Here is a 57,671-nt window from a genome sequence, read left to right as displayed (position 1 = left end):
ACCCCTCGGGCTCGTCCGACCCCTCATCCTCGGGGTGCTCGAGACCGTGTCGGAACGGTCCGAACGTGTCGGTCATCGCCTGCAACACTAGCGAGGGGGTCCGACTCGCGGCGCTGTCTTCGATCATCGGGACCCGCATCACGACCTGGTCCCGAAGGAAGTTCACCGGTTCACGAGACCCGCCACTACCTCTCGCCGCATCCTTGATGAGGGTCGCCCGAGCCTGAGTGACTCCGGGTATCGACAGGTTCTTCTCGAGCTCGCGCGCGTACGCCTCCGCGACCCCATCATCGGGCGTTGCCCGACCAAAGCTGATCTCCACGTCCACCGAGACACCACCGCCCAGTTGGTCTTCCACCGACCGCAGAGCCCGCTCGATCACGCTGCGCTCGTTCCCCGCCTCCCCGCGGAGAGCGCCGGGGTCGTACTTGAGACGCAGTTTGCTCACACCGAGCGCGCCACGGAGTCTCTCAAGCGCGTCTCCGCGTACGTATGGGCGCAGCTCGAAACTGTCCCCTGTCTCATGGCAGCGCAGGACATGCGCCACCCACCGCTCGAACGCTTCGAACGTTGGCCCCCCTGACGTGCGGTAGATCGCGACGTAGCTCGTCCCCGCCACAGGGACGGCGTAGAGAGGCTCCACCAGGTCACCCGGCACATCGAGCGGCGTCTCGTCGTCAATGTCTGAGGCTGCGTGGTCCGGAAAATCCGACCGCCATCGACGCTTTCCTACGTACAGGTAGTCAACCGCGGGCGACTTCTCGGTCCTCGCCGAACCGCCATATCGGATGCCGCGGAACGAGTAGCGGCGTTCATTCAGCGGGAGATTCGCGACGTGCCGATGCAGAACCTGCCAGAAGTCGCTTCCCCACTCGTGCACCGAACCGTCCGGGTGAAGGAGGATCGCCTCCATGAAGTAGACCGGCTTCTTGTCGCTCACCACTACCCCCGTCACCATGCCGTCACTTGCTGGCAAGGTAGCGGTTCCGCGGCGTCTCCGTGGCGAGTTGGGGAGACACATGGCAACGAACAGCGCTCGGTGCCCGCCCCGCAGCCTTGGCCTGCTACGGGCTTTGGGTTCACATGCCCCTGACCTGCGTCGACGCTCGAACCTGCCGCGAAGCCAGTCGAGAACTTCACCCTTCGAAGAAGTGTTCGATCCTTCGCTCAACGGCACCGGTCAGCACGCGAGCCTAGGGCCGAACGTCGCACCGTTCCGCAACACCCCATCCACGACGCCGCGGGTTGGCTTCGAGCCCAACCACCTCTTCGGCCGCCGCCAGGCCGACCCTCCCCCGCCTCAGCGCGCCCCACACCCCGCTCGGCAGGTCGAGGAGGCGCAGTCGCCGGTCGACGAACGCCTTCGGGACGCGCACCCGCTGACTGATCCGTGTCGACGTCAGCCCGGCGGCCGTCAGCGCGCCGAACAGCCTTGCGACCTCGAGAGGCGTCAGGTCGAGCCGGTGCAGGTTCTCCCTCGCTATCAGGCTCAACCGGTCGGCGTCGGACCTCAGGTCGGCCCGCACGATGGCGGGCACAGTCTCGAGGCAGGCCATGGTTGCGGCCATCGCACGGCGTCGACCCGCGAGCAGGACCCAGTCGTCCGCGGCCGGCTCGCCGCTCCCCGGGCACGGACGCCCTGAGCTCTCGTGCTGCTCGACGACCCCGCTGCCGTGGCGTCGCCGTCGGAGCCCGCAGTCAGCGCACTTGCCAGTCGAGAGCCAACGTGTCCCGGGCGCGACGATCACCGGCTCGATGACTCCGTGCGCGGCGACGTCTGCGACGAGGGCGTCGAGGTTGCCGAGGTCGGACCGCGGGTGCCCCGGGTGGACGCTCATCGAGCTGAGCGGGATCTCGCGCATCGTCTCCACGGGGCGGAGGTTGCCCCGTGGTGTGCCAGCCTGCCCGAGTCGCCGCGACAGGCGGATCGGTAACCGCGCTACACAGAGCCGAACCGTCGCGCGATATCGCTCACCTCTCGCGGGCATCCCCTCAAGGCACTCGGTGACGAAGCCGACGAACAGGGAGAGACCCGCCCGACGCGAGGAGCGCTCCATGAGCACTGAAGGACCACCCACAGGCTGGTACCCAGACCCCGCAGGCGCCACAGACACCGAGCGCCGGTGGGACGGCACCGAGTGGACCAACGACACCCGCCCGGCGAGGCGACCCGACGCCGCATCCGCCACGACGGCGGCCACGACGACCCCGGCGATCGGCGTCTCCAGCGTGGATGCCGTCCAGACGATTGACGAGCCCCGGCGACAGGTTCCGCGGCGGGCTCTCCTCATCGGTACCGCAGTCTTGGCGGTCGCCGCCGTCGCGACCGTCGCGGTGGTTCTGCTGAACCGGCCATCACGCCTCGAGGCTGCCTTCGACGAGTGCGGCATGGACGAGCGCGTCGGCGCACGCCTCACCGACGGCGGCAAGACCGTCATCCTCGACCACGAAGGAGAAGACGACTCCCCCGGCCTGGACATCATCGAGGTCGCCTGCTTCACGGTGGCGCTCGGTGTCCCCGACAGCATCAACGCCCGCATGGACTCGACACGGGCACTCGACGGCCGGCAGGACGCTGAGTTCGACGACATCACCGTCTCGTGGTCCTACCACCCCGACACCGGCATCGACATGATCTTCGAGGAGCCCTGAGGGAGCACGTCGACGACCGCCCTCGTGACTCAAGGGGAAGCACTGAATGTATGAGCTCGCCGGACCCTGACGGCGCTACACAACCTGAGGACGCTCCTGCCGAGCCAAAGCTGCACCGCCCTGGCTCGGCAGGGCCCGCGGATCAGCCCTTGTCAGCGCACCACTTGCACTTGCGGTTGCCGCCCGTGCCCGACAGCCGGTTCCTCGCCGGGATCTGCTGCCCCGTCGGGCACTCGTCCCTGTCGTGGTAGACGTCCGGGTCGCTCGGGTTGCTGGAGTGGTACGCGCCAACCTTCACCATCATCGGCTCCTCACCTCGCGTGGGGACCCCATTGCCCCCGACAAGGCGAAGGTAGCGCTGACGCGGCAGCGTCCGGGCCAGATCCGGCACATGAGCACGAGGCGCCCCGTCCGGCCGTTTGCCTTGACCTGCTGGTCCTTGGTGGACACACCGAGCCCCGCACGTGCCCCGTGGCTCTCAGACCGGGACTCGTTGACGTCACGCACCTTCCTCAGCGACGACGTCGATGTTGACCGACTCAAGCGGGATGTCGAGGCCGGCGGCGACGAGTTCGCGGGCCGCATCCTCGGCGTCACTGAGCCGGCACGCCTGCGTCACGCCGACACCGGGAACGACGATGGTCCACCAGCGCCCGTCCTGGGTCACCGTGGCGGTGTAGGAGCTGCTCAACGGGCCTCCCTGGTCACAGCATCGTGGTCGAGCGACTTCAGGACGCTCGCGACCGTCGAGGCGTACCAACGCGCACCGCCCCTCGCAGTGTGGATCTGGTCGGCGTTGAGGCCGTCAGCGATCGCCTGCAACGTGGCGCCACCAACTCGCTCCGACGCTACCCGCGCACGAACCTCAGCCGGAAGAGTGACCGGCCGGCCCAGACGGACACCCGCAGCGCGCTTGGCCGCGAGCGCGTCACGGGTCCGGGCCCGTATGAGGTCTCGCTCGAGCTCCGCCGCCCCGGCCATGACGGTGGTCATGAACCGGCCGTGCGCCGTCGTCTGGTCGACGGTCCCATCCACGGCGACGATGGACCAACCCTGACGCTCGGCGAGCGCGCAGAGCCCCAGGAGGTCGAGGGTGCGCCGGGCGATGCGGTCCGACTTCGCGACGAGCAGCACACCGGACCGCGCCGCACCCAGGGCCACGAGGGCCTCAGCGAGCGCGGGCCGGTCAGCCGGGGCGACGGACCCCGACACCCCGGCGTCGACATGCCACCCGTCGATCGACAGTCCCGCACGGGCTGCGTGCGCCTCGATCGCGGCACGCTGGGCATCGAGCCCGGCTCCACTGTCAGCCTGCTCCGTCGTACTCACGCGGACGTACGCGATGCACGGGCTGTGGAGTTGGGAGCGTGGTCGCCGGGCCATGCGTTTACAGTAAACGGTCGTTTCCTGTACAGGGAGACGCCGAACGGGTGCACTGCGCACCTCCCTCAGAGGCCGTCAGCGCGGCGACGCTTGAGGAAGCGACGAAGCCCCTCCGCCCTCTCCGCCTCCGTCGGCGCGTGCTCGAAGGTCACAACCGCGTGCTCCACCCACGGCTCTGAAGCCCGGTGCGCCGCGGCCAACGCCTCGACGACGATCTCCCGCAGCGTCACACCCACGACGCCCCCACCCCCTCGAGGTAGACCAACGCCGCCTGAGGCGACCGAGCCTCCCCGACCGTCACGGCCGCGTACGCCTCCGCGAGCATCCCCGCGACCTGCGCGAGCTCGTCCACCGTCAGCCCGTACAGCGCATCCGACGTCGCACCGCCCACGGGACCACCAGCGATCCGCGCCGCGATCACCCGATGAAACGCCCTGATCGTCCGCTGTTCCGAGCTCACGACTCGTCTGCCTTCGTCAGTTCGAGCACCTGCGCCAGCGGGAGCGGCGACGAGTCCCCCGCCTGCACCCGCTCCACCGCCGCGGCCACCGTCTGTCGCACAACGGCGGCATCCGCTTCCAGCCCGAACGCCGCCAGCGTGAGCACCACCACGGCACCGAGGTCCGCCTGCTCCCGCTCTGCCAGCTGCAGCCGACGCTCATCAAGGCCGGCGTCCTGGACCAACTTCGCCATCCGCCCCGACGACTCGGCGGCCGCACGGATCTCCTTCAGCAGCACGGGGTCCGCGCCGTCCTGCTCCGCGGCCAACGCCTCAAGGCGCTGCAGGGTGTCGTCCAGCGAACGTGAGCCAGCGAGCAGCCGCTCAGCCGGCGTCCGCTCCTCGACCTCCCCGTAGGCCTGCGCCCGGATCCGCATGACGCGAGCCTCCTGGTTAGCCCGCACCGCGGCAGTGGCCCCGTGCCACTTGCACACCCCACCGCCGAGAACCATCTGCCCGCAGCGCTGCCCCGTCCGCTTCGACGTGGCCGTGCACTGCGACGACAGCCTGAGGCTGCTCATGAGGTCGCCCCCCTCATGAGGTGACGCCGTCCCCGACGTCGTCGACGTGAGGGCGCGGAGGGTTCTCGTCGGTGTCGCTGGGGGTGGTTGTGGTGGGTCATGGGGCTCCTCCGGGTGTGTGGTGTGGTCGGCATCGTGTGGTTGCTCCTGGGGTGTTAAGGGGTTCGGCGCAGGTGGGGCAGCAGGCTCCTGGTTCCTGGTTCCTGACTGGTTCCCCACCGGTTCCGGGAACCGGTGGGGTGACTGGTTCCCGTTTCCCGTCCCTAAGACGGGAACCAGTCACCGGTCGTTCGGAGCCGGTGGCGGGGGTCGAGTGGTTCCCGTCGTCGTATGGGTGGTGGAGGTGATGGAGGGTCGCTCCGCGGGGTCCGGGGGCGGTGGTGACGTTGCCCTCGCGGATGAGGGCGTCGGTGGCGGCGGCGATGGCGGTGCTCTTGCCGTTGACGCGCTCTCGGATGGCTCGGGTGGTCAAGGGCTCGGGTGCAGCCGCGAGTGCGTCGCTGACGCGCTTCATGAGCGTGGTGGGACGGAAGCCGGCAGCGTCGGCCGTGGGGTTGTCGGCCGTGACGAGCTGGACGGTGACCTGGTCGCCATCGGGGTCGACGGTCAGTCGGGCGACACGCTGGTTGATCCGGTAGGTGCCGTGACGGTCCTTCGCGCAGATGAGGACGGCTTCGCCGGGGTGACCCTTGGCGAAGGGGCGTCCGGCGCGCTGCATGTACTGGGCGCCGGAGATCGCGGCGCGCTTGCGCTGGGAGCCGATGGGCCAGAGCCCGGAGTCGTCGGCCTTAGTGACGTGGTCGAGGACGATGACGGCGGGTCCGCGTGCGGCCATCCCGGCGGGGAGGTTGCGGAACCAGCGAGCGACGTCGTCGTCCTCGTTGGGTCGCAGGCCGTCGAGGGAGAGCGCTTCGCCGGTGGAGTCGATGACGGCGACCGTGGGGTGGTGGGTGTCGAGGAGCGCGGCGACGGCTTCGGTGGCGACGACGTCGAAGCGCTCGTGGGGGTGCACGTAGTGGAAGCGCGCCACGATGGCCTCGGGGGCGGCGCCCATGTCGAGGAGTCGCGCGACGATCGAGGCGGCGTCGTCCTCGAAGTCGATGTAGAGGGAGTGCTCGCCGTCGGTGATCTGCTGGGCGCAGACGAGGAGCGCAGTCCAGGACTTGCCCGATCCGGACTCGCCAGCGATGCCGTTGACCTTCCCGGGGTAGAACAACGCCAGCCCGTTCGTGACGTACCCGATGGTCGGCGCCGGGCGGGCGATCGTTCCGCCGAGGAGCCCGGCAACCGTGTCGGCGAGGTCGGCGGGCTGCCAGGAGGTCGGCAGCGCGGCGGGGTCTCGGGTGGGTGTGTCGTGGCCTGTGGTGGTCACGCGTCGGCCTGCCCGTGGCGGTCGCAGGCGCCGATGACGACGAAGACGTTGAGGCGACGGAACAGGGTGTAGGGCAAGCGGGTGGCCCGCTCGTTGCACGCGCCGCAGGACTGTCCGGCCAAGGCTCGGGGTGCGCTGGGATTGGCGGCACCCTTCAGGACCAGGTGGTGGGCGACGTGCTGGACCATGCACGCGCCGCAGAGGAGGGCAGCTCGTCCCGTGTCGATGAAGGGGGTGTCGGCGTCGTGTCCGCACGGTGTGAGCTCGTCGCGCAGCCACGACGCCAGCGCGGAATCAGCTGCTGTGGTGAACCAGGCTGGCGGCTGCGGCCAGTGCGGGTTGAAGTCGTCGAAGTCGTCAATCGTCACCGTCATGCTGCTGCCTCTCGGTCTCCCGTGGACCACGACGCGAGGCATCGCGCGATCTCCTTGTCGTCGACGTACGGCGGGGACTCTGGAGGGTCAGCCCTGGGCGGGGTGATGCCCCGGACCTCGAGGAGGTGCCGTTGGGCCTGTGCGCGTGCGGGTTGCCCGCGGGTGTCGGCGAGGTCGCTGAAGGGCGGGCGCGCGCTGAGGTAGCGTGCGACGGCGGCGGCTTCCTCCCAGCGGCCGTGGTGCTCGGCGTCTGCCTGCTGGTGCCCGGCGAGGAGGCCGTGCTCGTAGCCGGTCGCGTACCAGTCCAAGGCGATGGCTCGGGCTCGCGGGGTCATCTCGCCCAGCGCGGGGCCGCAGTAGGCGCTGGGGGCGGTGTACGTCCTCATCGCTCGGTCTCTCGTCGCGTGGGTGCCCAGACGCGGAGCAGGGAGTGGTGTCGCGAGGGGCGCCGAGAGGCCGTGTAGTCGGTGACGCGGAGGTCGTGACGTGCTCGGGCGCGGCGAAAGGCTGCGCCGACGTCTCCGGGGCGGATGCCGGGGATGCCGAAGCGCTCTGCGTGGAGGTCGTCCGCGGTGAACGGTCGTCCCTCTGCGACGAGGGTGTCGAGAGCGGCGTCAAGGTTGGCCGACACCCAGCCGTCTTCCGTCGGGAGGTAGGTCTCGCTCACGCGGGGCCTCCCCACCATGCGGGAGGCTGGGCTCGGAGCCTTCGTAGCTCGCTGACGTACCGCTCGCGCAGGAGACCGTTCGGGCTGCTCTCGCCTTCCTCCCAGCGCCTGACCGAGGCGGCGGAGCACGGGATCCGTTGTGCCAGGTTCTCGCGGGACAGTCCGGCCTCGATGCGGATCTGGCGAGCGACCGCCGGGGGCGGCAGTTGATGAGACACCGGTGAGTCCTTTCGGTGTGCAGATGCAATGACACGTGCAGCCTGCTGCGGGGGTGTCAGACGCCAGCGTCAGCTGGCCGACTGGCGCGCCGGAATCCGCGTCCCGACGACCCGCTCAGGGAGTGCGATCGCGGCCTGTTCGCAGGTCAGGAGGCTGGAGATCATCACTGCCCGCTGTTGAGGAGCACAGGGCTCTGCAGCCCGTTCATCGCGCGTGGTCGATGAACACCGCGTCGACGTCCTCGCGACGAACGCGGACTCGATTGCTTCCTGCGAGGCGGAAACCCCGGAGCCGCCCGTCTGCCAGCATGCTGCGGACGGTTCGCTCCGACACACGGAGCACGCCCTGCACCTCGCGGATGGTCATCCACTGCGTCTGCTGCTCGGTCGCGTCAGGCATGAACTCTCCTCAGTTCCGGAGCCGGCGGGAGGCTAGTTTCCGCAATGTGCCGCATCCCGCACAGGCGAAGCCACCCCCTTGCGAACGTATGCGAAGGGGCGCGTATCACTCGTCGCAGGTCAGCGGCGGTCCAGATCGAAGAAAGAGTTCGCGCATTCTGTAGCGCGCTGCAACGCGCCTTGCGCTGATCGCGCTCCCCTGGGGGCGACGCGCTGACGCGCTCGCCCTGCGTGGAGGCCAGGGCGAGCGCGTCAGCGGTACTGGTCAGCCGGCCTGGTCGAACTCCTCGTGAGGGTCGAGGAGTCGGGCTGCGGCAAGGATGGCGTCAGCAACGCGCCGGGCGTTCGCCGGCGACATGGTCAACCGCGAGCTGGGGCCGCTGCCGGGGTGCTGGATCCGCACCTCGACGAGGTCAGCCCCCGCGATAGCCGGGCGCATGGCAAGGACCCCGTAGGTGGCGTGCTGAACCATCCCAGGGGCAACGGGGCGATCGCGGTCGGAGGCGAACGGGATCGCGACGGGCGTCGACCTCCACCACCGGTCGTGGTGCGAGCCCGTGGTCTCGCCGTTCCAGATCTCCGGGTCCGCCCAGACTGGGCGCGGGACACGGATGAACGGGTCGGCGTCGCCCGCCCTCGTGAACTCGCCACCGGCATGGGCGTCGACGAGCCGCTCCCACGCGGCCACCTCCGGGGCGGCGATGTCCGGGAGGACGGGCGATCCGCTGGACTTGGCCGCGGACGTGCTGGATGACACAATGTCGTTCATGGGGTTACCTGCTTCCTCAGGTGATTCCTAGGCTCCGTCCGGTGTTGGCGCACTGGACGGAGCCGATTTCTTGTGTGGTACTACACGGCACCTCGCCGGATTCGCGCTTCCTGCATGGCGATGAACTCGTCCACCGCAGACTGACGGAAGCGGTACGGGGATGTCCGACCGCCGAACTTCGCGGCCCGGATGCGGCCCTGACGTGCCAGTTTGCGGGCCGTCTCGGGGTGCACGCCGAGTTGCCGAGCGACGTCAGCCACTGTGAGGAGCGGCTGCCGAGGGCTCGAATTCATGGTCTTGCTGCTCCCGCGTCGTCGAGGTGCTGAGCGGCCGATCGCCGCCTTGGGATTATTCTTGGACTGCAAGTGGCCGCAAGTCAATGTGCGACACGTCGCAGCTTGCGGATTCACCCGAAAGGCTGTGGCTACGTGTAGCAGCAATTCTTGCTACATCAACGAGGTGACTGCGCATCACCTCAGTCCACTCTGACTACCCTTCGTTGATCATGCGCGACAGCGCGTCCGCGATGACACGATCGCGGTCTGCCGCGGCGTGCTGGTACCGCATCGCCATGGCGGGCGTCGCGTGTCCGAGGCGAGCCATGAGCTCGGCGACCGTGGCTCCCGTCGCGGCGGCGAGCACAGCCCCCGTGTGTCGCAGCGCATGGAACGTGAGGTCCTCGCGCCCAGCCGCGGAACGAGCGGCGGCGAACAGTGGCCGGAACCGATGAGGCGAGACCTGCACGAGTCCCCCGGGCTCGAGGGGGAACAGCAGCGCACGTCGACCCGCGGCGACATGATCGGCCAGGTGCGTGCTCAGCATCGGAGTGAGGTGCGGAGGGATCGCAACGTCGCGGAGCCCGGCTGCGCTCTTGGGGGTGTCGACGTGCGGCTCACCTGTCATCCATGTGACGCCCCGGCGAACGCGCACGAGCCCGGCGGCAAGGTCGATGTCACCGCGGCGCAGCTCGGTCGCCTCGCCGAAGCGCAGGGCGCACCAGGCGCCGAGCATGACGAGCGGCCGCCACCTCTCGTCGAGCGCGGCCACGAGGGCCTCGAGCTCCGCGAGCGACGCCGGCCGGATCGCCTTGGAGCGCCCCTTCACGGCACCTCCGCCCTGCACGCGGCACGGGTTCGCGGCGATGAGGTCGTCACGCCACGCCGTGTTGAGGATCGTCCGGAACAGCGCGTATACGTGCGCACGCTCTGTCGGCCGCTCGACCAGGAGGGTGGAGTACCAGGCCGACACAGCAGCAGGGGTGATGTCGCCGAGCCGGATCGCGCCCCAGTGCGGCTCGATGGCCTTCGCGTACTGCCGCCGGTAGAGCGTCCTGGTCGTGGCCTTGAGGTCCCGGGCCTGGAGCCAGGAGTCGGCGTACTCGCCGAGCGTCGTGGTGACGGCGGCGGGGTTGATCCGACCCTCGCCGATCGCAGCCCGCTGCTTCGCGAGCCACGCCGTGGCCTCGATCTTCGTGCGGAACGTGTCCGGCGCCGTGACCGAGGTCGATCCGCCAGGCAGCTGGTAGCGAGCTTGGTACCGCCCCGAGGGGAGCTTGCGCACCGATCCGAAGTCTCGCCGGCCCATCATCACCTCGTTCGCGGTCGTGCCAGTTGCGTGCCAGAAGAACGTTCCGCGCGCTGCCGCAGCCTGCCACCTCTTGCCGAGCGATGTCTACATCTTCGCAGGTCAACGCTGTAAACCTGCCGCATCCCGCGTGCTCCTGCATGCACTCATCGAAGGTTCGAATCCTTTCGGGCGCACCACCACCGCGAGCCGTCCCGCCGTCACCGGCGGGGCGGCTCGCGGCGTTCCGGGGCACGAGAACCGCGGACGCGTGATGGATCATCGGCTCGTCCCCGCGCCGACGTCCACGCGGGTCACATCACGGGTCGACCCTTCGATCGTCGGGCAACGGACCCGAGGGACCGCTGACGCGTCAGCGCCGCAAGGCCGCCGACGACTAGCACGAGACCGGCCGCAGCCCTCAGGCCGCCATCGTCACGGGCGCCACCGGAGCCACCGTCAGCCGGGAAGGCCTGAAGGTCCGGTTCGTGAGCCTCAAGCACGGCGGACCGCAGCTCCTGGATGTCCCCGACCTCTTCCAGGGCTGCACCTGCACCGCGCGACAGATCCTCGACCGCTCCGTCCTGCTCGACCGCGAGGAGACCGCCGAGCCGCGGGTCCTGCACGACGGGCGCCGAGGGGTGAGCTGCCAGAGCGCGCCCCGCGTCCGCGTCGTCGTCGACGTAGGAGAACCGGACTGAGCCCGTCTCCAGCGTCGCGGCGATGGTGCCCACGACCGACCCGTCACGGTACAGAGGGGCTGCCCATTCACCGCTGACCACCAGCGGCTCGAGCGACTCACCGTCGACGAACTCCTGGCTCCATCGATGCAGCGCCACGGGTTCACCGACGGCAAAGTCACTCGTCCGGACGGCCGACGGATCGATGTCGACGGCACGCTCCTCCAGCACGTCCCCCGCCACCCGCGGAGCCTCGTGGGCGAACCACGTGGCGACCTCGTCAGGCGCCTCTGCCGCTGCAGCGGCGGGTGGCACCATCAGTCCGAGGACCAGCACCGTGACTACGACTGGCAACACACGAACACGGGACGCCATGGTCTCCCTCACTTCTTCGTCAGGTGGATCAGGCCGGTGCCCGTCTTCCACGACGAGTTGGACACGTAGCTGCCCCATTCCCTCGACGTGGTGGTCCCCGACTGAGGATCCACGTACGAGACGCCATAGGAGTACCCGGTGTCGTAGTAGCCCCGGATGACGTGGGCGTGCCCGCCACCGCTGGACCAGATGATCGAGCTGTACACGGGGCGACTCGAGTTCATCTCGCCGACGACGGTCCCCCAGTCGAGCTGGCGCTCGACACCGGGGTTCACCCCGTTCTTCGACAGAGCGTTCGTGACGTTCGATTTCGTCCCCGTCACGTTGGCGCACGCGGACGTGCCCTTGCCGTTCTTCACCAGCGTGCACTGGGGGACGACCTTGCCTGTCTGAAACTTCACGATCATCTTCGATGCCGCCGCCCAGCACCAGTTGGACTTCTCCTGCGCGTACGGCGTGACGCTCAGCACCTTCTCGGCACCGTGCGCAACACCTGGACCGATCAACACCAGACCCACGGCCACAGCAACCACCGAGAGCAGCGTGCGGATCGAAGAGCTTCGCTTTCTCACTCTGGCTCTACTCCGACGAAGAGACCCGCGTCAGTCGACGAGGGGTTTGATCGCGGTCGCGTCGAAGAACGCCACGGGTACCGCCTCTGGCGCGCAGAAGTCGATAACACCGCCGACCTTGCTCACCGGCGCGTCCTCGTCGTCGAACGACAGCGCGCTGTCGTCGACGACACCCAGCGCCTCGACGCGCTCGCCCGTGCGCAGCGTCGACCCACCAGGTAGTTCGACGACGTAGGCCCCGGGCTCAGCCCGGTCCTCCGTCACACGAGTGCCCTCTGGCCACAACGGCACATGCTCGACGCCGTCCATTCGGATCGTCACGCACCCAGAAGGCGTGACCCCGAGTCGCGCCTTGATCCTCTCCGGCGCGGCCGTAAAGTGCGTGGCCATCTGCGCGTCTGAAAGGTCCGACACCTGGGCGTAGCCGACACCGTCTGCGGGCTGCGAGCACCCTGCGACGATCCACATCACGCCGATGCCGATAACCGCCACCGATGCAGGAATCCTTGACGTCGGCGTCATGCTGGCCACGGTAGCGAAGACCGCGGCTCGCGCGCGGGCGTTTTGGTCGTCGATTTCCGTGCGGCATAGTGCACAGAGCGAAGAGCCGTTTCAGCGCACGCGGCGGTGCCCCCAGCCGCTCGCCGTCGACCCCTGACTGGACGCACCGGCCGACCACGTGTGTCGTGCCCCGCCGCGTCGGGCACGACACGGCCCGGGTGGCAAGGTGGTCGGGTGTCCAGACGTCCTGCGCTTCCCTCGCACCCTCGCGCAGCGCGCCGCGGCGTCCGCCGCTCCCCCGCGGCGGTGCGCCGCGAGCTCGGGCAGCTCGCGTCGGGCGAGGCAGTGAGCGGGCTGCTGCTGCCGCCGCTGCTCGTGTGGTTCGCGCGCCCGAAGGCGGGCGACCTGGTGGTGCTGCTGCCCGCGGCGGGCGCGCTGGGCGTCGCGCTGCTGGTCGCCGCGGCGTTCTGGTGGCGCCGGGCGCGCGGTCACGTGCCGCTGCGGTGGCTGCGGGTCACCGAGGCCGTGCTGCTCGCGTGCGGCGTCGTCGCCCTCGCCGTGCTCGCGGCGCTCGCGCTCGGTGCGGTGACGGGTGCAGGACCGGACGTCGGCGTGCGCGCCGCGGCGGTCGCCGCGGGCACGGCCGCGTTCACGGTCGTCGAGGTCGTCAACTACCGGTGGGTGCAGGTCTCGGCGCGCGGGTGGACGGCGTGGGCCCGCGGACGCGTCGTGCGGCCGCAGCTCGCGCGCGAACTCGACCGCCACGCGCGGCGACGGGCAAGCTGACGCCGACCCGTCAGCCGAGGCCGACCCGCCAGCCGAGCCGACCCGTCAGCTGAACCCGATCGCCCGCTGCGCGACCCGGTACGCCAGCACCGACACGCGCCGCCCCGTCGCACCGGGCAGGTTGCACATCTGCCCCAGGCCCGACCAGCGGACCTTGCGGTACAGCTCGCGGTCCTGCGCGCGCATCTGCGACCACAGGGCCTCCTTCTCCGCCAGGGCCTGCGCGGTGCCGGCCCGCAGCAGCAGGATCGACGTGACGGCGCAGATGATCTCGACGTAGTGCAGCTGGTAGCGCCGCAGCCGGCGGTCGTGCGCGAGCGTGCCGGTGACGTGGTCGAGCATGAGCCAGTTGACGCGCAGCTGCTGGTCCAGGCGGCGCAGCATGACCGACTCCTGCACCGACTGGTCGGGGCGGCCGATGAAGTACCGGTACAGGTCGACGTCCAGGTAGTACAGCGTGTGCACGTGCGACAGCGGCACCAGGGCGTACAGGTTGTCGACGTAGAACGTGTGCTCCGGCAGGCGCAGCCCCGAGCGACGCAGCACGTCGGTGCGGTACGTCAGCGCGTGCATCATGAGGTACTGCCGCTTGCCGAAGTGCCGGGTCTGCGCCCACGTCGAGACGCGGCCGCGGCGCAGCGCACCGCGGTAGCGCACCGCGGTCTTGCGACGCTTGCCGACCTTCTCGTAGACGAAGTTCGACACCAGCAGGTCGACCCCGCCGCCGTCGGCCACCTGCGCCCGCAGCGTCGCCAGGACCTGCGCGAGCGCGTCGCGGTCCAGCCAGTCGTCGGCGTCGACGACCTTGAGGTACGTGCCCGTCGCGCGCTCGAGCCCGGCGTTGATCGCCGAGCCGTGCCCACCGTTCGGCTTGCTCAGCAGGTGCACCTGCCCCGCGAACCGCTCGACGTAGCGGCGCGCGAGGTCGGCCGTGCCGTCGGTCGACCCGTCGTCGACCACGATCACCTCGACCTCGTCGCCGAAGCCCACCACCGAGTCCAGCGCCCGCGCCAGGCAGTCCTGCGCCTGGTACGCCGGGATGACGACGGACAGCAACGGGTTCACGACGTACGTACCTCCGAGTCGGACGCAGCCCCCTGCGCGCCCGCCTCGGCGGGAACCTGCTTGAAGATGACCTTGAAGATCGGGAAGAACACCCAGAACGAGATCGCCGCGTTGATGATCATGGTGACGAAGTCGGCGAGCGTCTCGCCGGTGCCACCCAGACCCCAGGTGTCGATGAACAGATCGTAGATGGGCGCCTTGTACCAGCCCTGCGCCGCCGCGGCGAGGATCGTGATGACCACGTACGCCACCGCGTACCAGAACGCGGCCTTGGCGATCGACGAGTTCGACTTGAACGTGATGCTGCGCTGCGCGAAGAAGTTGATGACCTGCGCCACGAGCAGCGTGATCTGCACCGCCAGGAAGTACGCGAGGCCGCCGCCGCCCAGCGGCAGCGCACCGGCCGCGTAGTCGAACACGAAGTACTGCGACCCGTCGGGGTTCGACCCGACCGGCCACACCTGGAACGCGGTGTCGACGAGCGCCGTCATGCCGAACAGCCACTTGATGAGCGGCATGAGCGCGAGCTGCAGCGCGGTGATGCCGTTGCTGAGCACGAGGAACACGACGAACTGGGCGACTCCCGGGCGCCGCTCCTCGAAGGAGTGCCAGGCGGACTTCAGGCGCGTGAGCATGGGGGGTGCCTCCGGGATCAGGAGTCGCCGCGCAGCGCGCGGGCGGTGCGGCGGTTGGCGCGCACGTTGCGGACGTAGGCGCGCAGCGTGAAGCCCGCGCCGGAGAGGAAGTGGCCGTTGACGATGCGGAGGATCCCGTCGACCATCTCGGCGCTGACCATGCCGTTCGTCATCTTCCCGATGGCGCGGAACGGCATGTTGAGCAGGAAGAGCACGTTGAGGTCCGGCGTGCCCTTGCGGGCCGCGGCGTCGCGCCGCGACGCGAGCAGGCGGTACGCGCCCCGCGCGAGCGGCGAGCGCGCGTCGGCCAGGCGCGACAGCGGGTCGTTGACGCCGAGCGGCCCCGACCAGTCGCCCGCCGGGACCTGCCGCCCCAGCAGCGCCGCGAAGTCGGCGTCCGTGACGTCCTTGACGTGGCCCGTGCGGTACGGGCCGGTCACGTCCTGCGTGCGCGGCGGCACGGTGCCCGTGAGCTCGACCGCGGCGCGCAGCGGCAGGTCGTCGACGTGGTGGCCCGCGAGCACGTCCCACGTGCCCTGCTCGACCTGCCACGCACCCGTGGCCGTGTCCCAGTGCCGGAACGCGGCGTCGCCGAGCGGAACCTCGACCGTCGCGGACTCGCCCGGAGCGAGCTCGACGCGCGCGAACCCGGCGAGGGTCCGCACGGGGCGGTGCACGCCCGACGACGTGCGCGCGACGTACACCTGCACGACGTCGGCGCCGGACCGGTCGCCCGTGTTCGTCACCGTGACGGTCGCCTTCTCGGGCGTCGCGACGAGGTCGCGGTGCTCGAACGTCGTGTACGACAGGCCGTACCCGAACGGGAACGCGACGGGCACGCCGGCCGACGTGTAGTAGCGGTAGCCGACGAACAGGCCCTCGCGGTACTCGGCCGTGCGGCCCGTCGCGGGGAAGATCCCCGCGGTCGGGGTGTCGGCGAGCGCGAGCGGCATGGTCTCGGCGAGGTGCCCCGACGGGTTGACCGCACCCGTGAGCACGTCGAGCAGCCCGCTGGCCCCGGCCTGCCCGGCGAGGTAGCCGTGCACGAGCGCGCGCGCCTGCCCGAGCCACGGCGTCTCGACGACCCCGCCGCCCGACAGCACGACGACGGTGCGCGGGTTGACGGCCGCGACCGCGTCGAGCACCTCGACCTGCGCCTGGTGCAGCGCGAGCGTCGAGCGGTCGAGGCCCTCGGACTCGGCGATCTCGTCGAGGCCCAGGAACAGCAGGACCACGTCGGCGTCGCGCGCGGCCTCGACGGCCTGCGCGCGCAGCGCCGGGTCGGGCGAGCCGTTGCGCGTGAACCCGGGTGCGAAGGCCGTCATCTCCAGGCCCGAGGCGCCGATGACGTCGAGCACCGACTCGAGCCGCGTCGGGTTGACGACCGACGATCCCGACCCCTGGTAGCGCGGGGTGCGCGCGAAGTCGCCGACCACCGCGACGCGCGTGCCCGCCGCGAGCGGCAGGATCGCGTCGTCGTTCTTCAGCAGCACGGCGCTGCGCGCCGCGACGTCCCGGGCCAGCGCGTGGTGCGCGTCGGCGTCCACGGTGGGAGCGGTCCCGGGGTCGCGCGCCTCGGCGACCAGCCGCAGGATCTCGGCCGCGCGCGCGTCGACGTCGGAGCCGAGCAGGCGCCCGTCGCGCACCGCGGCGACGACCTGGCGCGCCGAGTCCAGACCGGCGGCCGGCATCTCGAGCGACGAGCCCGCCGCCGTGCCGGCCACGACGTCGTTCGAGCCGCCCCAGTCGGTGACGACCGCGCCGTCGAAGCCCCACTCGTCGCGCAGGACCGTCGTCAGCAGGAACGGGTGCTCGTTGGCGTAGACCCCGTTGACCAGGTTGTACGCCGACATGATCGAGCGTGGGCGCGCTTCGGTGACGACGATCCCGAACGCCGTCAGGTAGATCTCGCGCAGCGTGCGCTCGTCGACCACGGAGTCGGACACCATGCGCCGCAGCTCCTGCGAGTTCGCCGCGTAGTGCTTGGGGCACGCCGCGACGCCCTGCGCCTGGATGCCGCGCACGTAGCCGGCGGCCAGCCGCCCGGACAGCAGCGGGTCCTCCGAGAAGTACTCGAACGACCGGCCGCCCAGCGGCGAGCGCTTGACGTTGAGGCCGGGGCCGAGCAGCACGTCGACGCCCTGCGCCGCGGCCTCGGTCCCCAGCGCCTCGCCGATCCGCTCCGCGAGGTCGACGTCCCACGTGTTGGCGACCGTCGCGGCCGTCGGGAAGCACGTCGCGGGCTCGGACGCGTTGAGGCCGAGGTGGTCGGCCGAGCCGACCTGCTTGCGCACGCCGTGCGGGCCGTCGGCCAGCCACAGCGCGCGCACGCCGTGCCGCGGCAGCGCGTGCGTCTGCCACACCGACGCACCCGTCAGCAGCGCCGCCTTCTCCAGCAGCGTCAGGTCGTCGGTCGTCACGGTCGCGCGCGGCGACGCGGTGGCGGCGTCCTCGGTTCGCACGGTGTCTCCTCGGTGGTTCAGGGGTGTGGCGGGGCGGTGCGGGCGCGCGGCCTCGCCGTCGGGTCGACGGTGGTGGGCGCCGCCGACCCGACGGGGGCCCGGGCGCCGGGCCCCGCCGCGTGGGCGGGGCCCGGCCCGGCGATCAGGCCGCCGTGGTGCCGCGGTGCCGCAGCACGCGGCGTGTGACCAGCACGCCGCCGGCCACGACGAGCAGGCCGAGCAGGACCGACACGCCGATCTGCACGTACACCCAGGTGGGCGGCGTGTAGGTGACCGTCGCGCCGGGTGCGAGCCCGTTCATCGCGTTCGAGTTCGCGACCGTGAACAGGATGTTGTGGGTCGCGTCGCGGATGTCCGTCAGGGCCTTCGCGGACGACGTGTCGTTGAAGGACTTCGACGGCTGGAACGTGAGCTGCAGGTCGGTGCCCGCGGCGATGCCCTCGTTCGGGTTCATGTACGGGTAGAGGTTGAAGTCCGAGATCGCGAAGCCCTCGAAGCCCCACTCCCCGCGCAGCACGCCGTCCATGAGGGCGGGCGAGCCGCCGGCCCACGTCGCGCCGATGCGGTTGAACGAGCTCATGACGCCCGTCGACCCGACGGTGGTCTGCTCGACCGTGCCCTTGTCGTCCGCGACGTACCGCACGTCCATCGTGATGTCCTTGACGGCCATCTCGAACGGCTTGAGGTAGAGCTCGCGGATCGTCTGCTCGGTCGCCCACGTCGCGATGCCGTTGTTGACGCGGTTGGTCTCCTGCTCGTTCATCGCGAAGTGCTTGATGAGCGTGTAGACGCCCTTCTCGGCCACGCCGTTCGCGACGGACGTGAGCATCGCGCCCGACAGCAGCGGGTCCTCCGAGTAGTACTCGAAGTTGCGGCCCCCGAACGGCGAGCGGTGCAGGTTCACGGCGGGCGCGTACCAGCCGTTGATGCCCTTGTGCAGAGCCTCCTCGCCGAGCATGCGGCCCATGCGCTCGCCGATCTGCGTGTCCCACGTCTGCGCGATGAGGAACTGCGACGGGTAGGCCACGCCGTTGATCGACTGGTTGATGAAGGACGAGAAGCCCGCGGGGCCGTCCGGCTCGAGCGTCTGCGGCTTGGCGATCGAGGCGATCGCGGCCGTCTGGTACGCGCCGTTGAGCAGCATGTCCGTCATGTCGCCGACCGACAGCGAGTCGAGCAGCTCGTCCCACTTCGGGTCGTCCTTGGGCAGGCCGCGCAGATCGGCGAGCGTCAGGTCGGTGCTCTTGCCGGTCGCCGGCTTCGGGCCGTCGAACGCGTCGGCCTGCGCCTGCGCGTCCCACGCGGCGAAGCCCTCGCGGATCGCGTCGTCCGCCGCGAGCAGGTCGGCCGTCGGGGCCTTCGGGAACGTGCCCGCGAAGTCGGCGCGCGACATCGACAGGATCTTGCCGTCCTGCGGCGTCGTGCTGAACCGGTCCGACACGTCGTCGAACAGGTTCGTGACCTCGGTGCGGTCGGACGCACGGTGGTTCTCGCCCGAGTACACGACGTCGGAGTCGACCGTGTAGGTGACGGGCGCGACGCCCTCGGCGACCGTGTGCGAGTCCGTGCGCAGCGACAGCACGTAGTCGCCGGCCTCGAGCACGTACGCGCGCTCGCCCAGGTGGTCGTACGACGCCATGTCCTCGACGTCGACCTCGATCGTCACGGTCTCGCTCGCACCCGGCGCGACGACGCCGGTCTTGGCGAAGCCGCCCAGCACGACCTCGGGCTTCTCGATGCCGCCGGGCGTGTAGGGCGCGGTGTAGTAGAGCTCGACGACGTCGCGTCCCGGGACCGTGCCGGTGTTGGTGACCTCGACCGTGAGCGCGACCGTGCCGTCGACCGCACCGAGCTGCTGGTCGACCAGGCGCCACGCGAAGTCGGTGTAGCTCAGGCCGTAGCCGAACGGGTAGACGACCGCGGAGTCGTAGTCGAGGAAGCCCTCGGCGGCGGCGGTCTCGTAGTAGCGGTAGCCGACGTAGATGCCCTCGGCGTAGTTGACGAACGGCGCCTCGTCGGTGACGGTCGCGTTCGACGTCGCGCGCTCGACCGCCGACTGCGGGTACGAGACCTCGATGCCGTCGTAGAGGAACGCGCCGAAGTTGACGAACGTCGGGTCGGCCGTGAAGTCGGCGGCCCACACGTCGGCCGTGCGGCCCGACGGGTTCACGTCACCGGACAGGATGCCGCCCAGCGCGTTGAAGCCGGTGGCGCCCGGCGAGCCCGCGAGCAGGATCGCGTCGACGCCCGGGTCGGCCTGCAGGTCGCCCATCTCGATCGTGGTCGACGCGTTCACGACGACGACGACGGTCTCGAAGCTCGCCTTCGCGAGCTCGATCAGGTCGCGCTCGGCCGTGTTCAGCTCGAGCTGGTGCTGCCCGGGGGCCGCGTCGTCGTCCCAGCCGGACATGTCCTGCGTGAGGTCGCCGCCCTCGCCGCCCGGGCGGCCGATGACGACCACCGCGGCGTCCGCGTAGTCCGCGAACGACGACGCGACGGCCTGGTAGTCGGCGACCGGCAGCTCGCCGATGTCGTAGGTCGAGATGTCGGGGCGGTCCATCTCGATGTGCCCGCGCTTGTTCTCCGCGGCGTACTCCTCGATCGCGGTGAGCACGGTCTCGTTGACCTGGAAGCCCGCGTTCTCGAGGCCCGCACGCGGCGTGACGGCCGAGTTCGTGTCGACCGAGCCGGAGCCCGAGCCGCCGAACACCGGGTCGGCGGCGGCGCGGCCGAGGAGCGTCACGCGGCCGCCGGGCGCCAGCGGCAGCGCGGCGGTCTCGTTCTTCGCCAGGACGATGCCGGAGCCGGCGATCTCCTCGACGAGGTCCTTCGCCGCGACGTCGACGTCCTCCATCGACGCGAGCTCGGGCGTGTAGTACTCGGTGTCCCAGTCCTTCGACTCGTCCGAGTTGGTGAACGTGTACGTGCCGGTGCCCAGCTGCGAGGCGACCCAGCCGCCCGCGACGCTCAGGGCGATGTTCGCGACCACCGTCAGCACGGTCACCGTGGCGAGCACGGGGACCCAGATCCACAGGAACTTCTTGTTGGACATCGGCGCCTTGGCGCGGTCGTTCTTCGACCTGGCGTTCACTGCATTCCTCCTCGAGTGCGGGCTCACGAATCAGGCTAGGAGCGGTGTCGTGAGCGCCCGCCGCGGCCGCACGATCGGTCGGTTCCGGGGCACGGACCGTCGTCCACGGGGCCGTCGGCGTGCTCGTGCGCGGGGTGCGGCGCCGTCCTGGCGCGCGCACGGAGGCCGGCCCGCCCGGTGGGCGGGCCGGCGGGGGTCCTTACTCCGAGACCTCGGTGATCTTGCCGTCCTGGTCGATGCGCCAGGTGTCGCCCGTCGCGGCCGAGTCGGCGTCGATCGTGTACTTGCCGTCGGTGATCGTGATGGTGCCCTGCACGCGCGAGGCGGCGTCCGAGTAGGAGTAGGGCACGACCAGCAGGCCGTACTTCACGGTCGGCGCGTCGACGTCGCTCGCGAGCATGATCTGCGCCCACGAGTCGTCCTCGGCGAGCGCGTCGGCGACGGCCTTGCGCGCGTTCTCGAGGTCGTCCTTGACGTCGACCTCGGCCGCGGCGCTGTCCGACGTGCCGGAGTCCTGGCTGCCGCCGTCGTCGTTGCCGCAGGCCGCGAGGCCGAAGACGCCCGTCGCGGCGACCAGCAGGCCGAGCCCGGTGTGCAGCACCTTGTTCCGCTTCACTTCTGCTCCTTCGTGGGTTCCGGCCGCGAGCCCACCCCGCGGCCCAGGCCCGCACCGGTCGGTGTCCCCAGGACGCCCGCCGGTGCGGTGCCCGGGCCGGTCGACGACGTGGTCGCCGACCGGCCCGGACGGTGCGCGGGTCAGCCGATCGGGCCCGCGAAGTTCAGGCCGAAGCCGTAGTCGTACGTGTTGCCCGACGCGTCGGTGTAGGGCGTCATGTCCTTGCTGACGTCCTCCTGCTGCGCCTCGACCGTGTCCATGTCCTGGGGGAACTGGATCGGCAGGCGGCCGGCGGGCTCGTGGAGCCCGAGCGCGACCTCGAGGAGCGCCTTGTCGCTCGTGCCGAACCCGACGACGATCGCGTCGGACGCGGCCTCGAACTCGGCCGGGACGACCGGGTTGATCGCCTTGAGCACGGTGATCACGGGGATCTCCTTGCCGGACGCCGCGACGGCGGCCGTGGCGCGCTCGAACGCGTCGAGGTCGGACTCGTTCGCGATCTTCGAGGTGTTGCCGAAGTACGAGCGGTTCTGCTTCGTGCCGTCGGGCAGGATGTCGCCGCCGATCGACGTCTGGCGGACGTGCGGGCCGTCGGCCGTGTACGGGCGGTACTGCAGCGACAGCGGGTACCACGTGTCGTTCTCGACGTCGTGGCCGATGTTCGAGAAGTTGCCGCCGTTGTCGGGGCTGGCCATGCCGACCAGGACGAGGTCCACGTCGGACAGGTCGGGCGCGGTGTAGCTCACGACCTTGCCGTCGGCGTCGAGCTCGGCCTCGTCGGTGACGACCTCGCCGAACAGCTCCTCGGCGACCTCGAGCGTGAGCCCGGGGGCCTCCTTGTACTCGGCCGGGCCGAACGCGCCCGCGAAGCCGATGTTGTACGACCGCGGGATGTAGACCTTCTTGTCCTTCCACGCGGCGGCGTCGGACTTCGCGATCGTGCTGCCGTCGTTCTTCAGCATGACCACCGAGTCGAGCTGCGCGGCGTAGCCGGCCTCGACCTTGTCGTCGCTCGCGAGGACCTTCTTGGACTCGTCGAGGTCGAGGTACGCGTTCTCGTACAGGCCCGGCTGGAAGAACATCGTGAGGATGCGCTTGCCCGACTCGCGGAAGCGGGTGTCCGCGTCCACGTCGTTGGTGCCGGCCTCGAAGTCCTTCTGCCACATCTCGTGCGCGGCCAGCACCGGCTCGACCTTGTTGTTGCCGCCGAACATGTCGTGGCCCGTGCGCAGCACCTCGTAGTGACGCTGCTCGTCGGTGAGGTCCTCGGCGCCCCAGCCCATGCCGAACGGCTTCTCGGGGTCGAGGTAGCTCGACGTGACGCCCCAGTCGGTGACGACGACGCCCTCGTACCCGTTGTCCTTGCGGAGCAGGTCCATGCGGCCGTGGTCGTACGCCGTGCCCAGGCGCTCGCCGAACAGCGGCTCGCCGTCGCCGTCCAGCGCGATCGAGTACGCCGTCATGACGGCGGCCGAGTCGAGCGACCCGAGGAACGCCTTGGTGTGCGCCTCGAAGTTGCCGCCCGGGTAGACGCCGTACTTGCCGGCGTTGGTGTGGGCCTCGCGGCCACCCTCGCCCGGACCGTCGCCAGCCCAGTGCTTGATCATCGCGTTGACGGACTCGAAGCCCCAGCCGTCCTGGCCGCGCGTGCTCTGGTAGCCGTCGACGTAGGCCGCGGCGAGCTCGGTGTTCTGGTCGACGTCCTCGCCGAACGTACCGCCGACGCGCAGCCAGCGCGGCTCGGTCGCGAGGTCGATCTGCGGGCTCAGGGCCGTGGTGATGCCGAGCGCGCGGTACTCCGCGGACGACATCTGCGCGAACTCGTCCATGTGCTCGACGTCGAACGTGGCCGCGAGGCCCAGGTTCGACGGCCAGCGGGAGATGTCGTCACCCTCGGCGTTGTAACCGCCGGAGCCGGCGGTCGAGCGCGGGTCGGACGCGAAGTTGACGGGCACGTACGGCTCGCCCTCGGACGCGAGCGACTCGGCGAACGCCTGCATCTGGTTCGCCCACGTGACGGTCGCCGTGACGTCGCTCGGGCCCGCGTGCAGCACGTTGCGCAGGTGGGAGTCCGTCAGGTACTCCTTCTGCGCGTCGGTGAGGCCGTCGGCCTGCGAGCGCTCGTGCGAGCTGAAGAGCATGAGGCCGGCGATCTGCTCGATCGTCAGGTCCTCGGCGAGGGCGGCGGCGCGCTCCTGCGGGGACTTGCGCCAGTCCTCCCACGCGTCCAGCTCGCCGTTGCCGTTCATGTCCTTGAACGCGACCTTCGCGCCGTCGACGTCCTCCGAGAGGAGCTCGACGTCGCTGTCCGCGCCGTAGGAGAGCGTCGGGGCGTCGCCCGGGTTGTCGACGACGACGAACGTCGTCTTGCCGTCCGACACCTCGCGCGTCGTGAACTCGTCGGCGGACGCGCCCTTGTCGTCGGTGTCGCCGGCGGTGCACGCCGCCAGGCCCGTGAGCGTGAGGCCCGCGACCAGCGCGGCGCTCGTGAGGCGTGCCGACCGGCTGGCGGCGACCCGCGCCGTACTCGTTGTCTTCATCGACCTTCCCTTGTCGTCTCGTGGCCCCGCCCGCGCCCGTCGTCACCGCCCCGTCGTCGGGGTGGGACCGCTGAGCCGGTGCACGCGCGGCGCACTCGCGAACCCGTCGCCGCCCGGGACGTCGTGGTCCCGTGGCCGGCGCGTTCACGCTAGGCAGCGACCGTGGCGACGGACCGTGCCCCTACACGGACCGTCGCTTTGCGTGCACGAACAGTCCCTCAGGTCACGGGCAGGTCACGGCACGCGGCCGCCGAGGTGGTCCGCCATCGCGTCGAGGAACGCGCGCTTGCGGGCGCGGCTGATCTGCAGCTCGTCGCCGCCGAGCATCACCGACGTCGACTGCCGCACGGCGTGCACGTGCCGCAGGTTCACCAGGTAGCAGTTGTTGCTGCGGAAGAACCCCTGCCCCGCGAGCTGCTCCTCGATCGCCTTGAGGGTCCCCGTGAACGCGTACTTCCGCCCGATCGCGTGCACGACGATGCGGTGCTTGATGCTCTCGACGTACACGATGTCCGCGACGTCGACGCGCGCCGTGCCGCCCGCGACCGGGAGCATGACGCCCTCCGACTGCGTGCGCCGCACGCGCTGCAGGGACCTCGCGAGCTCCTGCGAGAACGCGAAGTACGGCACGGGCTTGACGAGGTAGCTCAGCGCGTCGACCTCGTAGCCCTTGATCGCCATCTGCGCCATGCGCGTGATGAACACGATGACGACGCGGTCGTCGAGCGCGCGCACCGCGTGCGCGGTCTCGAACCCGTCCATGCGCGCCATCTCGACGTCGAGGAACAGCACGTCGAAGTCGGCGCGGTAGCCGCGCGTGAGCTGCGCGCCGTCCGAGAACGTGCGCACCGAGAACTCGACGCCGTGCTCCTCCTCGTACCGCTGGAGGTGCGCGACGACCGTCGCGCGCGAGTGCGGGTCGTCGTCGACCACGCCGATGTAGGTCACGCCGTCCACGGGTGGGGTCCTCCCTCGCCGGTCGCGGCCGCACCCGCCTGCCGGGGTCCCGCCGGCCCGCGGCGGCGCTCGGCGCGGGCGTCCACCACGCAACCACCGCACGCCGCACCGGGGTGCCCGGGTCGCACGATCCGTCGGATCCCGTGGCCGTTCGGTCGCCCGCGCCGGGCGCGCCCGGGGCAGCCGCGACCCCGGCCTAGACTGCGAGCCGCCCGGGCCGTCCGGCCCGGCGCTCCCCCGCACCGGAGGGTCGTCGCATGGACCTGCTCGTCGTCGGCGCCGGCCTGTTCGGCCTCACGGTCGCCGAGCGCGCCGCGGAGGCGGGGCTGCGCGTCACGGTCGTCGACCGGCGCGACCACCTGGGCGGCAACGCGTGGTCGAGCGTCGACGAGGCCACCGGCATCGAGGTGCACCGCTACGGGTCGCACATCTTCCACACGTCGAACGAGCGCGTGTGGCGGTACGTGCGCCGGTTCACCGCGTTCACCGACTACCGGCACCACGTGTTCTCGACGCACGCGGGCACGGTCTACCCGCTGCCCATCAACCTGGGCACGCTCAACCAGTTCTTCGGCACCGCGATGGGACCGGACGCCGCGCGCGCCCTGGTCGCCGAGCACGCCGCCGAGGTCGACGCCGCCACGGCCGCGAACCTCGAGGAGAAGGCCGTCTCGCTCATCGGGCGCCCGCTGTACGAGGCGTTCGTGCGCGGCTACACCGCCAAGCAGTGGCAGACCGACCCGCGCGAGCTGCCCGCGTCGGTCATCTCGCGGCTGCCGGTGCGCTACACGTACGACGCGCGCTACTTCTCCGACACCTACGAGGGTCTGCCCGCCGACGGGTACGGGCCGTGGTTCGAGGCCATGGCGTCGCACCCCCGCATCGACGTGCGCCTGGGGGTCGACTTCCTCGACCCCGCGCAGCCGCTGTCGAAGGCCGCCGCGCGCGGGCAGGTGCCGATCGTCTACACCGGGCCCGTCGACCGCTACTTCGACCACCACCACGGACCGCTGGGCTGGCGCACGCTCGACCTCGAGACCGAGGTGCTGCCCGTGCGGGACTTCCAGGGCACGAGCGTCATGAACTACGCCGACCTCGACGTGCCGTGGACCCGGGTCCACGAGTTCCGGCACTTCCACCCCGAGCGCGAGGACCGCCACGCGCAGGACCGCACGGTCGTCATGCGCGAGACGTCGCGCGCGGCCGGGCCCGACGACGAGCCGTACTACCCGGTCGCGACGCCGCACGACCGCGCCCGCCTGCAGGAGTACCGCGCGCTCGCCGCCGACGAGCCCGGCGTGCACTTCGGCGGCCGTCTCGGGTCGTACCTGTACCTCGACATGCACATGGCGATCGCGTCCGCGCTGTCCCTGTGGGACTCGGGCGTGGTGGTCGACGCGCGCTGAGCGCGCCGCCCTCACGGGGTCGGCTCGACCGCGGCGCGCGGGCGGGGGCGCGAGGGGCGTCGCGCGGGTGCGTCCTGCGGCACGGGCAGCAGGATGCGCAGCACGAACCAGCCGCCCTCGGTGTTGACCGTCATGGAGCCGTCGTACTTCTCGGCCGTGTGCCGGATCGACTTCAGGCCGTAGCCGTGGCGCGTGCGGTCGGCGCGGCGCGTGACGATGTCGCCGTCCTCGGTGCGCAGCTCGCCGGTGAAGTAGTTCTCGAACGACAGCAGCACGAACCGGTCGCGCGCGTACACCGCGACCTTCACCAGGCGCTGGTCGGTCGCGGGCACGGCCGCGGCCCCGTCGATCGCGTTGTCGAGCGCGTTGCCGAACAGCGCCGCGAGGTCCATGGTCGAGACGAAGTCGAGCGCCGCGCCGTCCACGACGTACGTGAGCGTGATGCCGCGCTCGGCGCACTCCAGGCTCTTGGTCGTCAGCACGACGTCGAGCACGCCGTTGCCCGTGTCGGCCTGCCGCGCGTAGCCCGAGATGCTCGCGTCGAGGTCGTCGAGGTAGGACCTGCGCCGGTCGTCGTCGTCCTCGGCGCGGATCACCGCGATCTGGTGCTTGAGGTCGTGGTACTTGCGGTTGACGACCTCGATGCTGCGCTTGGACTGCAGGTACTGCTCGTGCTGGCGGCGCAGCATCTCGTCGACCGCGCGCACCTCGGCGCGCGCCCGCTGCTGCAGCCGCTGCCCCTGCTGCGCGTACAGCGCGACGAAGCCGCACAGGTCGACGAGCGTACGGATGTACGAGATCTCGGGGCCGAGGCGGCCCGAGAACGGCGTGTTCGCGTTGAGGAAGCTGATGTTGCTCATGAAGAACGTCACGAGCGCGATCGCGACGGTCGACGCGAGCTCGCCCGACGTGACGTCGAGCGACTGCCGCGACCGGAAGTGCCGCGCCTCCGCGACGTAGGCGCCCGCGAACGCCGCCGCGTACACCAGCACGAAGAACCCCGTGGACCACACGCTGCCGTCGCGCCCCTCGGGCACGAAGAAGAACACGTGCATCTGCCAGTGCAGCGCCGCCACGAGCTCGGCGAGCACGAGCGCGCGTGCCGTGAAGTACCCGGCGTCGCGCGCCGACACCTTCGCGGCCGACACGATGAACCCGTACATCGCGGCGACCGCGGCGGCCATGCCCACGGTCCACAGACCGAGCGGCAGGCGCCCGGCGCCGACCTGCACGCCGACCTGCACCGCGAGCGCCGCGACGGCGAGCACCACGAACCGCGACCACGGCCAGCGGCGCCGGCGCAGCAGCACGTACACGACGCACGCGAGCCACTCGGCGAGACCGGTGAGGACGCGCGGGATGTCGGGAGGGACGTCCGCGAGGGCGTCGACCAGGGGGGCGAGGATCACGACGCCCGCGCCCCGAGGTGGTCGGTCAGCGCGGCGAGGAACGCCTTGCGCCGGGCCCGGCTGATGGCCACGCGCCGGCCGTCGACGAGCACGGCCTCGCCGTCGCGCACGGCCAGCACGTGCCGCAGGTGCACGACCGCACCGGCCCCCGCGCGCGCGAAGCCCGCGCCCGGCAGCGCGGCCTCGAGCGCCTTGAGCGGCCGCACGACCGAGTGCTGCGCCGTGAGCGTGTGCACCGTCGTGCGGTTGCGGGCGCTCTCGAGGCTCACGACGTCCGCGACGGGGACCCGTTCGAGGCCGCCGTCGACCGCCAGCAGCAGCGCGTCCTCGTGGTCGCGCCGCACGCGCGCGAGCGCACGCGTCACCTGCTGCGCGAACGCGAAGTACGGCACGGGCTTGACGACGTAGCCCAGGGCCTCGACCTCGTAGCCGCGCGCGGCGGCCTGCGCGAGGTGCGTGACGAACACGATCGGCACGTCGGGGTCGACGGCGCGGATCGCGCGGGCCGCGGAGAAGCCGTCGAGCGCGGGCATCTCGACGTCGAGCAGCAGCACGTCGACCGCACCCGGGCGGTGCGCCGCGACGGCCTGCGCGCCGTCGGTGAAGCGCGCGACGGCGAACCGGTGGCCGTGCTCGCGCTCGTACCGTCGCAGGTGCTCGACGAGACGCGTCGCGCACGCGTTGTCGTCCTCGACGATGCCGATCCTGATCACAGTGCGTCCCCGGGGTCCCGCGCGCCCCGCACGGGGCGCGTCGGACTGCCGGAGCCCGGGTGCGGGGCGAGGTCCCCTGTCGCGCGCACGGCCCCGGCGAGTCGGGCCGATGCTAGGCGAGGCGTCGCGCACGTGTCATCCGTGCAGCGTGCGGGCCCGCGGCACGCGCGCCGAGGCCCGCGGCGCCGGGCGGGACCCAGGTCCCGGCGCACCCGCGACGGAGGCCCGTCGGGAGAGTTGTCCACAGGCCCCGGGGACTTTCATCCCACGTATCTGGGACCCCCTCTCCCTAGCGTCGGAGACAGCGACGGACGACTCCAGCGTCCGCCCCTTCTCACCACTACCAGGGGAGTCGAAGGTGTCCGAGACCACCAAGAAGAGCACCCGCGCGAAGGCCCCCGCCGACGCGCCCGCCGAGGCGACCTCGGCCACCGCCGTCGCGGAGCCCGCCGGCTCCGCCCTCGGCGTCAGCGAGGCCGACGCGGTCGCGCTCGCGATCGACGAGCTCGTCGCCAACGCCACCAAGGCGCTCGCGCAGTTCGAGTCCATGACGCAGGAGGACGTCGACCGCTTCGTCAAGAAGGGTGCGGTCGCGGCGCTCGACCAGCACGGCCAGCTCGCCAAGCTCGCGGTCGAGGAGACCGGGCGCGGCGTCTTCGAGGACAAGGCCGTGAAGAACATCTTCGCGTGCGAGCACGTCACCAACTCGATGGCCAACCTCAAGACCGTCGGCGTCATCAACGTCGACGAGCTCAACGGCATCACCGAGATCGCCGAGCCCGTCGGCGTCATCGCCGGCATCACGCCCGTGACGAACCCGACCTCGACGGCGATCTTCAAGTCGCTCATCTCGCTCAAGACCCGCAACCCGATCATCTTCGCGTTCCACCCGAACGCGCAGCGGTCGTCGGTCGCCGCCGCGCGCATCGTGCGCGACGCCGCGGTCGCCGCGGGCGCCCCCGAGCACTGCATCCAGTGGGTCGAGCTGCCGTCGCTCGCCGCGACCGGCGCCCTCATGAACCACCCGGGCGTCGCCACGATCCTCGCGACCGGCGGCAACGCCATGGTCAAGGCCGCGTACTCGTGCGGCAAGCCCGCCCTGGGCGTCGGCGCCGGCAACGTCCCGGCGTACGTCGAGAAGACCGCCAAGCTGGCCCGCGCGATCAACGACATCGTGCTCAGCAAGGCGTTCGACAACGGCGTGATCTGCGCGTCCGAGCAGGCCGTGATCCTGGACGACGAGATCTACGACCCCGCCATGGCCGAGTTCGCCCGGCTGCACGCGTACCGCGCGACGCCCGCCGAGAAGGCCAAGCTCGAGCAGTTCATCTTCGGCGTCGAGGCCGGCGGCGAGAACTGCGCGGGCGCCAAGCTCAACCCCGCGGTCGTCGGCAAGTCGCCCGTCTGGATCGCCGAGCAGGCCGGCTTCACGGTCCCGGCGGACACGTCGATCATCCTCGCCGAGGTCTCGGGCGTCGGACCGTTCGAGCCCCTCACGCGCGAGAAGCTGTGCCCCGTCCTCGCGGTGCTGCGCGCCGGCACCACCGAGGAGGGCATGACCCTCGCCGAGAAGATGGTCGAGTTCGACGGCCTCGGCCACTCGGCCGCGATCCACACGCAGGACGACGCGCTCACGATCGAGTACGGCAAGCGCGTCAAGGCCATCCGCGTGATCTGCAACGCGCCGTCGTCGCTCGGCGGCATCGGCGACATCTACAACGCCTTCATCCCGTCGCTGACCCTGGGCTGCGGCTCCTACGGCCACAACTCGGTGTCGAACAACGTGTCGGCGGTGAACCTCATCAACGTCAAGCGCGTGGGCCGGAGGAACAACAACTTGCAGTGGTTCAAGGTCCCCGCCAAGACGTACTTCGAGCCGAACGCCATCCGCTACCTCGCGGACATGGCGGACGTCGAGCGCGTCACCATCGTCACCGACACGACCATGACGACCCTCGGGTTCGTCGACAAGGTCCTCGACGTGCTGCGCCGCCGCTCGAACAACGTGGCCGTGCAGATCATCGACGAGGTCGAGCCCGAGCCGTCCGTGCAGACCGTGCAGAAGGGCGCCGCGAACATGCGGCACTTCCGCCCCGACACGATCATCGCGCTCGGCGGCGGCTCGCCGATGGACGCCGCCAAGGTCATGTGGCTGCTGTACGAGCACCCCGAGATCGTGTTCTCGGACCTCAAGCAGAAGTTCTTCGACGTCCGCAAGCGCGCGTTCAAGTTCCCGACGCTGGGCGAGCAGGCCAAGCTCGTCTGCATCCCGACCACGTCGGGCACGGGCGCCGAGGTCACGCCGTTCGCCGTCATCTCCGACCCCGACGCGGGCAAGAAGTACCCGCTCGCGGACTACGCGCTGACGCCGACCGTCGCGATCATCGACCCGGTGCTCACGTCGAAGATGCCGCGCTCGCTCGCCGCCGACTCGGGCTTCGACGCCCTGACGCACGCGATCGAGGCGTACGTCGCGGTCTACGCGAACGACTTCACCGACGGCATGGCGCTGCAGGCGATCCGCCTGATCTTCGACAACCTCGCGCAGTCGGTGAACGGCGACCCGGCCGACCCGGCCACCAAGGACGCGCGCGCCAAGATGCACAACGCCGGCACGATCGCCGGCATGGCGTTCGGCAACGCGTTCCTCGGGATCGTGCACGCCATGGCGCACGTCGTCGGCTCGACGTACCACCTGGTGCACGGCCGCACGAACGCGACGCTGCTGCCGCACGTGATCCGCTACAACGGCACCGTCCCGACCAAGCTCACGAGCTGGCCGAAGTACGAGTCCTACGTGGCTCCCGAGCGGTTCGCGGCGATCGCGCAGATGCTCGGCCTGCCGGCGTCGACCCCCGAGGAGGGCGTCGAGTCGTTCGCGATCGCGGTCGAGGCGCTGCGCGCCAAGGTCGGGATCCCGGCGTCGTTCCAGGCGCAGGGCGTCGACGAGCAGGAGTTCATGTCGCGCCTCGACGAGGTCGCCATGGGCGCCTACGAGGACCAGTGCGCACCGGCCAACCCGCGCATGCCGATGATCGACGACATGAAGGACATCATGACCGCGGCCTACTACGGCACGTCGCTGGAGGACGTCCGTGGCCGCCGCGAGCGGGCGGGGGCCTGACCGACTCCCCGACGGTCCGGCGTCCCTCCCCACGGGGCGCCCCCTCGTCACCGCTCCCGACGCCCCCGCCGGCCACGCCGGCGGGGGCGTCGCCCTGCCCGGGCCCACGACGGCCGGCCGGGCGGGGTCGACGGCCGCCGTGTGAGGACCTCGTGAGACGGCGCGCGGCGGCACCCGCCGCGCGGCAGACTGTCGCCTCCCGGGACCACGACGGTCCCGGCCCCCGTCGAGAAGGAGCCACCGTGACCGCCCCCACGCCCGCCCTCCGCCCCGTCGGTCACCGCCCCGCGCGACTCCTGCTCGGGCTCGCCACCGCGGGCGCGCTGGCCCTGGGCCTGAGCGCGTGCGCGGACGGCGACCCGCGGGACATCGCCGACGAGGTCGCGACCGCCGCGCAGGACGCCGCGGCCGGCATCTCGGAGGCCGGGGACTCGGTGCGCGAGGCCCTCGCCGAGGCCCGGACGCACGCCGACGCCGCGGCCGCGCGCGTCGAGGAGGCCCGCGCGGCGCTCGCGTCGCTCGACGAGCAGAGCCGCACGCGCGCCGACGCGGCCGTGACGTCGGCGCAGTCGGCGGTCGACGACGCCCGGACCGCGCTCGAGCAGGCGAAGGCCGACGGCGAGGCGGCCTCCGCCGACGCGCTGCAGACCGCGCGCGACAAGGTCGAGGCCGCGCGCACCGAGCTCGACGCCGTGACCTCCGGCGCGGGTTCGGAGGCCGGCGGCGCGCTGCAGCGGCTCGGCGAGCAGCTCGCGAGCCTCGGTCAGGACCTGGAGACCGCGACGCGCTGACCCGTGCCGGTGGCGGGTGGCGGACCGCCGCGTCGCGGCCGACCGGGTGAACTTCACGACCCACCGGCGCAGACGTTGTCGAGCGGCCCGGACCTGCCGATCGTGGGGGTATGGCCGTCCGCACGCAGAGCCGCGAGATGCGACACCACCGCGCCGAGTGGTGGGTGGTGACCGCGTGGGCGTCGCTCGCCCTGCTGGTGGTCAGCGGGCTGCTCGCGGCGGCCGGGCTGCTCTGAGCCGGGCCGGACGCGCGACCGGTCGGACCGGGGCGGGGCGCTCCGCCCTATGCTCGCGGGCGTGAGCAGCCGGTGGCAGCAGGTCGCGTCTGCGTCGGGGCTCCTCGACGCCGACGGCACGGTCCGCGCGACCGTGTTCGCGGAGATGTCCGCGCTCGCCGCGCGCACCGGCGCGCTCAACCTCGGCCAGGGGTTCCCCGACGTCGACGGCCCCGCGCCCGTCGCGCGCGCGGCGGCGGACGCGATCCTCGCGGGCGTCAACCAGTACCCGCCCGGCCCCGGGATCGCGCCGCTGCGCGCGGCGGTCGCCGCGCACCAGCGCGCCCGGTACGGCCTCGTCGTGGACCCCGAGACGCAGGTGCTCGTCACGACCGGTGCGACCGAGGCGCTCGCGGCCGCCGTCCTCGCGCTGGTCGGCCCGGGCGACGAGGTGCTGACGCTCGAGCCGTACTACGACTCGTACGCGGCGGTCGTCGCGATGGCCGGCGCCACGCACACCACGGCGCCGCTGCGCGCGACGCCCGACGGGTTCCGGCTCGACGTCGACGCGCTCACCGCCGCCGTGACGCCGCGCACGCGGCTGCTGCTGCTCAACTCGCCGCACAACCCCACGGGCGCGGTGCTGCGGCCCGACGAGCTCGCCGCGGTCGCGCGCCTCGCGGTCGCGCACGACCTGCTGGTCGTGACCGACGAGGTGTACGAGCACCTGGTGTTCGGCGTGCGGCACGTGCCGCTCGCGACGCTGCCCGGCATGGCGGACCGGACGCTCACGGTGTCGTCGAGCGGCAAGACGTTCTCGTTCACCGGCTGGAAGATCGGCTGGGTCACCGGCCCGGCCGAGCTCGTGACGGCGGTGCGCACGGTCAAGCAGTTCCTCACGTACGTGTCGGGCGCACCGTTCCAGCCCGCGGTCGCGCACGCGCTCACCGACCCCGCCGCGCTCACGTGGGTCGACGACCTCGTCGTGTCGCTCACGCAGCGCCGCGACCTGCTGCTCGCGGGCCTGCGCGACGCCGGCTTCGACGTCGTGCGGCCCGACGGCACCTACTTCGTGCTCGCCGACGCCGCGCCGCTCGGCGCACGCGACGGCGTCGCGTTCTGCCGCGACCTGCCCGCGCGGGCCGGTGTCGTCGGCGTGCCCGTCAGCGCCTTCACGCGCCCGGGCACCGCGGCGCACGACGCGCTGCGCACGTGGGTGCGGTTCACGTTCGTCAAGCGCCGGGACGTGCTGGAGGACGCGGTGGCACGCCTGCGGGTGGCGTTCGGCGCCTGACCCGGGGCGTCCCGCCGGGCGTCAGCCCAGCGACCAGGCCCCGCCGCGGCGGAACGCGGGCGTCGCGAACGCGAGGATCGCGAGCGCGAGGACGCTCGTGCCCGTCATGACCGCGGCCATCGCGACCGCGTCGCCGCCGAACAGGCCCGACAGGTTGCTCACCAGGCCGCCGAGGCCCGCCTGGCACGCGCCGATGAAGGCCGCGGCCGTGCCCGCGATGGCGCCGTGCCGCCCCAGCGCGATCGCCGACGCGTTGGGCGGCGCGAAGTTCACCAGCGCGAGCACGAGCCACAGCACGACGAGCAGCCCCCACAGGCCGCCCGCGCCGGTGAGCGCGACGACCAGCAGCAGGCCCGTGAGCACGACGGTCGCGACCTGGACCACGCGCAGGATCCGGATGGGCGACACGCGCCGCACGATCGCGGCGTTCACCTGGGCGCCGAGCACGAGCCCGAGGCCGTTCACCGCGAACAGCAGCGCGAACTGGTGCTCGGTGAGGCCGTAGCCCTCCTGCAGCACGAACGGCGACGCGACGACGTACGTCATGAGGACGGCCATCATGAGGCCCGGCAGCACCGCGAGCGCGACGAAGTGCCGGTCGCGCAGCAGGTGCGCGTACCCCGCGAGCGCCGTGCGCACGCCGCCCGGGCGGCGTCGCTCGGCGGGCAGCGTCTCGGGCATCTTGAGCAGCACCAGCACCCACACCGACGCACCGAACAGCGCGAGCGCCACGAACACCGCGCGCCACCCCAGCTCGCCGGCGATGAGCCCGCCGACCGACGGCGCGAACAGCGGCGCGACGCCGATCACGAGCATGAGCCGCGACATCAGCCGCGACGCGTCCGACCCGACGAACCGGTCGCGGATGAGCGCCATCGCCACCACGGTGGCGGCGGCGTTGAAGAACCCCTGCGCGACGCGCAGCGCGACGAGCGGCACGATCGCCGGCGCGATCGCGCACAGCAGCGACGTCACGACGTGCAGCGCGACCCCGACGAGCACCGGCAGCCGCCGCCCGAACCGGTCCGACACCGGCCCGATGACCAGCTGGCCGAGCGCGCCACCGACCATCATCCCCGCGATCGTCAGCTGCGCGGCCGCGGCCGTGGTGCCGAGGTCGCGCGCGACCTCGGGCAGCGACGGCAGGTAGATGTCGGTCGAGACCGCGGGCAGCGCGGCCATGGTGCCCAGCAGCAGCACGTGCTTGGCGTCGGGGCGGTACCGCGGGGAGTCGGGCGCGTCGGCGGCGCCGGCGGTCCCGGGGGCGCCCGGGACGGCGGGGCCGGGCGCGGCGGCGTCCGCGGCGGCTGCGGCGGCGGTCGCGGGCGCGGCGGAGGCGGCGGTGGAGGGTGCGGGGACGGAGGGCGTGACGGTGCCGGGGGCCGGGACGGCGGGGGCGTCGGGGACGGGCACCTGCGGGTCGGGCTCGCGCATGGTCCTTCCATGGTCGCACCGCGCCAGGGCGTCCACGAATCGATTCGACGAACTCGTGCGCAGCGTCACGCCGCACGGGGCGTGGGCCTCGTCACGCCCCCGACGCCCGACGCCCGCCCCGGGCGCGCACGCGGGCGACGCATGTCGTGCGGGTCGACGCGCACCTCGGCGCCCGGACGGCGCGTGTCGGTGGGCGGTGGGAGGCTGGCGCGCATGTGCGGGAGGTACGCGTCGTTCCGGGAGGACCAGGCGATCGCCGACGAGTTCGCGGTCGCGACCGTCGCCGACGACGTCCGGCTGCTGCCGCCGTCGTGGAACGTCGCCCCGACCGACGGCGTCCGCACGGTCGTCGAGCGTGCCGACCGCGCGACCGGCGAGATCACGCGCCAGCTGCGGGTCGCGCGGTGGGGGCTCGTGCCGTCGTGGGCGAAGGACCCGTCGGTCGGCAGCCGCATGATCAACGCGCGCGTCGAGACCGTCGCCGACAAGCCCGCGTTCGCGCGCGCGTTCGCCGCGCGCCGCGCGCTGCTCCCGGCCGACGGCTACTACGAGTGGCAGGCCCCGCCGGACGCGCCCGCCGGGGCTCCCCGCTCACGCCGGGCCCCGAAGCAGCCGTTCTGGATCCACCCCGCCGACGACGACCTCGCGGCGCTCGCGGGGCTCTACGAGTTCTGGCGGGACCCGGGCAAGGCGGACGACGCGCCCGACCGCTGGCTCGTCACCGTCACGGTCGTGACGCGGCCCGCGACCGAGGCGATGGCCCCGATCCACGACCGCCAACCGGTGATCCTGCCGCGCGACGCGTGGTCGGCGTGGCTCGACCCCGCGGTCGGCGCCGACGAGGCGCGCGACCTGCTCACGGTCGCACCCCCGCGGCTCACGGCGGTCCCCGTCTCGACGCGCGTCAACGCGGTCGCGAACAACTCCCCCGCCCTGCTGGACCCGGTCGACGTGGACGGGTCGCAGTCCCCGGCCTGATCCGAGGCGATCGTCAGTTCGCGCGCGACAGCCGGAACGACGCGGTCGGGCCGAGGCCCGGGAGGTCGCGCACCGGCTGCTCGGCGAGGCGGAACCGCGGGTCGCCGCCGAGCACCTGCGCGGTCGCGGCGTCGACGAGCACGGTGGACGGCTCGGCGACGTCGGTCAGCCGCGCCGCGAGGTTGACGCTCGGGCCGAACACGTCGCCGAACCGCGACAGCACGCGCCCCCACACGAGGCCCACGCGCACGGGCGTGACGCCCCGCGCGCCCTCGGCGAGACCGCCCGTGCCGCGCGCGGCCGCGACGTCGAGCGAGTCGCCGAACGCGTCCGCCAGGCCCACCGCGACGGCGGCGCCCGCACCGGGGGTGTCCGCGATGAACAGCACGGCGTCGCCGATCGTCTTCACGACGCGCCCGCCGGCACCGACGACGACGTCGCGCGCCGCCGTCTCGAAGCGCTGCACGAACGACGACAGGTCGGTCGAGCCCAGGCCCGCGGTGCGTCGCGTGAACGACACCATGTCCGCGAACCCCACCGCCCGGGCGAGCGGCAGCGCCCCCGCGTCGGCGGCGCGGCCGCGCGCGTCGCCGAACTCCGCGGCGTAGCGGTCGGCGACCGCCGCGAGCTGGCGCCGGTACGAGTGCAGGAGCTGCTGCTCGAGCACCGGCGCGAGGTCGCGCAACCGGTCGAGCACGAGCAGGCGCGCCGACGTGTCGTCGAGCTCGTACCGCGTCGACATGTCCTCGACGAGCGCCTCGACCTGCCACAGCGCGAGCCGGTCGGAGGTGTGCCCGAGCGACCGGATGACCGTGACGACCGTGCGCAGGTCCAGACCGTGCTCGGCGACGAGCGACGCGGCCATCGACAGGGCGCGCGCGTCGGCCTCGGTGAACATCACCTCGTCGTCGCCGTGGCTCGGCAGGCCCAGCGTGCGCCAGAACGTGCGGACCATCTCGAGGTCGACGTGCGCGATCCGTGCGAGGTCGCGCGCCGTCAGCGTGCGCGGCCCGCCGAGCAGGAGCTCGTCGAGCTGGTCGGTCGTGCGGCCGGTGCGCGGGGGTACCTCCGCGGTGCCCGCGACGGTCGCCGCGGGCACGTCCCCGGGTGCGTCACCCGGTCCTGCGACGCCGTCCTGCACGGGTGCGAGCCTAGTTCACGCCCCTGTGGTCCCCGTCACGCGCACGTGCGCGACGTCGCCCGCGAGCACGCGGTGCACGACGCCCGCCGCGTCCCGGACCTCGAGCGCACCGTCGGCGGCCAGGCCGTGCGCGGTGCCCGCGAGGACCCCGCCGCCGGGCAGCTCGACGCGCACGTCCTGCCCGAGCGTCGCGCACACCGACGCGACCTCGTCGAGCAGGCCCGCGGCGACGGCGTCGCCGTCGTGCTCGGCCCACCGGCGCGCGACCTCGTCGAGCGACGCGACGAGCGCGACGAGCACGGTCGCCCGGTCGGCCGCGCGCGCACCCGCGAGCGCGAGCGACGTCGCCCACGGCACGGGCAGCTCGTCGGCGGACTGGTCGACGTTGACGCCGATCCCCACCGCGACGGCGGGCACCTGCGGCACGGCCGACGCGAGGATTCCGGCGACCTTGCGCGCGGTGCCCCAGCCGTCGAGCGGCTCGACCGTGCCGTCGAGCTCGACGAGCACGTCGTTGGGCCACTTGAGGACCGCGCGCACGCCCGCGGTCGCGCGCAGGGCGCGCACGGTGCCGAGGCCCGCCAGCAGCGGCAACCAGCCGTACGTCGCGGGCGCCGACCGCGGACGGGCGACGAACGTGCAGGTCAGCGCGGCCCTGGCGGGCGTGCTCCAGGTGCGCCCGGCGCGCCCGTGGCCCGCGGTCTGGTGCTCGGCGACCAGCAGGCTCGCGTGCGGCCACGCGTCGGGCTCGGCGCGCAGCCCCGCGACGACGTCGTCGTTGGTCGACGCCGAGGCCGGCACGACGCCGAGCCGCGCGAGCGGCCCGGCCGGAGCGAGCAGCAGCTCGCGCAGCGTGCCGACGTCGAGGGGCGGTCGCGCGCTCGTCATCCGCCCATGATGGCGCACGGCCCGCCGCCCGGGCAGGGCGAGTTGTGGGGTCTCCACAGCGCGGTCGCGACAACACGGTCGAGCCGGTGCACGCCCGTGGTGGCCCTGCGACAACTAGCCTCGGTCGGGTGACGCAGACCGACCCCACCGCGCCGACGCCCGCGACGCCGCAGCCGGCCCGCCCGCCCCGCACCACCGCCGCCCTCCTCGACGACCTGCGCGCGCGCCGCGCGGCGGCCGTCGACGCGGCCGAGGAGAACGCGGCCGCCAAGCAGCACGCGCGCGGCAAGAAGACCGCCCGCGAGCGCGTCGAGGCGCTGCTCGACCCGGGCTCGTTCACCGAGATCGACGCGTTCGTGCGGCACCGGTCCACGAACTTCGGGCTCGAGAAGCGGCGCGTCGAGGGCGACGGCGTGGTCGTCGGGCACGGCACGGTCGACGGCCGGCCGGTGTGCGTGTACTCGCAGGACTTCACGGTCTTCGGCGGCTCGCTGGGCGAGGTCCACGGCCAGAAGATCACGAAGGTCATGGACCTCGCGCTGCGCACGGGCGTGCCGCTGGTCGGCATCAGCGACGGCGGCGGCGCGCGCATCCAGGAGGGCGTCGCGGGGCTCACGCAGTTCGCGGAGATCTTCCGCCGCAACGTCGCCGCCTCGGGCGTGATCCCGCAGATCAGCCTCATCCTCGGGCCGTCGGCGGGTGGCGCGGTGTACTCCCCCGCGCTCACCGACTTCATCGTCATGGCCGACGGCACGTCGAACATGTTCATCACGGGCCCCGACGTGATCCGCTCGGTGACCGGCGAGGACGTCGGCTTCGAGGAGCTGGGCGGCGCGACGACGCACTCGACGCGCTCGGGCGTCGCGCACTACATGGCCTCGGACGAGGACGACGCGATCGACTGGGTCCGCACGCTGCTCGCGTACCTGCCGACCAACAACCTCGCCGAGCCGCCCGCGTTCGCGCACGACGCCGACCTCGAGGTCACCGACGACGACCTCGTGCTCGACACGCTCGTGCCCGACTCCGACAACCAGCCGTACGACATGCACACGGTGCTCGAGACCGTCCTGGACGACGGCAGCTTCCTCGAGGTGCAGGCGCTGTACGCGCAGAACGTCGTGGTCGGGTTCGGCCACGTCGAGGGGCACCCCGTCGGGGTCGTCGCGAACCAGCCGATGCAGATGGCCGGCACGCTCGACATCAACGCCGCCGAGAAGGCCGCGCGGTTCGTGCGCACGTGCGACGCGTTCGGCATCCCGGTGCTGACGTTCGTGGACGTGCCGGGCTTCCTGCCGGGCACCGACCAGGAGTGGAACGGCATCATCCGCCGCGGCGCGAAGCTCATCTACGCGTACGCCGAGGCGACGGTCCCGCTCGTCACGGTCATCACGCGCAAGGCCTACGGCGGCGCGTACATCGTCATGGGCTCCAAGCAGCTCGGCGCCGACGTGAACCTCGCGTGGCCGACCGCGCAGATCGCCGTCATGGGTGCGGGTGGCGCCGTGAACATCCTGCAGCGCGGCGCGCTGAAGAAGGTCGCGGACGCGGGCGGCGACGTCGAGGCCGAGCGCCGTCGCCTCACCGACGAGTACGAGGACGCGATCGTCAACCCGTGGGACGCCGCGGACCGCGGGTACGTCGACGACGTGATCGCACCGTCGCAGACGCGGTCGCAGGTGGTGCGCGCGCTGCGCCTGCTGCGCACCAAGCGCGCGAGCCTGCCCCCCAAGAAGCACGGGAACATCCCGCTGTGACCCACGACCGGAGCGACGACCGGAGCCCCGCATGACCGACGAGCACGACGGCCACGGCCACGACGACGAGCACGACCCCGCGTCGCACGGCGGCGAGCCGCTCACGGGGGTCGACGCGCGCGACCTGCACGCGACGGTCGACGAGCTGTCGGCGGCGCTGCACGCGTACGTCGAGACGGCCGTGGGCGTGCGCGCCGAGTTCGGTGCGCGCGAGGCGGACGAGGACCCGCGCGTGCTCGCGCTGGAGTCCCGCGTCGGCACGCTCAACGCGCGCCTGTACGACCTGCTGCACGACCGGCTGGGCCTGCACGCGGACCTCACGGGCATGACGTGGGACGAGACCGAGGGGGACGCCGACGTGCCGGTGGCGCCCGGGGACCACGACACGTTCCACCTCGGCTTCGTGGTCGAGCTGCCCCCGACGGTCACCGACCTCACGCTCGACGCGGTGATCGACATCGTCGACGACGGCGGTGCGCAGATCGCGCGGACCCTGGGCGACCGCGGCTACGTGGTCGGCGAGTGGGGCGCGGGGCGCGGCGGCCCGGTCCTGCTCGACGAGGACGAGGACGACGACGAGGGCGACGCGTGAGCGCGCCGGCGGACGGCTCGTCGGGGGGCGTGGCGCCGCGCGTCGACCCGCACGTGCAGGTCGTGCGCGGCACGCCGGACGACGTCGAGCTCGCGGCGCTCGTCGCGGGGCTGGTCGCCGCGGCGAGCGGGCACGAGCCGGTCGGCGACGACACCGAGGCCGTGGCGCGCGCGGCGCGCGCCCGCTGGACCGCGCCGGGGCGGCTGCGCGGCGCCACGGGTCCGGTGCGCGGGCCCGACGCGTGGCGGTGGAGCCTGCACCCCTGACGGTCGCGCACGTCGGCGACGGCCGTGCGGGCCGCCCCGGTGCGGTGCGGTGCGGGGCCGTCATCGGTCGCGCGTCGCGCGTCCGACCCGCGACGGAGGACGGGGTCGGCGGGCCGGACGAGAGTCGGGCAGCCATCCCGCGGTGCGCGCCGCGCGGCCTCGGGCGGCGGCGGCCGCGCGCGGCGTCGTCGTAGGGTGCTGCGCGTGACCACCCCCGCCACCGATCCCCGCCCCGCCAGCCCGGTCGACGCCGTCGCCGACGCGTTCGTCGCGACGCTCGCCCGCCTGCACCCGATCCACGCGACCCACCTCGGCGTGCCCGGCCACGAGCGCGAGCTCACCGACTACTCGCCCGACGCGTGGGCCGAGCGGGCCGACCAGTCCCGCTCGACGCTGCTCGCGCTTGAGGGGCTCGCCCCGGCCGACGCGGTCGACGAGGTCACGGTCGCCGCCATGGGCTACGCGCTGCGCACCGAGCTCGACCTGCTCGACGCGGGCGAGCGCCAGCGCGAGCTCAACAACATCGCGTCGCCGTCGCAGGAGGTCGTCGAGGTCTTCGACCTCATGGCGACCGACACCGAGCAGGCGTGGGACGACGTCGCCGCGCGGCTCGCGGCCGTGCCCGCGGCGCTGGACTCGTACGTCGCGTCGCTGCGCGCGGCCGCCGCGCGCGGCGACGTCGCCGCCCGCCGGCAGGTCGAGGCCGTCGTCGCGCAGGCCCGCGAGGTCGCGGACCCCGAGGAGTCCGCGTTCACGCGGCTCGTGCGCGGCGACGACGCGCGCCGCGTGCTGGGCGAGGGCCACGCGCTGCGTGCCGACCTGGAGCGCGCGGCCGCGAGTGCGCGCGACGCGTACGCGCGCCTCGCGCAGGTGCTGACCGAGGAGATCGCACCGCTCGCCCCCGAGCAGGACGCGGTCGGCCGCGAGCGCTACGCGCTGTGGTCGCGGCAGGCGCTGGGCGCCGAGGTCGACCTCGACGAGACGTACGCGTGGGGCCTCGAGGAGCTCGCCCGCGTGCAGGCCGAGCAGCAGCAGGTCGCCGAGCAGATCGCCGGACCGGGCGCGACCGTCGAGCAGGCCGTCGCGCTGCTCGACGCGGACCCGGCGCGCCGGCTGGGCGACACCGACGCGCTGCGCGCGTGGATGCAGGCGACGTCCGACGCGGCGATCGAGGCGCTGGACGGCACGCACTTCGACATCCCGGTGCCGGTGCGCACGCTCGAGTGCCGCATCGCACCGTCCCGCACGGGCGCGATCTACTACACGGGCCCCAGCGACGACTTCAGCCGCCCCGGGCGCATGTGGTGGTCGGTGCCGCCGGAGGTCACGTCGTTCGCGACGTGGCGCGAGCGCACGACCGTCTACCACGAGGGCGTCCCGGGGCACCACCTGCAGATCGCGCAGGCCGTGCACGAGCGCGCGACGCTGAACTCGTGGCGGCGCCTCGCGTCGTGGACGTCCGGCCACGGCGAGGGCTGGGCGCTGTACGCCGAGCGGCTCATGGCCGACCTCGGGTTCCTCGACGACCCGGGCGACCGCCTGGGCATGCTCGACGGCCAGCGGCTGCGGGCCGCGCGCGTCGTGTTCGACCTCGGCATGCACCTGGGCCTGCCGGCCCCCGCCGAGGTGGGTGCGGCGTGGACGCCCGACACCGGGTGGGACTTCCTGCGCGCCAACGTCAACATGCCCGAGTCGTTCGTGCGCTTCGAGTACACGCGCTACCTGGGCTGGCCCGGGCAGGCGCCGTCGTACAAGGTCGGGCAGCGCCTGTGGGAGCAGGCGCGGGACACCGCGCGCGCGACCGCGCAGGCGCGCGGCCAGGTGTTCGACCTGCGCGACTTCCACGCGCGGGCGCTGCGGCTCGGGTCCGTGCCGCTGGCCGTGCTGCCGGGCGCGCTCGCGGGCTGACGCCGGCCGCCGTCCCTCGCACGACGGGAGGGGCGGCGCCGGTCACCTCCACGCGCCCGGCGCCGCCCCCGTCTCAGCCGCCCGCCCGGACCTCCGCACGGAGGGCCGGGCGGGCGGACGTCGTCCGGTCCCCGGTCAGGGGCGCCACGTGTCCGTCGTCGTGAGGGTGCCGCTCGCGGGCACCGTGAGCGTGCGGTTCGCCCCCGACTCCCACGTGACGGTCGCGCCCTGCTTGCGGACGTACTTGTACTGCACGGCCGTGCCCGGCGGGAGCGTCACGGTCGCGCGCCACACCGGGTAGGTCGCGGACGACAGGGGCACGGCGCGCGCCGGGTCCCAGCCGCCGAGGGCCGCGTGGTCGCCGACGACGTACAGGTCCTGCCCCCACACGGTCGTCGCGGTGACGCCGAACGCGACCTGCGCGGCGCCCGTCGGGCTCGGTGCGGGCGTCGGGGTGGGCGTGGGCGTCGGGGTGGGCGTGGGCGCCGTCGTCCCGGACGGTCGCTGGCCGACGTGCAGCGCGACGGCTCCCTCGGCGGGGACGGTGAACGTCGCGCGGCCCGCGGCGTCGACCGTGACGGTCGTCCCGGTGCACGCGCCGCCGGCCGCCTGCCCGCTGATCACGTCGCAGTAGGCCCCCGCGGGCAGCGACGTCGCGAACGTGCGCGTCAGCGCGGACGACCCGGCGTTCAGCGCGACGTACCCGCGGTCGCCGCGACCGAACGCGATGCGGCTGCCGCCGTCGTCCCACCACTGCGTGAGGTCCGTGCCCGCCACCGCGTTGCGGAACCCGACCATGTGCGCGGTCTCGTTCCAGCGGTGCGCGCACGTGAAGGTGCCCTGCCCGCACGCGGCGTCGAGCACCTCGCCGCTGCCGGACTGCGGCGCGCCGGCGTCGTGGTCGCTGAACGCGTACCCGGAGTGGACGGTGGGCCACCCGTACGGGTACGCGAGCATGAAGACGTTCGCGAGCCGGTAGTCGGTGCCGTCCTTGTAGCTGAGGGTCTCGCCGTTGCGCTCGGTGTCGTGGTTGTCGACGAACACGCCCGCGCGGTCCGACGGCAGCAGCCAGGGCTGCGTGCGCAGGTCGCGCAGCGACGCGAGCCGGCCGGACTGCACCTGACCCTTGAGGTGGCGCGCGTAGGAGAACTCGTGCGAGTCGCCCGAGCCGAGGTACTCGGCCGGCTGGATCGGCTCGCCGCCGGCGCCGATGACCTCGTGCACGACGTAGACGTCGCGCCCCTGGGGCGTCGCGCGCACCTTGCCGAGGATCGCCTCGAGGTCGGCCGCGGGGACGTGCTTGGCGGCGTCGACGCGGAAGCCGCGCACGCCCAGGGACACGAGGTCCAGCAGGTAGTCCGCGATCTCCTGGCGGACGTACTCCGAGCCGGTGCGCAGGTCCTGCAGGCCCACGAGGCGGCAGTGCTGCACCTGGTAGCGGTCCTGGTAGCTCGCGATGTTGGTGCGGCAGTCGTTGAAGTCCTGCGGGCCGTAGCCGCCGGCCGGGCCGGGGTACCGCTCGGTGGAGAACTGCGTGCCGGCCCAGCCGGTGCCGCCGGTCTGGCCGCTCATGTGGTTGACGACGGCGTCGGCGATCACCTCGACGCCCGCGCCACGGCACGCCGACACCATGGCGGCGTACTCGGCGCGCGTGCCGAGCTTGGACTCGATGCGGTAGCTCACGGGCTGGTAGGACGTCCACCACTGCCCGCCGACCACGGCGTGCTCCTGCGGCGGGGACGTCTGGACCCAGCCGTAGCCGGCGGGGCCGAGGACGTCGGTGCACTCGCGCGCGATCGACGTCCACGTCCACTGGAAGAGGGTGACGCCGGGGCGGTCGTCGGGCGGGCCGGCCGCGGCGGGGCGCGCGGCGGCGACCACGAGGGCCGCGGCCGCGAGCACGAGCGCGAGGGCCGCGGCGGTGAGACGACGCACCGTGGCGGTGTCGGTGGCGGCGCGCCGGGCGGCCGCACCACCGAGGGCGGGCGCCGGGGCCACGGGCGGGACGGGTGCGCCGCTGGCGGGGCGCGGTGAGGGTCGGGGCACGGGACTCTCCTCGGTCGGGCTCGACGACGGTGTCGGGCGGGAGGTCGGCGCGTCGGTGCGCCGACCGGTGCGGCGTGCGCCGCGTGGAGGAGGTGACCCGGGCGGACCCGGGGCGCACAGGCTGCAACGGATTGCGATGAGCCTGCAATCTTGCTGAAACGGGAGACTACGGAGGGTCGATCGGTCCGTCAACCCGTGCCACGCCGCCCGTCACGCGTGCCGTCACCGGCCAGGGACGCACGACGGCCCGGTCACGTCCAGGACGCGACCGGGCCGTCGGGACGGGTCAGAGCAGCGTCCAGCCGTACTTCGCGAAGATCACGGCGCCGAACAGCACGAGCACGGCCGCGGTGATGAACCAGTCGTTGCCCGACGCGACGAAGCGCCGACCCCACGGACCCGCACGCCCCGGCAACGACATGTGCCCGTCCCGGACGTTGATGCGGGTCAACCCCGCCCAGACGAGCGTCGTCGTCACGGTGATCAGCAGGCACCACGGGCACAGCGCGCCGATCTCGAAGAACGACTGCTGGAACAGCCACCACGCGAACACCAGGCCGGCGGTGTAGATCGCCTGCGCGCTGAGCATGAACCAGCGCGGGAACACCACGCCCCCGATCAGCGCGACCGCCAGGGTGATGACCACCGCCTCGGCGGCGATCCCGAGGAACGCGTTGGGGAAGCCGAACAGCTCGGCCTGCCACGACTTCGCGACCGTGCCGCAGCTGATGAACGAGTTGAGGTCGCAGCTGAGCTTCGCGTCCTTGTCCGCGGCGAGGGTCAGCGCCTCGATCGACAGCACGAACGACGTGTACAGGCCGATGAGCCCCGACACGACCATCTCGATCGCGGTGCGTCGCCGCCACGGCAGGGCGGCCGGCCGCAGCAGGTCGGGGTCGTCCTCGACGAGGTGGTCGTCGATCTCGTCGATCTCGTCGAGCTCGTCGTCGTGCTCGTGCACCTGCGTCGTGTCGTTCACCGTGGTCTCCTCGCCCCTGCGGTCCGGTGCGTCATTCTGCCCTGCCCGCCTGTGCGTCCGGCAGGGGTCGGACGTCCCGACGCGCGGCGACCACCTGCGCCCCCGCGACGACGTCCGGACCGTCCGCACGCACCCCGTCCGACGGCCCGGACGGGCTCCACCGGCGGCTAGGGTCGGCACGTGACCCGGCTGCTGCTCGCCTCCGCCTCCCCCGCCCGCCGCTCGACCCTCGCGTCCGCCGGCCTCGACCCGCTCGTCGCGGTCTCCGGCGTCGACGAGGACGCGGTGCTCGCCGCGGCCCGCGAGCGCTTCGGCGCGCTCGACCCGGCCGACGCCGTCCTCGTGCTCGCGCAGGCCAAGGCGGAGGACGTCGCCCGCCGGCTCGACGAGCTCGACGTCGCGGGCTGGGACGACGACGAGGACGTCGTGGTGCTGGGCTGCGACTCGATGCTCGAGCTCGACGGCGAGGTCCTCGGCAAGCCGCGCGACGCCGACGACGCGGTCGCACGGTGGCACGCGATGCGCGGCCGCTCGGGCGTGCTGCACACGGGCCACTGGCTCGTCGACGAGCGCGACCCGGAGAACGGCGGCACGCGCGCGACGCTCGGGGCGACCGCGTCGACGGTCGTGCACTTCGCGGACCTGTCCGAAGACGAGGTCACGGCCTACGTCGCGACGCGCGAGCCGCTCGCCGTCGCGGGTGCGTTCACGATCGACGGGCTGGGCGGGCCGTTCGTCGAGCGGATCGAGGGCGACCACCACGCCGTCGTCGGCGTGAGCCTGCCGCTGCTGCGCCACCTGCTGGCCGACGTGGACCTCACGGTCCCCGCCCTCTGGCGCCGCTGAGCCGCCACGACGTCGCACGACACCCGCCGCTCCCCTCCCCGCCCCGCGGCCCCCTCCCCGACGAGGCGCGGGTTGTGCAGTCGCCACAACCGCGCCGGGCAGCAGGAGCCCTGGGCGACGCGCAGTGGTGGGTTCCTCCAAAACGAACCGCGCGCGGCTGGGGGGATGCGGCAATCTTGCGACGACGCCCGGACGGCACCGCGGACCGGGACGGATCGCGCGCTACCGTGAGCCGTGCCCGCCATCACCAAGGTCCTCGTCGCCAACCGCGGCGAGATCGCCGTCCGCATCGCCCGTGCCTGCCGTGACGCCGGGATCGCGTCGGTCGCCGTGTACTCGGACACCGACCGCGAGGCCCTGCACGTGCGCGTCGCCGACGAGGCGTACGCGCTCGACGGCGCCCGCGCCGCCGAGACGTACCTCGACGTCGCCAAGCTGCTCGACGTCGCGCGCCGCTCGGGCGCCGACGCCGTGCACCCCGGCTACGGCTTCCTGTCCGAGAACGCGCACTTCGCGCAGGCCGTCATGGACGCCGGCCTCGTGTGGGTCGGCCCGCCGCCGGCCGCGATCGAGGGCCTCGGCGACAAGGTCAGCGCGCGGCACATCGCGCAGCGCGCCGGTGCGCCGCTCGTCGCGGGCACGCCCGACCCGGTCGCGGACGCCTCGCAGATCCACGCGTTCGTCGCCGAGCACGGCCTGCCGATCGCCATCAAGGCGGCGTTCGGCGGCGGCGGGCGCGGCCTCAAGGTCGCGCGCACGGCCGACGAGATCGACGAGATGTACGAGTCGGCGGTCCGCGAGGCCGTGGCGTCGTTCGGGCGCGGCGAGTGCTTCGTCGAGCGGTACCTCGACCGGCCGCGGCACGTCGAGACGCAGTGCCTCGCGGACCAGCACGGCACGGTCGTCGTCGTCTCGACGCGCGACTGCTCGCTGCAGCGCCGCCACCAGAAGCTCGTCGAGGAGGCGCCCGCGCCGTTCCTCACCGACGAGCAGCGCGCGACGCTCGTCACGGCGTCGCAGGCGATCCTGCGCGAGGCCGGGTACGTCGGCGCGGGCACGTGCGAGTTCCTCGTGGGCGTCGACGGGACGGTGTCGTTCCTCGAGGTCAACACGCGTCTGCAGGTCGAGCACCCCGTGACCGAGGAGATCAGCGGCATCGACCTCGTGCGCGAGCAGCTGCGCATCGCCGCGGGCGAGCCGCTGGGCTACACCGAGGTCGAGACGCGCGGGCACTCGATCGAGTTCCGCCTCAACGGCGAGGACCCGGCCGCCGGCTTCCTGCCCGCACCGGGCCGCATCACGCGGCTGCGCTACCCGTCCGGGCCGGGCGTGCGCGTCGACTCGGGCGTCGCCGAGGGCGACACCGTGTCGGGACTGTTCGACTCGATGATCGCCAAGGTCATCGTCACGGGCGCGACGCGCCGCCAGGCGGTCGAGCGGGCGCGCCGCGCGCTGGCCGAGCTCGAGGTCGTCGGCATCCCGACGGTCGTGCCGTTCCACCGCGCCGTGCTGGAGTCGGAGGCGTTCGTGCCCGCCGACGACGCGCAGCCGTTCTCGGTGCACACGCGCTGGATCGAGACCGAGTTCGCCGAGACCGTCGCGGCGCTCGGCCGCACGCCCGCCCCGGCGCAGGAGACCGAGGACGAGCCCGACGCGGCGCTCGAGCGCGTCGTGGTCGAGGTCGGCGGCAAGCGGCTCGAGGTCGTGCTGCCCGCCGCGCTCGGCCTGGGCCGCGTGCCGGGCACCGGGCCCGGGCGCGCGCGTCCCGGCGCCGGTCCGCGCCGCTCGCCGCGCGCACGCAGCACGCGCGCCGCCGGCAACGGCACGACGCTCGCGTCGCCCATGCAGGGCACGATCGTCAAGGTCGCGGTCGCCGAGGGCGAGCAGGTCGCCGAGGGCGACCTCGTCGTGGTGCTCGAGGCCATGAAGATGGAGCAGCCGCTCGTCGCGCACCGCGCGGGCACGGTGCAGTCGCTCACGGCGGGCGTCGGCTCGAGCGTGAGCGCGGGCACCGCGATCTGCGAGATCGTCGGCTGACGTCCGCGTGAGCGTGCCGCGCCCGACCCACCGCCGTCCGGGCGACGGCTGGGTCGAGTGCGCGTGCGGGCGGCGCCACTGGGGCCTGCACGGCGCGGCCGGGCTGCTGCTCGTGCGGCGCGACGCGACCGGTGCGGCGACCGACGTCGTGCTGCAGCACCGTGCGCCGTGGAGCGACCAGGGCGGCACCTGGGGGCTGCCCGGCGGTGCGCGCGAGCCGCAGGAGACGGCCGTCGACGCCGCGCTGCGCGAGGCGCACGAGGAGGCCGGGGTCGACCCCGCGACGGTCGCGGTGCGCGGCGAGCACGTGCTGACGCACCCCGACTGGTCGTACACGACCGTGCTCGCGGAGGCGCTGACGCCGTTCGAGCCCGCGGTGACGGACGCCGAGAGCCTCGCGGTCGCGTGGGTGCCCCTCGCCGAGGTGCCCGACCGCCCGCTGCTGCCCGCGTTCGCCGACGCGTGGCCCACGCTGCTGGAGCGCCTGGCGGCGTGAGCCGCGCCACGTGGTCCGGGGGTGTGCGCACGCGCGGAGCAGGAGTACGCTCCCGACCGATGAGGTGAGCCTTACCTCACCCGGCGTCCGGGGTCCCCCGCCCGCCGTCCCCCGCACCACCAGGGACGCCCGTGCTCGCGAACTTCCTCATCGGCCTGCGCGAGGGCCTCGAGGCCGCCCTCGTCGTCAGCATCCTCGTCGCGTACCTCGTGCGCACCGGACGCCGCGACCAGCTGCCCGCCGTCTGGGCGGGCGTCGGCGTCGCCGCGCTCGCGTCCCTGGCGTTCGGCGCGCTCCTCACGTTCGGTCCGCAGGGGCTGACGTTCGAGGCGCAGGAGGCCATCGGCGGCTCGCTGTCCATCGTCGCCGTGGGCCTGCTCACGTGGATGATCTTCTGGATGGCGCGGACCGCGCGCACGCTGCGCGGCGACCTCGAGCACAAGCTCGACGGCGCGGTCGCGTCCGGGCGCCGCGCGGTCGCCGTCGTCGCGCTGCTCGCGGTCGGTCGCGAGGGCCTCGAGACCGCGCTCTTCCTGTGGGCCGGGGCACGCGCCGCCGGCAGCACGAGCGCCGCACCGCTGCTCGGGGCCCTGCTCGGCCTCGTCGTCGCGATCGCGCTCGGCTGGGCCCTCTACCGCGGCGCCGTCCGCCTCGACCTGCGGCGCTTCTTCGCGTGGACCGGCGCCTTCCTCGTCGTGGTCGCGGGCGGCGTGCTCGCCTACGGCGTGCACGACCTGCAGGAGGCCGGCCTCCTGCCCGGGCTGCACGACCTCGCGTTCGACGTCTCCGCCGCCGTGCCGCCGTCCAGCTGGTACGGCGCGCTGCTCAAGGGCGTCCTCAACTTCTCGCCCGCCACGACGTGGCTGCAGGCGATCGCGTGGACCTGCTACGTCGTCCCGACCGGCGCCGTCTTCCTGCGCACCGTGCGCGGCGGCGCGCCGCGCCGTGCGACCCCGACGCCCGTCGCGGCCGGCGCTCCTCCCGCGTGAGCCGCGCCCCACCGCCGTCCCACCCCGGCGCGCGACACCGCGTGCCCAACCGCACCGACGCCCGCGCACCCGCGCCCGCTCCCGAGGAGTCCCGTGTCCCCGACCCCGCGCCCCGCACCCCTGCGCCCCGCCCCGCGGACCACCGTCCGCGCGTCCCACCTGCGCGGCGGCCTCACGGCCGCCCTCGCGCTGCCGCTGCTGGCCGCGTGCGTCGCCAACACGCCCACCGGCGCGGCGACCGGCGCGGCCGGGGACGGCGGCCCCATCACGGTGTCGTCCAGCGCCGACGCGTGCGACGTCTCCACCACGTCGGCGCCGTCCGGCACGCTCACGTTCCGGGTCACCAACACGGGGGACGACGTCACCGAGTTCTACCTCCTGGGCGAGGACGGGCTGCGGGTGGTCTCCGAGGTCGAGAACATCGGCCCCGGCATCTCGCGCGACCTCGTGATCCAGGCCCGCCCGGGCGACTACTTCACCGCCTGCAAGCCCGGCATGGTCGGCGAGGGCATCCGCGCGGCGTTCACGGTGACCGACTCGGGCGCCGGCACGGGGCCCACGGGCGACGTCGCCGAGCAGCTCGCGGCCGCCGAGGCGTCCTACGTCGCGTACGTCAAGGACCAGGTCGGCACGCTCGTCGCCGGCACGCAGGAGCTCGCCGACGCGTACGCGGCCGGCGACGACGCCCGCGCGCGCGAGCTCTACGCGCCGACGCGCGTGCACTGGGAGCGCGTCGAGCCCGTCGCCGAGTCGTTCGGCGACCTCGACCCGCTGCTCGACCTGCGCGAGGCCGACCTCGTGGACGGCGACACGTGGAGCGGCTGGCACCTGATCGAGAAGGACCTGTGGCAGCCGACGCCCGAGGCGAACGGCGGCGCCGCGTACGTGCCCCTGACGCCCGAGGAGCGCGTGGCCGCCGCCCAGGACCTCGTCGCGAACACGCAGAAGCTCGTCGACGCCGTGACCGACCCGTCGTTCACGTTCGAGGCGTTCCAGATCACCAACGGCGCGAAGGAGCTGCTCGACGAGGTCGCGACCGGCAAGGTCACGGGCGAGGAGGAGATCTGGTCCCACACCGACCTGTGGGACTTCGCGGCCAACGTCGACGGCGCGCGCGTCGCCTACGAGGTCGTGCAGGACGTCGTGCGCGAGCAGGACCCCGACCTCGCGACGCAGCTCGACGAGCGGTTCGCCGCCCTCGAGCAGCTGCTCGCGCAGCACGGCTCGGTCGACGCCGGCTTCGTCGGCTACGACACGCTCACCGAGCCGCAGGTCCGCGAGCTCGCGGCCGCGGTCGACGCGCTGTCGGAGCCGCTGTCGCGTCTGACCACCACCGTGACGAGCGCGTGACCCCGTGACCGACGCGACCGCACCCGCACCCGACCCGGACGCGCCGGCGGGGACGGCACCGGCCCCGGGGCCGTCCCCGCGCGGCGTGAGCCGCCGCGCGCTGCTGGGCTGGGGCGGTGCGGTCGCGGTCGGTGCGGGCCTCGCGGGGCTCGGCGCGGGCCGCGCGACCGCACCGGCACCCGCGCCCGCCGCCGCGCCGACCGCCGCGGCACGCACGTACGCGTTCACCGGCCGTCACCAGGCCGGCGTCGTGACGCCCGCGCAGGACCGCCTGTACGCCGCGGCGTTCGACCTCACGACGACCGACCGCGGCGAGCTCGTCGACCTGCTGCGGCGCTGGACCGTCATGGCGGCGCGGCTCACGCAGGGTCTGCCCGCCGGCCCGCTCGGCCCTACGTCGGGCCCGTACGACGCACCGCCGGACGACACGGGTGAGGCGCTCGACCTGCCGCCCGCGGGCCTGACGGTCACGGTCGGGTTCGGCCGGTCGCTGTTCGTCGGGACACCGGGCCCCGACGGCACGCCGGGCGTCGACCGGTTCGGCCTCGCCGACCGGCTGCCCGCCGCGCTCGTCGCGCTGCCGCAGTTCGCGGGCGACGCGCTCGACCCCGCGCGGTGCGACGGCGACCTCGTGGTGCAGGCCTGCGCCGACGACCCGCAGGTCGCGGTGCACGCGATCCGCAACCTGTCGCGCGCGGCGTTCGGCACCGCGACGCTGCGGTGGGCGCAGCTCGGGTACGGCCGCACGTCGTCGACCAGCACCGCGCAGCGCACGCCGCGCAACCTGTTCGGCTTCAAGGACGGCACCGCGAACGTCATGGCCGAGGAGACCGCCGCGCTCGACGAGCACGTGTGGGTCCAGCCGGGCGACGACGCGGCGGCGGACTGGCTCGCGGGCGGCAGCTACCTCGTCGCGCGGCGCATCCGCATGACCATCGAGACCTGGGACCGGTCCTCGCTGCGCGAGCAGGAGGCCGTCGTCGGCCGCACCAAGGCCGAGGGTGCGCCGCTGTCGGGCGGCGCGGAGCACTCCGAGCCCGACTTCGCACGCGAGGGCCGCGGCGGTCGGCCGCTCATCCCCGTGGACTCGCACGTCGCGCTCGCGCACCCGACCCGCAACGGCGGCGCGCGCATGCTGCGCCGCGGCTACAACTTCACCGACGGCAACGACGCGCTCGGCCGCCTCGACGCGGGACTGTTCTTCCTCGCGTTCGTGCGCGACCCGCGCACGCAGTACGTGCCGATGCAGGCGCGCATGTCGCGCGAGGACCGGCTGCAGGAGTACCTGCAGCACACCGGGTCCGGGCTGTACGCGGTGCCGCCGGGCGTCGCGTCGCTGCCGACCGGCGCCGACGGCGGGGCCGTCATGATGGCGGACGGCGCGTTCTGGGGCGACACGCTGCTGGGCTGACCCGGTGCCGCCGCGGGACGCCCGGCCGGCGCGCGGACGCTCGGCGCTCAGTCCTCGGTGCGCTGGTGCAGCATGCGCGCGACCTCGCCGATCGTCCCCGACATCGACGGGTACACGGTCGACGCGTCGGCCACCTGGTCGGCCGTGAGCCGGTGCGTGACGGCGAGCGTCAGCGGGAACACGGACTCGCTCGCACGCGGCCCGACCACGACGCCGCCCAGCACGGTGCCCGTGCCCGCGTGCGCGAACAGCTTGATGAACCCGTCGCGGACGCCGAGCATCTTGGCGCGCGGGTTGCGCGACAGCGGCAGCATGCTCGTGCGGTAGTGCGTGCCGCGCTCCTTGAGCACCGACTCGGGGACCCCGACGGTCGCGATCTCGGGCGCCGTGAAGATGTTGGCGGAGATGCCGCGCAGCTGCAGCGGCCGCACGGCGTCGCCGAGCGCGTGCGACATCGCGATGCGGCCCTGCGTCGCGGCGACCGACGCGAGCGGCAGCACGCCCGTGCAGTCCCCCGCGGCGTACACGCCCCGCACGTTGGTGCGCGAGACCTTGTCGACCTCGACGTGCCCCGACGGCGTGAGCCGCACGCCTGCCTCCTCGAGGCCGATCCCGCGCGTGGTCGGCACCGACCCGACCGCGAACAGCACGTGCGAGCCCTCGACCGTGCGCCCGTCCTCGAGCGTCACGACCACGCCGTCGGCCGTGCGCCGCGCCGACGACGCCCGCGAGCGCGACATCACCGTCATGCCGCGCTGCCGGAACACCCGCTCGATCAGCTCGGCCGCGTCGGCGTCCTCGCCGGGCAGCACGCGGTCGCGGCTCGACACGAGCACGACGTCCGCACCGAGCGACGTGTACGCGCCCGCGAACTCGGCGCCCGTGACGCCGGACCCCACGACGACGAGCCGCTCGGGCAGCTCGGTGAGGTCGTAGAGCTGCGTCCAGGTGAGGATGCGCTCGCCGTCGGGCCGCGCGTCGGGCAGCACGCGCGGCGTCGCGCCCGTCGCGACGAGCACGACGTCGGCGTCGAGCACGCGCTCGCGGCCGTCGCCCTCGGTCACCGCGACGTGCTCGGGGTCGAGCAGCCGGCCGGTGCCCGCGACGATGTCGACGCCCTCGCGCGCGAGGCGCGCGCGGATGTCGTCGGACTGCGCGGCCGCGAGCGTCCGCACGCGCGCGTTGACGGCGCCGAGGTCGATGCGGTGCCGCAGCAGGTCGGCGGGCGAGTCGGCCCCGACCGCGTCGGTGCGGATGCCCAGCTCGGGTGCGCGGTCGGCGATGGTCATCCACTCGGCCGTCGCGATGAGGGTCTTCGACGGGACGACGTCGGTCAGCACGGCGGACCCGCCGAGGCCGGCGCGCTCGACGACCGTGACGTGCGCCCCGAGGCGCCGCGCGACCAGTGCGGCCTCGTACCCGCCGGGCCCGCCGCCGACGACCACGACCCGGCCCGCGGACGGCGCGTCGGGGGCGGGACGCACGGTCGACGCGGCGGTCGTGGCGGGAGCGGTCGGCTCGTCGGGGGCGGCGGCGGGCGCGTGGCTGGTCACCGTCCCATCCTGCCCGACGGACCGCCGCCGGGCCCCGCGACTAGCCTGGGCCCATGACCGACGTCTCCCCCGCGCACGACCTCACCGGCGGCGCTGTCCCCGACCTCGACGACCCCACGACCGACCCGTTCGAGGTCGCCCGCCGCGCGGCGGAGGTGATCGCCGCCCGCACGGGCGTCGAGCGCCACGACGTCGCGCTCGTGCTCGGCTCCGGCTGGGGCGGCGCGGCCGACCTGCTGGGCGAGACGGTCGCCGAGCTGCCGAGCCACGAGGTCCCGGGCTTCTCGCGCCCGGCCGTGCAGGGGCACGTGGGCACGCTGCGCTCGATCCGCATCGCGGGGGCCGACGGTCGCCCCGACCGGTTCGCGCTCGTGCTGGGCTCGCGCACGCACCTGTACGAGGGCCGCGGCGTGCGGCGCGTCGTGCACGGCGTGCGCACGGCGGCCGCGACGGGTGCCTCGACGATCGTCCTCACCAACGGCTGCGGCGGGCTCAACCTCGCGTGGGGGCCGGGCACGCCCGTCCTGATCCGCGACCACATCAACCTCACGGCGACGTCGCCGCTCGAGGGCGCGACGTTCGTCGACCTCACCGACCTGTACTCGCCGCGTCTGCGCGCGGTCGCGCGCGAGGTCGACGCGAGCCTCGACGAGGGCGTGTACGTGCAGTTCCCCGGGCCGCACTACGAGACGCCCGCGGAGGTCGCGATGGCGGGCCGCATCGGCGGCGACCTCGTCGGCATGTCGACGACGCTCGAGGCGATCGCCGCGCGTCACGCGGGCCTGGAGGTGCTCGGCATCTCGCTCGTCACGAACCTCGGCGCGGGCATCAGCCCCGAGCCGCTCGACCACGCCGAGGTGCTCGAGGCCGGCCGCGCGGCCGGGCCGCGCATCAGCGCGCTCCTCGCGGAGGTCGTGCGGCGCGTGTGACGCGACGCGTCGCGCCGGACGTCGCCGTCCGGCGCGACGCAGCGGTACCGGCCAGTAGGTTGGAGGGGTGAGCAGCTCCGACCACGACGACGTGCTGCGCGGCGACGCGCCGGCGGCACCCGCGGACGACCGACCCGGCACCGACGAGCACGACGCGTGGACGCGTCTGGTCGAGGAGGTCGAGGCCTGGATCGCGGACGACCCCGACCCGCAGACCGCCGACGAGCTCGCGGACCTGCTGCGCACCGCGCGCGAGGACCCGCGCAGCGCGGCCACCGAGACCGCCGCCGACCTGGTCCGCGCGGACGCCGAGGCCGCGCGCACCGAGCTCGCGGACCGGTTCTCCGGGCTGCTGCAGTTCGGCACCGCCGGGCTGCGCGGCGAGCTCGCGGGCGGCCCGCACCGCATGAACCGCGCCGTGGTGATCCGCGCGGCCGCGGGGCTCGCAGACTTCCTGGTCGGCGAGCTCGAGGGCGCGTCGCCCGCGCCGCGCGTGGTCGTCGGGTACGACGCCCGCCACAACTCGCACCGGTTCGCGCTCGACACGGCCGAGGTCATGACGGCCGTCGGCATCGAGGTGCTGCTGCTGCCGCGGCCCCTGCCGACGCCCGTGCTGGCGTCGGCCGTGCGCCGGTTCGACGCCGACGCGGGGGTCATGGTGACCGCGTCCCACAACCCGCCGCGTGACAACGGCTACAAGGTGTACCTGGGGGGCCGGGTCGTCACGGGCGCCGGGCAGGGCGCGCAGATCGTGCCGCCCGCGGACGCGGCGATCGCCGCCGCGATCGCGCGGGTCCGGTCGGTCGCGTCGGTGCCGCGCGCGGCGTCCGGCTGGACGACGCTCGGCGAGGACGTCGTCGACGCGTACGTCGCGGACGCGGCGGCGGTCGCGCCCGGCGGTGACCCGGCCGGGCGCGAGCGGCTGAAGGTCGTGCTGACGCCGTTGCACGGCGTCGGCGGGGCCGTCGCGGTCGACGTGCTCGCGCGGGCCGGCTTCCCCGACGTCACGCTCGTGCCGGAGCAGGCCGAGCCGGACCCCGACTTCCCGACCGTCGCGTTCCCGAACCCCGAGGAGCCGGGCGCGACCGACCTCGCGCTCGCGCTCGCCGCCGCGACCCGGGCCGACCTGGTCGTCGCGGTCGACCCCGACGCGGACCGCTGCGCGGTCGCGGTGCGCGACCGGCGCGCGCACGTCCGGTCCCTCGGGCCCGAGACGCCGCAGGCCGACGGCTGGCGCATGCTCACGGGCGACGAGGTGGGCGCGCTGCTGGGCGCGGACGCCGCGGCCCGCGCACGGGACGGCGGGGCCGCCGACGACGCGACGCTCGCCTGCTCGATCGTGTCGTCGCGCCTGCTGGCGGCCGTCGCGCGCGACGCCGGGCTGCGGTTCGCGTCGACCCTGACGGGCTTCAAGTGGATCTCGCGCGCCGAGGGCCTGGTGTTCGGCTACGAGGAGGCGCTGGGCTACTGCGTCGACCCGGCGCACGTGCGCGACAAGGACGGCATCTCGGCCGCGGTGCGGGTGTGCGACCTGGCCGCTCGCCTCACCGCGGAGGGGCGCACGCTCGTCGACGCGCTCGACGACCTCGCGCGCGCGCACGGCCTGCACGCGACCAGCCAGGTCAGCGCCCGGTTCTCCGACCTGAGCCGGATCGGCGCGACCATGACGACGCTGCGCGAGGCCCCGCCCGCGACGCTCGCGGGCTCGCCGGTGACCGAGGTCGTCGACCTCGCGGCCGGCACCGACGACGAGCGCGGCGGCCTGCCGCCCACCGACGGCATCCGCCTGCTCACGTCCGACGGCACGCGCGTCGTCGTGCGGCCGTCGGGCACGGAGCCCAAGGTGAAGGCGTACCTCGAGGTGATCGTGCCGGTGCCGCACGACGCGGACCGGGAGACCCTGGACGCCGCGCACGGCAGCGCCCGCGAGCGGCTCGCGCACGTCGCGCACGACGTGCGGGCCGCACTGGGCCTCGACGCCGCCTGACGTCGACGTCGGTGGTGCGGCGCGCCTCGCGGCACCGCACCACCGACGGCACGGTCAGCCGGTGCGCGCGCAGCGCAGCCCGGGCAGGGTCGTGGGCGCCTGCTGCGCGCCGGCGTTGAACCCGACGACCACGGACTCCCCCTGCGCGACGGTCCCGTTCCAGGACAGGCTCTCGGCCGTCACGACGTCTCCGCTGTAGGTGAACGCCGCGCCCCACGTGTCGTCGCTCATCTCGACGCCGTCCGGCCGCGTCCAGGACACGGTCCACCCCCGCAGGTCGGGCGCGGACGCCGTGACGCGGACCTGCCCCTGGAACCCGCCCGGCCAGGCGTTGAGGAGCTCGTAGGTCGCCGTGCAGGCACCGGCCGGCACGGCCGCGGGCGGCGCGGCGACGCCGGGCGCGCCGGAGGTCGGCGGGGCGGTGGGCGCCGCGCT

55 protein-coding genes (1 of these 55 running past the window's edge) are annotated in these 57,671 nt (G+C 73.3%); 20 read left to right on the top strand and 35 right to left on the bottom strand.

Annotated elements, in window-relative coordinates; translation table 11 throughout:
* Both CS2_RS03025 and CS2_RS03020 read right to left on the bottom strand, forming a co-directional pair.
* Positions 1-940, bottom strand: the 5' portion of a protein-coding gene (locus CS2_RS03025; RefSeq protein ID WP_156441972.1) for a hypothetical protein. The gene continues 2 nt to the left of window position 1, outside the view; 940 of the gene's 942 nt are visible here — the first part of the coding sequence; the start codon lies at positions 938-940; the stop codon is cut by the window's left edge — 1 of its three bases falls inside, at position 1.
* Between the two features lie 253 nt (positions 941-1,193).
* On the bottom strand, positions 1,194-1,862 hold the full coding sequence (locus CS2_RS03020; protein WP_082739714.1) for a ParB/RepB/Spo0J family partition protein: 669 nt from the start codon (positions 1,860-1,862) through the stop codon (positions 1,194-1,196).
* 193 nt (positions 1,863-2,055) lie between these two features.
* Here CS2_RS03020 and CS2_RS18730 point away from each other — a divergent pair, with 193 nt between their 5' ends.
* Entirely contained in the window at positions 2,056-2,652 is a 597-nt protein-coding gene (locus tag CS2_RS18730; RefSeq protein ID WP_156441970.1) for a DUF2510 domain-containing protein, read from the top strand.
* Between the two features lie 142 nt (positions 2,653-2,794).
* Here the strand turns inward: CS2_RS18730 and CS2_RS18725 are convergent, their stop codons facing one another.
* From CS2_RS18725 to CS2_RS02950, 17 genes are all read right to left on the bottom strand, one after another.
* Entirely contained in the window at positions 2,795-2,956 is a 162-nt protein-coding gene (locus CS2_RS18725; RefSeq protein ID WP_156441969.1) for a hypothetical protein, read from the bottom strand.
* A 195-nt stretch (positions 2,957-3,151) separates the two neighbouring features.
* Positions 3,152-3,343, bottom strand: a complete 192-nt coding sequence (locus tag CS2_RS03010) for a hypothetical protein (RefSeq protein ID WP_070318824.1) — start codon at positions 3,341-3,343, stop codon at positions 3,152-3,154.
* Positions 3,340-4,035: a recombinase family protein gene (locus CS2_RS03005; RefSeq protein ID WP_070318823.1), complete on the bottom strand. Its 696-nt coding sequence runs from the start codon at positions 4,033-4,035 to the stop codon at positions 3,340-3,342. The genes CS2_RS03010 and CS2_RS03005 overlap by 4 nt, the downstream gene beginning before the upstream one ends.
* 65 nt (positions 4,036-4,100) lie before the next feature.
* Positions 4,101-4,271 (bottom strand): hypothetical protein, encoded by a 171-nt coding sequence (locus CS2_RS18720; protein WP_156441968.1) that lies wholly within the window; start codon positions 4,269-4,271, stop codon positions 4,101-4,103.
* Positions 4,262-4,426, bottom strand: a complete 165-nt coding sequence (locus CS2_RS03000) for a hypothetical protein (RefSeq protein ID WP_156441967.1) — start codon at positions 4,424-4,426, stop codon at positions 4,262-4,264. Before CS2_RS03000 ends, CS2_RS18720 begins: the two co-directional genes overlap by 10 nt.
* Positions 4,427-4,491: 65 nt before the next feature.
* The gene (locus tag CS2_RS02995) at positions 4,492-5,055 is read right to left on the bottom strand and encodes a hypothetical protein (RefSeq protein ID WP_070318821.1); all 564 of its coding nucleotides are present in this window, start codon (positions 5,053-5,055) and stop codon (positions 4,492-4,494) included.
* Between the two features lie 97 nt (positions 5,056-5,152).
* Entirely contained in the window at positions 5,153-6,427 is a 1,275-nt protein-coding gene (locus CS2_RS02990; RefSeq protein WP_070318820.1) for an AAA family ATPase, read from the bottom strand.
* On the bottom strand, positions 6,424-6,801 hold the full coding sequence (locus CS2_RS19000; protein ID WP_070318819.1) for a hypothetical protein: 378 nt from the start codon (positions 6,799-6,801) through the stop codon (positions 6,424-6,426). Before CS2_RS19000 ends, CS2_RS02990 begins: the two co-directional genes overlap by 4 nt.
* Complete coding sequence (locus tag CS2_RS02980; RefSeq protein ID WP_070318818.1) at positions 6,798-7,187, bottom strand: hypothetical protein; 390 nt, start codon at positions 7,185-7,187, stop codon at positions 6,798-6,800. The genes CS2_RS19000 and CS2_RS02980 overlap by 4 nt, the downstream gene beginning before the upstream one ends.
* Positions 7,188-7,464: 277 nt before the next feature.
* Positions 7,465-7,686 carry a helix-turn-helix domain-containing protein gene (locus tag CS2_RS19710; RefSeq protein ID WP_169798617.1) on the bottom strand — a complete coding sequence of 74 codons (222 nt, stop codon included), beginning with the start codon at positions 7,684-7,686 and terminating at the stop codon, positions 7,465-7,467.
* Positions 7,687-7,891: 205 nt separating this feature from the next.
* The gene (locus tag CS2_RS02975) at positions 7,892-8,086 is read right to left on the bottom strand and encodes a helix-turn-helix domain-containing protein (protein ID WP_070318817.1); all 195 of its coding nucleotides are present in this window, start codon (positions 8,084-8,086) and stop codon (positions 7,892-7,894) included.
* 264 nt (positions 8,087-8,350) lie between these two features.
* Positions 8,351-8,854 (bottom strand): hypothetical protein, encoded by a 504-nt coding sequence (locus CS2_RS02970; protein WP_070318816.1) that lies wholly within the window; start codon positions 8,852-8,854, stop codon positions 8,351-8,353.
* 80 nt (positions 8,855-8,934) lie between these two features.
* Positions 8,935-9,147 (bottom strand): helix-turn-helix domain-containing protein, encoded by a 213-nt coding sequence (locus CS2_RS19705; RefSeq protein WP_082739709.1) that lies wholly within the window; start codon positions 9,145-9,147, stop codon positions 8,935-8,937.
* 196 nt (positions 9,148-9,343) lie between these two features.
* Positions 9,344-10,414 carry a tyrosine-type recombinase/integrase gene (locus tag CS2_RS02965; protein ID WP_233421049.1) on the bottom strand — a complete coding sequence of 357 codons (1,071 nt, stop codon included), beginning with the start codon at positions 10,412-10,414 and terminating at the stop codon, positions 9,344-9,346.
* Positions 10,415-10,731: 317 nt separating this feature from the next.
* Positions 10,732-11,484, bottom strand: a complete 753-nt coding sequence (locus CS2_RS02960) for a hypothetical protein (RefSeq protein WP_070318815.1) — start codon at positions 11,482-11,484, stop codon at positions 10,732-10,734.
* Complete coding sequence (locus CS2_RS02955; RefSeq protein ID WP_267886472.1) at positions 11,481-11,942, bottom strand: papain-like cysteine protease family protein; 462 nt, start codon at positions 11,940-11,942, stop codon at positions 11,481-11,483. The genes CS2_RS02960 and CS2_RS02955 overlap by 4 nt, the downstream gene beginning before the upstream one ends.
* 132 nt (positions 11,943-12,074) lie before the next feature.
* Complete coding sequence (locus CS2_RS02950) at positions 12,075-12,566, bottom strand: hypothetical protein (RefSeq protein WP_134851829.1); 492 nt, start codon at positions 12,564-12,566, stop codon at positions 12,075-12,077.
* Positions 12,567-12,779: 213 nt separating this feature from the next.
* Here CS2_RS02950 and CS2_RS02945 point away from each other — a divergent pair, with 213 nt between their 5' ends.
* A complete protein-coding gene (locus tag CS2_RS02945) occupies positions 12,780-13,331 on the top strand; it encodes a hypothetical protein (protein ID WP_156441966.1) in 552 nt (183 codons plus the stop codon).
* 45 nt (positions 13,332-13,376) lie between these two features.
* Here the strand turns inward: CS2_RS02945 and CS2_RS02940 are convergent, their stop codons facing one another.
* The 7 genes from CS2_RS02940 to CS2_RS02910 form a co-directional block, all read right to left on the bottom strand.
* Entirely contained in the window at positions 13,377-14,396 is a 1,020-nt protein-coding gene (locus CS2_RS02940) for a glycosyltransferase family 2 protein (RefSeq protein ID WP_070318811.1), read from the bottom strand.
* Positions 14,393-15,031 (bottom strand): hypothetical protein, encoded by a 639-nt coding sequence (locus CS2_RS02935; RefSeq protein ID WP_046527768.1) that lies wholly within the window; start codon positions 15,029-15,031, stop codon positions 14,393-14,395. The genes CS2_RS02940 and CS2_RS02935 overlap by 4 nt, the downstream gene beginning before the upstream one ends.
* Positions 15,032-15,048: 17 nt before the next feature.
* Complete coding sequence (locus CS2_RS02930; protein WP_233421048.1) at positions 15,049-17,493, bottom strand: glycoside hydrolase family 3 C-terminal domain-containing protein; 2,445 nt, start codon at positions 17,491-17,493, stop codon at positions 15,049-15,051.
* A 142-nt stretch (positions 17,494-17,635) separates the two neighbouring features.
* A complete protein-coding gene (locus tag CS2_RS02925; protein WP_070318810.1) occupies positions 17,636-20,584 on the bottom strand; it encodes a glycoside hydrolase family 3 C-terminal domain-containing protein in 2,949 nt (982 codons plus the stop codon).
* A gap of 199 nt (positions 20,585-20,783) precedes the next feature.
* On the bottom strand, positions 20,784-21,200 hold the full coding sequence (locus CS2_RS02920) for a hypothetical protein (RefSeq protein WP_046527765.1): 417 nt from the start codon (positions 21,198-21,200) through the stop codon (positions 20,784-20,786).
* A gap of 140 nt (positions 21,201-21,340) precedes the next feature.
* A complete protein-coding gene (locus CS2_RS02915; RefSeq protein WP_082739705.1) occupies positions 21,341-23,740 on the bottom strand; it encodes a glycoside hydrolase family 3 N-terminal domain-containing protein in 2,400 nt (799 codons plus the stop codon).
* Positions 23,741-23,974: 234 nt separating this feature from the next.
* Positions 23,975-24,697, bottom strand: coding sequence for a LytR/AlgR family response regulator transcription factor (locus CS2_RS02910; RefSeq protein WP_226236571.1), 723 nt, complete (start codon positions 24,695-24,697; stop codon positions 23,975-23,977).
* Positions 24,698-24,954: 257 nt separating this feature from the next.
* Between CS2_RS02910 and glf the strand changes: the two genes are divergently transcribed.
* The gene (gene glf, locus CS2_RS02905; protein ID WP_046527764.1) at positions 24,955-26,103 is read left to right on the top strand and encodes a UDP-galactopyranose mutase; all 1,149 of its coding nucleotides are present in this window, start codon (positions 24,955-24,957) and stop codon (positions 26,101-26,103) included.
* A gap of 11 nt (positions 26,104-26,114) precedes the next feature.
* Here glf and CS2_RS02900 read toward each other — a convergent pair whose 3' ends face one another.
* Complete coding sequence (locus tag CS2_RS02900; protein ID WP_070318809.1) at positions 26,115-27,512, bottom strand: ATP-binding protein; 1,398 nt, start codon at positions 27,510-27,512, stop codon at positions 26,115-26,117.
* Positions 27,509-28,225 carry a LytR/AlgR family response regulator transcription factor gene (locus CS2_RS02895; protein WP_070318808.1) on the bottom strand — a complete coding sequence of 239 codons (717 nt, stop codon included), beginning with the start codon at positions 28,223-28,225 and terminating at the stop codon, positions 27,509-27,511. Before CS2_RS02895 ends, CS2_RS02900 begins: the two co-directional genes overlap by 4 nt.
* Positions 28,226-28,583: 358 nt before the next feature.
* On the opposite strand from CS2_RS02895, the gene adhE reads away from it, so the two are divergent.
* From adhE to CS2_RS02875, 4 genes are all read left to right on the top strand, one after another.
* The gene (gene adhE / locus CS2_RS02890) at positions 28,584-31,349 is read left to right on the top strand and encodes a bifunctional acetaldehyde-CoA/alcohol dehydrogenase (RefSeq protein WP_070318807.1); all 2,766 of its coding nucleotides are present in this window, start codon (positions 28,584-28,586) and stop codon (positions 31,347-31,349) included.
* A gap of 242 nt (positions 31,350-31,591) precedes the next feature.
* Positions 31,592-32,140, top strand: a complete 549-nt coding sequence (locus CS2_RS02885; RefSeq protein WP_070318806.1) for a hypothetical protein — start codon at positions 31,592-31,594, stop codon at positions 32,138-32,140.
* A 110-nt stretch (positions 32,141-32,250) separates the two neighbouring features.
* On the top strand, positions 32,251-32,376 hold the full coding sequence (locus CS2_RS02880; RefSeq protein ID WP_046527761.1) for a hypothetical protein: 126 nt from the start codon (positions 32,251-32,253) through the stop codon (positions 32,374-32,376).
* A gap of 49 nt (positions 32,377-32,425) precedes the next feature.
* On the top strand, positions 32,426-33,649 hold the full coding sequence (locus tag CS2_RS02875; RefSeq protein WP_070318805.1) for a pyridoxal phosphate-dependent aminotransferase: 1,224 nt from the start codon (positions 32,426-32,428) through the stop codon (positions 33,647-33,649).
* A gap of 21 nt (positions 33,650-33,670) precedes the next feature.
* Here CS2_RS02875 and CS2_RS02870 read toward each other — a convergent pair whose 3' ends face one another.
* A complete protein-coding gene (locus tag CS2_RS02870; protein WP_070318804.1) occupies positions 33,671-35,083 on the bottom strand; it encodes a multidrug effflux MFS transporter in 1,413 nt (470 codons plus the stop codon).
* Positions 35,084-35,296: 213 nt separating this feature from the next.
* On the opposite strand from CS2_RS02870, the gene CS2_RS02865 reads away from it, so the two are divergent.
* The gene (locus CS2_RS02865; protein ID WP_070318846.1) at positions 35,297-36,061 is read left to right on the top strand and encodes an SOS response-associated peptidase; all 765 of its coding nucleotides are present in this window, start codon (positions 35,297-35,299) and stop codon (positions 36,059-36,061) included.
* Between the two features lie 13 nt (positions 36,062-36,074).
* Here the strand turns inward: CS2_RS02865 and CS2_RS02860 are convergent, their stop codons facing one another.
* Entirely contained in the window at positions 36,075-37,202 is a 1,128-nt protein-coding gene (locus tag CS2_RS02860; RefSeq protein ID WP_233421046.1) for an adenylate/guanylate cyclase domain-containing protein, read from the bottom strand.
* A 15-nt stretch (positions 37,203-37,217) separates the two neighbouring features.
* Positions 37,218-38,090, bottom strand: coding sequence for a biotin--[acetyl-CoA-carboxylase] ligase (locus CS2_RS02855; protein ID WP_070318802.1), 873 nt, complete (start codon positions 38,088-38,090; stop codon positions 37,218-37,220).
* Positions 38,091-38,218: 128 nt separating this feature from the next.
* On the opposite strand from CS2_RS02855, the gene CS2_RS02850 reads away from it, so the two are divergent.
* From CS2_RS02850 to CS2_RS02830, 4 genes are all read left to right on the top strand, one after another.
* Entirely contained in the window at positions 38,219-39,847 is a 1,629-nt protein-coding gene (locus tag CS2_RS02850) for an acyl-CoA carboxylase subunit beta (protein ID WP_046527754.1), read from the top strand.
* A gap of 31 nt (positions 39,848-39,878) precedes the next feature.
* The gene (locus CS2_RS18995) at positions 39,879-40,439 is read left to right on the top strand and encodes a hypothetical protein (RefSeq protein ID WP_070318801.1); all 561 of its coding nucleotides are present in this window, start codon (positions 39,879-39,881) and stop codon (positions 40,437-40,439) included.
* Positions 40,436-40,705, top strand: a complete 270-nt coding sequence (locus CS2_RS18990) for an acyl-CoA carboxylase epsilon subunit (protein ID WP_160309381.1) — start codon at positions 40,436-40,438, stop codon at positions 40,703-40,705. The genes CS2_RS18995 and CS2_RS18990 overlap by 4 nt, the downstream gene beginning before the upstream one ends.
* Positions 40,706-40,900: 195 nt before the next feature.
* The gene (locus CS2_RS02830; protein WP_370875996.1) at positions 40,901-42,613 is read left to right on the top strand and encodes a DUF885 domain-containing protein; all 1,713 of its coding nucleotides are present in this window, start codon (positions 40,901-40,903) and stop codon (positions 42,611-42,613) included.
* A gap of 135 nt (positions 42,614-42,748) precedes the next feature.
* Here the strand turns inward: CS2_RS02830 and CS2_RS02825 are convergent, their stop codons facing one another.
* Positions 42,749-44,659: a carbohydrate-binding module family 20 domain-containing protein gene (locus CS2_RS02825; protein ID WP_233421045.1), complete on the bottom strand. Its 1,911-nt coding sequence runs from the start codon at positions 44,657-44,659 to the stop codon at positions 42,749-42,751.
* 286 nt (positions 44,660-44,945) lie between these two features.
* Positions 44,946-45,638, bottom strand: a complete 693-nt coding sequence (locus tag CS2_RS02820) for a vitamin K epoxide reductase family protein (protein ID WP_226236609.1) — start codon at positions 45,636-45,638, stop codon at positions 44,946-44,948.
* Between the two features lie 180 nt (positions 45,639-45,818).
* Here CS2_RS02820 and CS2_RS02815 point away from each other — a divergent pair, with 180 nt between their 5' ends.
* From CS2_RS02815 to efeB, 6 genes are all read left to right on the top strand, one after another.
* Positions 45,819-46,484 carry a Maf family protein gene (locus CS2_RS02815; protein ID WP_070318799.1) on the top strand — a complete coding sequence of 222 codons (666 nt, stop codon included), beginning with the start codon at positions 45,819-45,821 and terminating at the stop codon, positions 46,482-46,484.
* A gap of 234 nt (positions 46,485-46,718) precedes the next feature.
* Positions 46,719-48,521, top strand: coding sequence for an acetyl/propionyl/methylcrotonyl-CoA carboxylase subunit alpha (locus tag CS2_RS02810; RefSeq protein WP_217997352.1), 1,803 nt, complete (start codon positions 46,719-46,721; stop codon positions 48,519-48,521).
* Between the two features lie 13 nt (positions 48,522-48,534).
* Positions 48,535-49,017, top strand: a complete 483-nt coding sequence (locus CS2_RS02805) for an NUDIX hydrolase (protein WP_070318841.1) — start codon at positions 48,535-48,537, stop codon at positions 49,015-49,017.
* 131 nt (positions 49,018-49,148) lie between these two features.
* Positions 49,149-50,006: an iron uptake transporter permease EfeU gene (gene efeU, locus CS2_RS02800; protein ID WP_070318798.1), complete on the top strand. Its 858-nt coding sequence runs from the start codon at positions 49,149-49,151 to the stop codon at positions 50,004-50,006.
* Positions 50,007-50,126: 120 nt separating this feature from the next.
* Positions 50,127-51,356, top strand: coding sequence for an iron uptake system protein EfeO (efeO, locus tag CS2_RS02795; RefSeq protein WP_070318840.1), 1,230 nt, complete (start codon positions 50,127-50,129; stop codon positions 51,354-51,356).
* A 4-nt stretch (positions 51,357-51,360) separates the two neighbouring features.
* The gene (gene efeB, locus CS2_RS02790) at positions 51,361-52,767 is read left to right on the top strand and encodes an iron uptake transporter deferrochelatase/peroxidase subunit (protein ID WP_070318797.1); all 1,407 of its coding nucleotides are present in this window, start codon (positions 51,361-51,363) and stop codon (positions 52,765-52,767) included.
* A 47-nt stretch (positions 52,768-52,814) separates the two neighbouring features.
* Here the strand turns inward: efeB and CS2_RS02785 are convergent, their stop codons facing one another.
* The gene (locus CS2_RS02785) at positions 52,815-54,251 is read right to left on the bottom strand and encodes an NAD(P)H-quinone dehydrogenase (RefSeq protein ID WP_070318839.1); all 1,437 of its coding nucleotides are present in this window, start codon (positions 54,249-54,251) and stop codon (positions 52,815-52,817) included.
* Positions 54,252-54,373: 122 nt separating this feature from the next.
* On the opposite strand from CS2_RS02785, the gene CS2_RS02780 reads away from it, so the two are divergent.
* Both CS2_RS02780 and CS2_RS02775 read left to right on the top strand, forming a co-directional pair.
* Positions 54,374-55,249, top strand: a complete 876-nt coding sequence (locus CS2_RS02780) for a purine-nucleoside phosphorylase (RefSeq protein ID WP_046530340.1) — start codon at positions 54,374-54,376, stop codon at positions 55,247-55,249.
* Between the two features lie 166 nt (positions 55,250-55,415).
* The gene (locus CS2_RS02775) at positions 55,416-57,236 is read left to right on the top strand and encodes a phospho-sugar mutase (protein WP_070318838.1); all 1,821 of its coding nucleotides are present in this window, start codon (positions 55,416-55,418) and stop codon (positions 57,234-57,236) included.
* 54 nt (positions 57,237-57,290) lie between these two features.
* Here CS2_RS02775 and CS2_RS02770 read toward each other — a convergent pair.
* A partial coding sequence (locus CS2_RS02770) for a cellulose binding domain-containing protein (RefSeq protein WP_174524289.1) occupies positions 57,291-57,671 on the bottom strand: 381 nt, incomplete at its 5' end.

It is taken from the genome of Cellulomonas iranensis NBRC 101100 = JCM 18110 (assembly GCF_001552375.1).
GTDB classification, from domain to species: domain Bacteria; phylum Actinomycetota; class Actinomycetes; order Actinomycetales; family Cellulomonadaceae; genus Cellulomonas; species Cellulomonas iranensis.
This window is presented reverse-complemented; position numbering and strand designations above follow the sequence as displayed.

Bases quoted from the DNA above. Each gene is read 5' to 3' on its own strand.
- CS2_RS19000 (WP_070318819.1), bottom strand. From the start codon at position 6,801: ATGACGGTGACGATTGACGACTTCGACGACTTCAACCCGCACTGGCCG.
- CS2_RS02975 (WP_070318817.1), bottom strand. From the start codon at position 8,086: ATGCCTGACGCGACCGAGCAGCAGACGCAGTGGATGACCATCCGCGAG.
- CS2_RS02855 (WP_070318802.1), bottom strand. From the start codon at position 38,090: ATGACGAGCGCGCGACCGCCCCTCGACGTCGGCACGCTGCGCGAGCTG.
- CS2_RS02915 (WP_082739705.1), bottom strand. From the start codon at position 23,740: ATGAAGACAACGAGTACGGCGCGGGTCGCCGCCAGCCGGTCGGCACGC.
- CS2_RS02980 (WP_070318818.1), bottom strand. From the start codon at position 7,187: ATGAGGACGTACACCGCCCCCAGCGCCTACTGCGGCCCCGCGCTGGGC.
- CS2_RS02950 (WP_134851829.1), bottom strand. From the start codon at position 12,566: ATGACGCCGACGTCAAGGATTCCTGCATCGGTGGCGGTTATCGGCATC.
- CS2_RS02780 (WP_046530340.1), top strand. From the start codon at position 54,374: ATGACCGACGTCTCCCCCGCGCACGACCTCACCGGCGGCGCTGTCCCC.
- CS2_RS19705 (WP_082739709.1), bottom strand. From the start codon at position 9,147: ATGAATTCGAGCCCTCGGCAGCCGCTCCTCACAGTGGCTGACGTCGCT.
- CS2_RS02880 (WP_046527761.1), top strand. From the start codon at position 32,251: ATGGCCGTCCGCACGCAGAGCCGCGAGATGCGACACCACCGCGCCGAG.
- CS2_RS18730 (WP_156441970.1), top strand. From the start codon at position 2,056: ATGAGCACTGAAGGACCACCCACAGGCTGGTACCCAGACCCCGCAGGC.
- CS2_RS02870 (WP_070318804.1), bottom strand. From the start codon at position 35,083: ATGCGCGAGCCCGACCCGCAGGTGCCCGTCCCCGACGCCCCCGCCGTC.
- CS2_RS02995 (WP_070318821.1), bottom strand. From the start codon at position 5,055: ATGAGCAGCCTCAGGCTGTCGTCGCAGTGCACGGCCACGTCGAAGCGG.
- glf (WP_046527764.1), top strand. From the start codon at position 24,955: ATGGACCTGCTCGTCGTCGGCGCCGGCCTGTTCGGCCTCACGGTCGCC.
- CS2_RS02935 (WP_046527768.1), bottom strand. From the start codon at position 15,031: ATGCTCACGCGCCTGAAGTCCGCCTGGCACTCCTTCGAGGAGCGGCGC.
- CS2_RS18725 (WP_156441969.1), bottom strand. From the start codon at position 2,956: ATGATGGTGAAGGTTGGCGCGTACCACTCCAGCAACCCGAGCGACCCG.
- CS2_RS03020 (WP_082739714.1), bottom strand. From the start codon at position 1,862: ATGCGCGAGATCCCGCTCAGCTCGATGAGCGTCCACCCGGGGCACCCG.
- CS2_RS02865 (WP_070318846.1), top strand. From the start codon at position 35,297: ATGTGCGGGAGGTACGCGTCGTTCCGGGAGGACCAGGCGATCGCCGAC.
- CS2_RS03005 (WP_070318823.1), bottom strand. From the start codon at position 4,035: ATGGCCCGGCGACCACGCTCCCAACTCCACAGCCCGTGCATCGCGTAC.
- CS2_RS02970 (WP_070318816.1), bottom strand. From the start codon at position 8,854: ATGAACGACATTGTGTCATCCAGCACGTCCGCGGCCAAGTCCAGCGGA.
- CS2_RS18995 (WP_070318801.1), top strand. From the start codon at position 39,879: ATGACCGACGAGCACGACGGCCACGGCCACGACGACGAGCACGACCCC.
- CS2_RS02875 (WP_070318805.1), top strand. From the start codon at position 32,426: ATGCTCGCGGGCGTGAGCAGCCGGTGGCAGCAGGTCGCGTCTGCGTCG.